We start from the raw sequence: 55236 nt of genomic DNA on the forward strand, positions 1-55236 counted from the left end.
CTGGAGCGCCGAGTTCGCGAGCCGGGACCAGGCGTTCCTGCGCGAGCGCCAGGTGAAGCGCTGGGGCCGGGCCAAGAAGGAGGCGCTCATCCGCGACGACTGGGGCGAGATCCGCCGGCTGGGGCTCGGACGCGACCGGCCGGATCGCGGCCCCTCCAACGGCGAAGGCCCTCCCCGATGACCGACCCCCGCAAGCCCCCGCTCCTCGACCCCGCGGTCCTCGCCCGGCTCGGGACGCTGAAGCTGCGGGTGCGCGCCATCACCGAGGGCGTGCTCACCGGGCTCCACAAGTCGCCGCACCACGGGCAGTCGGTCGAGTTCGCGGAGCACAAGGAGTACGCGCCGGGCGACGAGATCCGGCACATCGACTGGAAGGCGTACGGGAAGTTCGACAAGTACTACGTGAAGCGCTTCGAGCAGGAGACGAACCTCCGCGCGTACCTGGTGGTGGACGCGTCCGGCTCGATGGGCTACCGCTCCGACCCCGCCGGCATGACCAAGCTCGAGTACGCGAGCGCGCTCGCGGCCTCGCTCGCGTACCTGCTGGTGCGCCAGCAGGACGCGGCCGGGCTGGTGCTGGTGCAGGGGCAGGTGGCGGGCGCCATCCCGCCGCGCGCCTCGGCCGGGCACCTCGTGCCGGTGCTGGACGCGCTCGAGTCCGCGAAGGCCGAGGGGACGACGCGGCTCGCCGCCGCGGTGGACTGGGTGATCGAGCACGCGCCGCGCCGCTCGTCGGTGCTGGTGTTCTCCGACCTGTTCGACCCCGACGCCCAGGTGCTCCGGCAGCTCGCCCAGCTCGGGCGGCGCAAGCACGAGGTGACGCTGTTCCACGTGCTCGACCGCGCCGAGCTGGAGTTCCCGTTCGACGACCCGACGCTGTTCCTCTCCATGGAGGACGCGCGGCAGGTGGAGGCGCACGGGCGCGACGTGCGGAAGGGCTACCTCGACGTGCTGGGGCGCTGGCTCGAGGAGGTGAAGCGCACCGCCGCCGAGGCCGACGTGGACTACGCGCTCTGCCGCACCGACCGGCCGCTCGAGGAGGTGCTGCTCCCGTTCCTGGCGCGGCGCGAGAGGTCGGCGGCGTGAACCTCGGCTTCGGGAACCCGGCGCTGCTGTGGGGGCTGCTCGCCGCGGCCATCCCGCTCGTCGTGCACCTGTTCTTCCGCCGCCGCCCGCGGCCGACGCCGTTCCCGGCCATCGACTTCGTGCTCCGCGCGCGCCGCGAGACGCAGCGCCGGCTGCGCCTGAAGAAGGTGCTGCTCTTCACCGCGCGCACGCTGCTCCTCGCCGCCATCGCCGCCGCCATCGCGCGCCCGCGCGCCGAGCAGCCCGGCGACCCGGCCCAGGCGGTGGCCCGCGGCCCGCGCGCCACCGCCATCGTGCTCGACGCCTCCGGGTCGATGCGCTACCGGCTCGGCAACCGCCCGCTGTTCGACCGCGCCCGCGCCGACGCGCTCGGCGCGCTCGCGGCGCTCGCGCCGGAGGAGCCGGCCACCGCGGTGGTGTGCGGGGCCGGCGCGCCGCAGGCCGAGGCGCCCTCGTTCGACCGCGCCGCGGTGCGCCGCGTGCTGGAGCGCGCGCAGGCGAGCGCGGCCTACTCCGACCTCAGCGCCTGCGTGGGCGCGGCGCTCCGCGCGCTCGTCTCGGCGAAGGCGCAGGAGGGCCTGCCGAAGCGCGTGGTGGTCGCGACCGACCTCGCCGCCTCGGCCTGGCGGCTCGACGGGCCGGCGCCGGCGGTCGAGGGGCCGCAGGGCGCGGTGCGCCCGGAGGTGAGCGTGCTCGACGCCGCCCGTGGCGAGGGGCTCCCCAACCACGCGGTGGTGGGGCTCGAGGCCGAGCCGGATCCCGCCGCCGGCCCGCGCGGCTACCGCGTGACCGCGCTCCTCGCGAACCACGCCGCCGCGCCGCTGAAGGACGCGCCGCTCCTGCTCACCGTCGGCACCGGTCCCGCCGCGAAGACGCCCATCCGCGCCTTCACCGAGGTGCCGGCGGGCGGCGCCACCCGCAAGTCGCTGCTGCACGCGTTCGCGGAGGGCGGGCCGGCGGTGGTGCAGGTGAGCCTGCCCGAGGACGGGCTGCCCGACGACGACGCCCGCGCGCTCACGCTGGTGGTGCCGCGCGAGGTGCGGGCGCTGGTGGTGGACGGCGCGCCCTCGCCGGTGAAGTACCGCGACGAGGCGTACTTCGTGGAGTCGGCGCTCGCCTCGCCCGCCTCGCCGGTGCGCCCCACGCTGGTGGACGCGGAGGCGTTCCCGCGCACCGACCTGTCGAAGTTCGACGTGGTGTTCCTGCTCAACGTCCGCACGCTCGGGGGCAAGGCCGCGGAGCTGGCCCGCTTCGTCGAGGCGGGCGGCGGGCTGTTCGTGTCGCTCGGCGACCAGGTGGATCCGGAGCTGTACGGCCGCGAGCTGGGACCGCTCCTCCCCATGCCGCTCCACGTGGAGAAGACCGCCGGCGCGCGCGGCGATCCGGCCGGCGCGCTGCGGGCGGCCCGCTTCGCCGAGGTCGCCTGGGACCACCCGGCGCTCTCGATCTTCACCGGCGACGCGCGCGAGGGGCTGCTCGGGGTCCGGACCGGCCGCTACATGCTGGCGAAGCCCGGGGCCCGCGGCGCCGCCCCGCAGGTGCTCATGAGCTTCGACGACGGCGCGCCGGCGCTCGTCGAGGCGCGGCGCGGCCGCGGGCGCGTGATGCTCTTCACCTCCAGCGCCGACCGCGACTGGACCGACTGGCCCATCCGCACCAGCTTCCTGCCCGCCATGCAGCGCTTCGCCGGCTACCTCGCCGGCGCGCTGGAGGAGCGGCGCGAGCCGCCCAGCGTGGTGGGCGCGCGGCGGAAGCTCCGGCTCGGCCAGGGCGAGGCGCTCGTGTCGCTCGTCGGGCCGGACGGCCGCGAGCGGTCCCGCGCCGAGCTGGAGCGCGACGGGCTGACCGAGGAGAAGCCGGGCGTGCTGGAGCTGTCGCCGGAGCGGAGCCTGTGGCAGGTGAAGATCGCCGCCGGCGGGCAGCAGCGGGTCGAGCCGCGGCTCGCGTTCGCGGTCGCGTTCGACCCCCGCGAGTCGGACACCCGCCGGCTCGAGCCCTCCGAGCTGACCGCCTGGTTCGGCGGCGCCGCGCACGCCCGGGTGGACGGTGACGCGCGGGGCGCGGGCGAGCGGCAGCTCCCGCTCTGGTCCATCCTGCTCGCGCTGGGGGTGGCGGCGTTCTTCCTGGAGGGGCTGTTGCTGGCGTGAGCCGGTTCCTCGGCTAGGATCCGCCCCGTGCCCACCCCGACCTCCCTCGACGCCCAGGTCGCCGGCCTGCTCTGCGTCGGCTTCGACGGCAAGACCGCCTCGCCCGAGGTGCTGGAGCTCATCCGCCGCGGCGTCCACGGCGTGGTGCTGTTCGCCCGGAACGTGGAGAGCGCCGAGCAGGTGGCGGCGCTCACCGCCGAGCTGAAGCGCGCGGCGGGGCGGCCGCTCCTCGTCGCGGTGGACCAGGAGGGCGGGCGGGTGGCGCGGCTGCGGGCGCGCCACGGCTTCACCGAGCTGCCGCCCATGCGCGCGGTGGGCGAGGTCGGCGACGCCGGGCTGGCCCGCGAGGTGGGCGCGCTGCTGGGCCGCGAGCTGCGGGCGGTCGGCATCGACCAGGACTACGCGCCGGTGGTGGACGTGGACACCAACCCCGCCAACCCGGTCATCGGCGACCGGAGCCTCTCCCGCGATCCGGAGACGGTCGGCCGGCTCGGCGCCGCCATCGCGCTCGGGCTCCAGTCGGCCGGGGTGGCCGCCTGCGCGAAGCACTTCCCCGGCCACGGCGACACGAGCCAGGACTCGCACACCGACCTGCCCCGCCTCCCGCACGCGCTGGAGCGGCTCCGGGCGGTGGAGCTGGCGCCGTTCCGCGCGCTGGCGCGCGCCGGGGTGGCCTCGGTGATGACCGCGCACGTGGTGTTCGAGGCGCTCGACCGCGACCGACCGGCCACGCTCTCGCCGACGGTGATGCGGCTGCTGCGCGAGGAGGTCGGGTTCGACGGCTGCGCCATCTCCGACGACCTCGAGATGGAGGCGGTGGCCGGGCACTTCCCGCTGGAGGAGTCGGCGCCGGGGGCGGTGGCGGCCGGGGTGGACGCGCTGCTCGTGTGCCACTCGCCCGCGGTACAGCACCGGGCCATCGACCTGGTGCGGGCCGCGGTGGAGGCGGGTCGCATCCCCGCGGAGCGGGTCGCCGAGGCCCGGGGCCGGGTGGGTCGGCTGCTCGCGTACGCGGGTCCGCCGCCGGACCCGGCCCGGGTGCGCGACCGGCTGCGGACGCCGGAGCACCTGGCGCTGGTCGAGAACGTGCCGGCCCTGGAGATCGGCCGCGACCCCACCGCCTGACGGTAACTTGTGGGGCGGTCCCCGCCTCGACTAGATTTCGTTCCTCGCGTGCCCGCGCCCACCGCCGCCTGCCCGAGCTGCCGCGCGCCGCTCACCGCCGACGAGATCCTCGACGCCGGCACGCTCGCCTTGCCCGACGCGCCGCTGCTCACGCTGCGGTGCCCGCGCTGCGAGGGCGACGCCTGGGCGCGGCTCGGCGAGGGGGCCATCGAGCTCGGCGCCGCGCCGGACGACGCGGCCCGCTTCGCGCCTACCGCAACCGCCCCGGCGCCCGGCCTCTCGGTCCGGCCCGCCGCGACCTGGCTCGACTGCTGGCACGCCGGCCGCTACCGGCGCTTCCCGGCGCGGCCGGGCTGACCTCGCGCTCCGCCGCCTCGAGCCGCAGGAACGCGTCGAGGATCGCCTCGCGCATCGCGCCCTGGTGGCGCAGCACCGCCGAGACGTGGCCCGCCGGCAGCCAGCGCAGCTCGCAGCTCCAGTGCGCGGCGATGCGGGCCATCTCCGCCGGCGGCACCACGCCGTCCGCGGCGGTGCCCACCACGATGGCGGCGCCCGGCGCGACCGGCGGCGGCAGGGCGCACACCGAGAAGCGCGACAGGCCGGCGCACAGCTCCACCCGCGCCGCCTCGCGGTCCGCCGCGTCGCCCGCCAGCGCCGCCCAGTCCGGCACGTCGCGCAGCACGCCGGAGAGCAGCACCGAGTCCGGCGAGCAGGAGGGCGCGAGCGGCACGGTCGCGACCGGCCACGGCATCGAGGCGCCCACCATGGCCGCGAGCTGCCCGCCCATGCTGTAGCCGGTGACGCCCACCCGCGGCGCGCCCAGCGCCTCGCGCGCCCAGGCGAGGAGCGCGCGGCCCTCCTGGAAGGTGGCGGCGCCCATCAGGTAGAGGTCGGAGACCGAGCGCACCGCGTGGCGCGCCTGCCGCTCCGGCCGGCGAGCGCCGTAGAACGCGTTCTCGAGCACGATCGCGCCGAGGCCGTGCGCGAGCAGCGGCGCGGCGAAGCGGAGCCGCATCGCGAACCCCTGGTCGCCCGAGGCGGCGAGGTGCACCGCCACCCCGCGCAGCGGGCCCTCGGGCAGCAGCACCTGCACGCGCGCGGCGCGGGCGCAGCCGGGGAGGCGCGACTCCGGGCTCCGGAAGGAGCCGTCGCGCAGCGTGCCGCCGTGCGCGGCCCGCGGCGGGCCCAGCGAGACGTCGACCCGGGCCGGGGCCCGCCGGGCGAGGGGCAGCGGCTGGAGCCTCTTCACCAGCCGCCGATCGCCCCAGCCGTCCGCGAAGAACCGCGGCCCGGCGGCGGTCAGCCCGAAGAGGACGTCGAGGACGTGCAAGTCTCGCTCCGCGTCAAAGGTGCGACCTGCGCGCACGGACGGGGAGCCGCTCCAATGGCCGTTCACCCTGAGCGTAGGCCGGGCCCAGCCCGGCCGGAGTCGAAGGGGCCTGAGCCTGTCCGAAGGCAGGCGGGCAGGCGCGGGGTCAGGCCCGGTCGAGGATCTGCAGCGCCACCAGGCCGTACAGGAACGCGTACACCACGTGCGCGGGCCGGTGCGCGAGGTGCACCAGCTCGGCGAGCGTGCGCGTGCCGTCCACCTTGGGCAGCAGCTCGGCCTCCCAGCGGTCGAGCTCCACCTCGTGCAGCCCGTAGGCGGGCTGCGTCGAGGGGATGAGGCGGTCCTCCGGGGCGAGCAGCCGGAAGAGCCGCTCGGGGCGGTACAGCTTCTTCACGCCCCGGCTGATGAGGCTGGCGGGCGGCAGCTCGATCCGCACTGCCTCCTGCGCGGCGCGGTCGGTGAAGTGCAGCCGGTACGCGCCCTCCTCCCAGGCGAACACCGAGTACGCGATCGACTTCACCTGCTGTGCGAGGTAGTAGAGCCGCTCGGTCTCCTGCAGCAGCCCCAGCTCGACCATGATCTCGCCGGTGCGCCGGCGGCTGCGCTCGGCCTCGGCGCGCACCTGCTCGAGCTGCGCGGACGAGAGCTTCCCCACCCGCACCAGGAACGCGCCGAAGCGGTCGGTGACGAGGTTGGAGATGGCGAAGCAGGGCCGGCCCGCGTCGAAGAAGATGGTCTTCTTCACCTTGCCCTTCTGCAGCGTGAGCGCGCCGGTCTGCTGGGCCAGGTGGAAGGCGGTGACGAGGTGCGGGAGGTTGTCCTCGAGGCGTCCCTCGGTGCGGGAGAGGTCCGGGACCGGCGTCGCCGACGGGCGCGGCGTGGGGACCGGCGCGCGCGGGCGGGGCGGCGGCACCACCGGCCCCGCGGTGACCGCCTCGCCGCGCAGCACCGCCGGGCCCTTCCCGTCCTCGGTCACCACCACCCGGCCGGTCAGCTCCATCGCGGCCACCGGCTCGTCCGACTCGACCGCCACCTCCACGTCGAAGTCGGGCTCGGGGGCGGCGGCCGCCCGCCGGACGGGCGGCGGCGTCGCGCCGGCCCGCGCCGGGATCGGCATCGGCGTGGGCGTGTCGCTCGGCGGCGGCAGGAGGGCGCGGAGCGCGTCCATGAGCTTGCGGGCGTCGAACGGCTTCTCGAAGTAGCCGGACGCGCCGTGCTGGGCGCTCGCCTCGGTGGCCGCCCGGCCGCCCTTGAAGACGCCGGTCATGAACACGAACGGCACCTTCGCGTTCCGGAGCGCGTGGGCGACGTCGTAGCCCATCATGTCGGGGAGCAGCACGTCCACCACCGCCGCGGCGGGCTTCACCGGCGCCAGCCGGTCGATGGCGGCGCGGCCCCGGTTCACGGTCACGGGGGTCCAGCCCTCCGACTCCACCAGGCGGGCGAGGAGCGTGAGCAGCTCCTGGTTGTCGTCCACCAGCAGGATCGTCGGCGCCGGCATCGCGTCGCGCACCATACCGGCGGGTCAGGCCGCCGATCAACGACCGCGTCATGTGAACACGGGACACACCAGGTATACCGACCGTCCGGTCAGCCCCGACCGGTGCGCCGTCCGGCGAGCGCAAACGTGGCCCAGGCCTCGGGCGTGTGCTAAAAAATCGTGCTTTCTCTGCCACTTCGGAGGCCTGATGCTGCGCTTCCCCCGCGCGCTGCCCCTCGTCGTCGCCGCCCTGGCCGTCCTCGCCTGCGAGAAGAAGAAGCCGGAGGGCGCCGCCGCCCCCGCGCCCGCCGGGGCCGGCGCGGTCGCGACGGGCGACCGGATCCTGCTCGGCCACGTCGGCTCGCTCACCGGCTCCGAGGCCACCTTCGGCGACTCGACGGACAAGGGCATCCAGCTCGCCATCGAGGAGGTCAACGCGAAGGGCGGCGTGAAGGGCAAGCCGCTCGCGCTCAAGACCTACGACAACCAGGGAAAGCCGGAGGAGTCCGCCATCGCGGCGACGCGCCTCGTGCTCCAGGACCGCGTGGCGGTGCTGCTCGGCGAGGTCGCCTCCACCCGCTCCCTCGCCATGGCGCCCATCGCCGACGCGAACCGCGTCCCGATGATCACGCCGTCGTCCACCAACCCGCGCGTCACCAAGGAGAACGGGAAGATCCGCCCCTACGTGTTCCGCGTGTGCTTCATCGACCCGTTCCAGGGCACGGTGATGGCGAAGTTCGCGCGCGACCACCTGAAGATCTCGCGGGTGGCGGTGCTGCGCGACGTGGGCAACGACTACTCGATGGGCCTCGCCGACTTCTTCCTGGCGAAGTTCAAGGAGCTCGGCGGCACCATCGTGGACGACCAGAGCTACAAGGCCGGCGACCAGGACTTCAAGGCGCAGCTCACCAACATCAAGGGCAAGAACCCCGAGGCCATCTACGTCCCCGGCTACTACACGGACGTGGCGCTCATCGCGCGCCAGTCGCGCGAGCTGGGCATGAAGCAGCCGCTCATGGGCGGCGACGGCTGGGACTCGGCCCGCCTCTACGAGATCGGCGGCAAGGCGCTCGAGGGCTCCTACTTCTCGAACCACTACTCGCCCGAGGATCCCGCCCCGCGCATCCAGGACTTCGTGAAGCGCTACAAGGAGCGGTTCGGCGCGGTGCCCGACTCGCTCGCCGCCCAGGGCTACGACGCGGCCCGCATCGCCGCCGACGCCATGGGCCGGGCGAAGGACCTCTCCGGCGAGGCCATCCGCGACGCGCTCGCCGCGACGCGCGACTACCCCGGCGTCACCGGGGTCATCTCCATCGACGCCGACCACGACGCGGTGAAGCCCGCGGTGGTGCTGGAGATCAAGGGCAACGCCGGCCACTACGTCGCGACCGTGCAGCCGGACCAGCCGCAGGCCGCGAAGTAGCGGCCGGGCCGCGGAGACCGATCCTTAGTGACCGAGTTCCTGCAGCACCTCGTCAACGGCCTGTCGCTCGGGACCATCTACGCCCTCATCGCGCTGGGCTACACGATGGTCTACGGCGTCCTGAAGCTCATCAACTTCGCCCACGGCGACGTGTACATGGTGGGCGCGTTCGCCGGGTACTACCTCGGCAGCGTCACCGGCACCGACCGCGCGCCGGGGATGGTGGGCGCGGCGCTCGTCACCCTGGGTGCGATGGCGATCTGCGGCGCGCTCGGCTACCTCATCGAGCGCTTCGCCTACCGGCCGCTCCGCAACCGCGCCCGGCTCACCGCGCTCATCACCGCCATCGGCGTGTCGTTCCTGCTCGAGTACGGCTTCCAGCTCTCGCCCATGATCCGCTCGCCGGTGGAGTTCCCGCCCGGCCCGAGCCCGCGCTTCTTCCCGGCGCTCCTCGAGCTGGGCGAGCCGCTCACGTTCCTCGGCGTCACCGTGCCGCGCATCGACCTGCTCGGCCTGGCGGTGGCGCTCGTGCTCATGACCGGGCTGCAGCTCATCGTCTACCGGACCCGCTTCGGCATGGCCATGCGCGCCGCCTCCTTCGACCCGCAGGTCGCCGGCCTCATGGGCATCCCGGTGAACCGGATCATCTCCTGGACCTTCGTGCTGGGCAGCGCGCTCGCCGCCGCGGCCGGCATCATCAACGCCTCCTCGCGGCCCAAGATCGAGCCGCTGTTCGGCCTCATGAGCGGCCTGAAGGCGTTCGTGGCGGCGGTGCTCGGCGGCATCGGCTCGGTGCCCGGCGCGATGGTGGGCGGGCTCGTGCTCGGGCTCACCGAGGAGTACGTGGCGGGCTACACCAGCTCGCAGTACCGCGACGCCATCGCGTTCACCGTGCTCATCCTGGTGCTGCTGGTCCGGCCCGAGGGCCTGTTCGGGCGCGCCACGGTGGAGAAGGTCTAGTGGCGCGCGCCCGGGCCGTCCTCCGCTCCGTCCTGCCGTTCCTGGTGGGCCTGCCCATCCTGCTCGCCGTCCAGGCGCTCTCGCCGCCCGACTACACGCTCATCCTCGTGAACGTGGGCGTGAACGTGATCCTGGCGGTCTCGCTCAACGTGGTGAACGGCTTCACCGGGCAGTTCAGCCTGGGCCACGCCGGCTTCATGGCGGTGGGCGCGTACACCGCGGCCAAGATCACCCTCGCCTTCTCCGGCGTGCAGCTCGCCTTCCTGCCCGAGGCCGTCTCCGACCAGCTCGTGTTCGCGCTCGCGCTCGGGGCCTCGATGCTCACCGCGGCGGCGGCGGGCTTCCTGGTGGGCATGCCGTCCCTGCGCCTGCGCGGCGACTACCTCGCCATCGTCACCCTCGGCTTCGGCGAGATCATCCGCTCGCTCATCGAGAACATGAAGTTCCTGGGCCAGGCCACCGGCCTCTCCGGCCTGCCGCCGTACACCAACATCGCCTGGGTGGGCGTCTCCGCCATCGCCACGGTGGTGATGGCGCGGCGCCTCGCGGTCTCGACGCAGGGGCGCGCGCTGTTCGCCATCCGCGAGGACGAGGTGGCGGCCGAGGCCATGGGCGTGGACACCACCGGCTACAAGGTGCGCGCGTTCGTGATCTCGTCCGCGTACGCAGGCCTGGCCGGCGGGCTCATCGCGCACGCCATCCTGCTCACCACCCCGCGCATGTTCACGTTCGTGCGCTCGATCGAGGTGGTGGTGATGGTGGTGCTGGGCGGCCTCGGCTCCATCACCGGCTCGGTGGTGGCGGCGGTGGTGCTCACGGTGGCGCTGGAGGGGCTCCGCGAGTTCCAGCAGTACCGCATGGTCGCCTACGCGGCCGGGCTCATCGTGCTCATGCTGCTCCGCCCGCAGGGCATCTTCGGCACGCGCGAGCTGTGGGACCTGGCGCCGTTCCGCCGGCTGCCGCGGCCGCGCCCGTTCGGCGGGCGCGCCTCCACCGGCCCGGAGGGCGCCTCGCCCACCGCGGTGCGCGACGACTCCACCCACGGGGGCCGGCCGTGATCCCGCTCCACGTGAAGTCGGTCACCATGCGCTTCGGCGGCCTGAAGGCGCTCTCGTCCTTCAGCCTCTCGCTCGCGCCCGGCGAGCTGGTCGGGCTCATCGGGCCGAACGGCGCCGGCAAGACCACCGCCTTCAACGCCATCACCGGCGTGTACCGGCCGAGCGAGGGCGAGGTGGTGGTGGCCGGCGAGGTAGTGAACGGGCAGCGGCCCCACCAGATCTGCGCCCGCGGCATCGCCCGCACCTTCCAGAACATCCGCCTGTTCCGGGAGCTGTCGGCGCTCGACAACGTGCGCATCGCCTGCCACGCCGGCGCGCGCACCGGCTTCTTCGACGCGCTGCTGCTCACCGGCCGCCACCGCGAGGAGGAGGCCCGCATCCTGGAGCGCGCCGAGCGCTACCTCGAGGTGATGGGGCTCTCGCACCGCCGCGGCGAGATCGCCCGCAACCTCCCGTACGGCGAGCAGCGCCGGCTCGAGATCGCGCGCGCGCTCGCCACCGGGCCCAAGGTGCTGTGCCTGGACGAGCCCGCCGCGGGCATGAACGCGGCCGAGAAGCTCGAGCTCATGGCGCTCATCCGCGACCTCCGCGATCGCTTCGGCCTCGCCATCCTGGTGATCGAGCACGACATGCGGCTCGTGATGGGCGTCTCCGAGCGCGTGCTGGTGCTCGACCACGGCGTCACCATCGCCGAGGGGAAGCCGGAGGCGATCCGGAAGGACCCGAAGGTGATCGAGGCGTACCTGGGCGACGCGTACCTCGAGGAGAAGCACATCGAGCGGCCGGCCGGGCCGGGGGCGCACCCGTGAGCGGGCCCATCCTGCAGGTCGACGGGCTGCGGGTGCACTACGGCGCCATCGAGGCGCTGCGCGGCCTCTCGCTCGAGGTCCCGGACGGCCAGGTGGTGGCGCTCATCGGCGCGAACGGCGCGGGCAAGACCACCACGCTCCGCGCCGTCTCCCGCATGATCCGCGCCTCCGGCGGCGCGGTGCGCTTCCGCGGCGAGGACGTGACCCGGCTGCCCTCGCACGCGCTGGTGGCGCGCGGCATGGCCCACGCGCCCGAGGGGCGCGGCATCTTCCTCAACCTGACCGTGCGCGAGAACCTCGAGCTCGGCGCCTACCTGCGCCGCGACCGCGCCGGCATCCTGCGCGACGCCGAGCGCGCCTATGCGCTCTTCCCCATCCTGGCGGAGCGGCGCACGCAGGTGTGCGGCACGCTCTCCGGCGGCGAGCAGCAGATGCTGGCGGTGGCGCGCGCGCTCATGAGCAAGCCGCGCCTCATGCTGCTCGACGAGCCGTCGCTCGGGCTCGCGCCGCAGGTGGTGGAGAAGATCTTCACCGTGCTGCGCGAGGTGAACCGCGAGGGCGTGGCGCTCCTGCTCGTCGAGCAGAACGCGCACAAGGCGCTCCAGCTCGCCCACCGCGCCTACGTGCTCGAGACCGGCAACATCGTCATGCAGGGCACCGGCGCCGAGCTGCTCGCCTCGCCCGAGGTGCGGAAGGCGTACCTGGGGGAGTGAGGCGGACGCGGCTGTCCAGCTCCCGCTCACCCCGAGCGTAGCCCGCCGCAGGCGGGCGGAGTCGAGGGGCCCTCTACTGCCCCACCCCCGCCAGGAAGCCCTTCACCGCCTCGCCGTACTCGCGCGGGCAGTCGAGCTGCACCGAGTGGCCGCAGCCGGCGAGGCCCACCAGCCGCGAGCCGGCGAGGCCGCGGTGGCCCACCTCGAACACCTCGCGCGGGAAGCCGCCGTGCAGGAACGGGTTCGGGATGAGCCGGTCCTGCTCCCCGAACACGATGAGCGCCGGCGCGGTCACCCGGCCCAGGCTCTGCCGCACGAAGTCGTTCCGCGCGAGCCCCTGCACGCTCCGCACCTGCGCGTAGGCGTACGCGTCGAACGCCGCCGCGCGCGCCAGGCGCACCCGCTCCTCCACCAGCCAGCGCAGCTCGGGCCGGAAGCGGGCGAAGTTCGCCTGGGCCACCGTGCCCCAGATCCCGTACTCGGGGACGCTCTTCACGAGCGCGGTCGAGTAGGCCTGCTCGAACCAGGCCCGCTCGCGCGCGCTGAACGTCTCGAAGCCCGCGGGCGAGGTGAGCACCAGCGCGCGCACGTCCTCGGGGTAGCGGATGGCCCAGGAGAGCGCCACCTGCGCGCCCATCGAGTGGCCGACGAGCACCGGCCGCTCCGCGCCGAGGCCGCGCGCGAGCTCGCGGGCCGCGTCGGCCATCGCCTCCATGGTGTACGGGAACGAGGCCGGCTTCTCCGACCGCCCGTAGCCGGGCAGGTCGAGCGCGACGACGTGCCAGCCGTCCGCGGCGAACGCGTCGAGCTGGAACCACCAGAACTTGAGGTAGCTGCCGAGCCCGTGGACGAAGAGCAGCGTCCCCTTCGGCCCGCCCTTGCCCAGCTCCACGTAGGCCACCTTCGGCGGCCGGGCCATCCCGTAGGCCCGCGCCGTCTCGGGCAGCTCGCGGGTGGCGACCGGCCAGGCCTTTCCGTCCGGCCCGGCGTAGGGGAGGTCCTGGAACTCGAGCGGCGGCCGGCCGGAGTAGCGCGGGGCGCAGGCCGCGAGGGCCACGGCCAGGGCGGCGGCGCCGAGCTGTCGTGCGAGGGTCATGGGCGCCTCCGCTAGAACGCGTACCAGGTGAAGGTGGTGTAGAGCGCGTACGGGTCCTTCTTCACGCGCGAGGTCTCGCCGTCGAACCAGTCGCCGCGGAACAGGTACCCGCCGTGCAGGCCGACCGTCATGAGGTAGCGGAACGTGTACTTCACCTCCGCGTTCACCTCGGTGCCGATGGTCTTGCCGCGCGCGGTGGCGCTGCCGGCGAACGCGGGCGGCGTCGCCCAGGAGCGCCCGTGCCCGGCGCCCAGCTTCACGTTCAGCTTGTTGGGCACCACGTCGTAGGCGGCGCTGCCCACCAGCGCCAGCATGCCCGAGCCCTGGTTGGAGAGATCGGTCACCGCGCCGCTGTAGTTGTTCACCGTGCTCGTGAACGGGAACAGCAGCAGCATGCGGTGGTTGAACCAGACCGCGCCGGGCAGGCCGTAGTAGTTGAGCGTGAACGGCCCGGTGTACTTCCCGTCGGTCGGGTTCGAGTCGCCGTTCGACACCACCGCCTCGAGCGTGGCGAGGTCGCCGGCGGTGCGGCCGTGGTTCCAGAGCAGCTCCGCGTCGGCGGCGAAGCCGCGCACGTCCACGCTCCGGTTGAGCGCCGTGTCGGGCCGCTGCGACTCGTAGCGGCCGGCGTTGTACATGAACCAGCCGGACGCGCCGAGGCGCCCGGCGCGGAAGTCGATGTTGTGGTGCGCGTTCACGCCGGCCCAGGCCACGCGCCCGTTGGCGCGCTCGATCTGGAACGGCTGCGTGCCGGTGAACGCCGACAGGCCGCCCGAGCCGGGGCCGGCCCGCACCAGCCCCTCGTACGCGTAGGCGTCGCCCTTGGTGGTGTCGTCGAGGTACCAGAGCGAGGCGCCGAGCCAGGTGCCGGGCGCGAGCTCGACCTGGTGATCGGCCATGGCGATCCAGGTGAACGCGAGCCTGGGATCGTCGCGGGTCGCCTTGTCCGGCTGGGCCGAGTCGAGCGGGAACCAGGACAGGCGGCTGCGGCCGCGCTTCGCCTGGAACAGCTGGATGCCGGTGGCGTCGCTGCCGGCGAACGCGAGCTTGTAGCCGGTGCGCACCACGTCGGCGAGGCCGGTGCGGGTCGGGTCGAGCGGGGTGTCGTAGAGCGGCTGCGTGCCGAGGAGCACGGTGAGGACGTCGGGGTCCTTCCACGGGTAGATCGCGACGTTCACGTTCTTGGTCTGGACGTTCACCTGGTCGGCGTTGAGGCCGCCGCCCTCGTTCGGCTGCACCGTGTTGGCGGCGCGGCCCCACACGTAGTCCACCTCGATCTGCGCGCGGAACGCGGCGCGGCCGTCGAGGAAGTTGGGCGTGAACTCGACCACCGGGATCCAGCGCTGCTCCACCCACGCGCCCGCGCCGGTGGCGCCGGCGTACACCGCGCTGCCGGCGAACTGGCCGTAGGGGCCGAGCGAGACGCCCTTCAGGCCGGAGGGGTCGCCGAGCGCGTTCGTGAACGTGGCGCGGGTGAGGAAGTAGTTGATGAGCCGGAACTGCTGCGGCGGCGCGTCGTGCTCGCGCGCGTGCTGGTCGTACCAGTCCGGGAAGTAGAGCCCGGGGACCGCCGGCGACTGGGCCGCGCCGGCGCAGGGCAGGAGCGCGAGCAGGCCGGCGGCGAGCGCGGCGAGGTGGCCGGGCGGGGTGCGGGAGGGCGACGCCATGTGGAGGCCTCCGGGCGGGAGAGCGGGTGCGCGCTTCGTGACGGGGCAGGCCGGGCGCACCTCGCGCCCGGCCCGGATCGCCGCGCTACTGGAGCCGGTAGACCTGCTGCGCGTTGCCGGTGAACGCGGCGCCGTTGAGCGTGACGGAGGACGCGCCCACCGCGCCGTTCGCGCAGCGGTGGCCGGTGGCCTGGCCGGAGAAGTACAGCTCGAGCGTCATGGTGCGCCCGTCGGCGCTGAACTTGCCGCGGCCCTCCTGCGCGAAGCCGGTGTACGTCACGGTGATGTCGAAGCACGCGCCGCCCGCGGCGACGTTCTCGATCAGCACCGCGTTCGAGTTGAACGCCGGCAGCGTGGCGAGCACGGTGGTGCGATCGCAGTCGCCCGTGTCGCCGGCATTGGGCGCGCCGGTCAGCGTGCCGAGCGCGCTCACCGTGGTCCAGGTGGAGGCCGCCATCGACAGCGTGACGCGGTTGTAGCACTGCGTGGCGGCGCCGTAGTTCACGTCCTCGCTGTAGCCGTTCGGGTGGGTGGGGATGTCATTGCCGGTCATCACCCAGCGCTTGCCGTCGAGGTAGGTGCCGATGGCGGTGGCGGTGTCGAGGGTCGGTCCGGAGGGCGGGTCGCTGTCGGAGCCTCCGCAGGCGGCGAGGGCGAGGGCGGCGAGGGCTGCGATGGCGATGCGCTTCGTCATGGCGTGCTCCTTTCGTTCGTCTGCGGCTGCGGTGGGGCCGGCCGGCGGGCCGGCGGTCTCGGGGCGCCGCGTGCGGCGGCGAGCGCCTCCGGAGGGAGGACGTTCCTCGGGCGGAGGAACAGGATCGCGAGCGTGAGCAGCGCGGCGGCGGCCACCGTGCCGGCGAGCGCGCGGGAGAGCGGCATGCGCCCGTCGGCGGCCAGCGTCGCCACCAGCGCCGGGGTGGCGGCGGCGAGCAGCGCGCCCACGTGGTAGACGATGCCCACGCTGCGCGCCCGCACCGCCGGCGGGAACAGGATCGTGAGCAGCACCGGCGTCACCCCGGAGATGCCGGCGCCGAGCGCCCCGGCGCCGAGCGCGCCCAGCCACAGCAGCGAAGGCGCGGCGCCCACGTACAGCGGCAGCACCGGGAGCAGCAGCACCACCGGCGCCGCGAGGGCCCAGAGGACGCCGTACCGGGTCGCGATCGCGCCGCAGGCGATGGCGCCCGCCATCATCCCGCCGTTGAAGAGGATCACCAGCCAGGCCACCGCGCCCGGCGCGAGCCCCAGCTCCGCCTGGAGCAGCGTGGGCCACAGGCCGGTGAGGCCGTAGTAGATCGCGAAGCAGACCCCCCACAGCACGCTCGCCCAGCCGATGCGGCCGAGCACGCCCGCGGCGAGCAGCTCGCGCCCGGAGATCCGGGGCGCCGCGTCCCGGGCCTTCCGCCAGTCCGGGCTCTCCGGCACGAACGCGCGGATGGGCAGCACCAGCAGCGCGGGCAGCGCGGCCAGCAGGAACAGGGCGCGCCAGCCGAACGCCGGGACCACCGTCGCGGCGGCCACCGCGGCGAGCATGTAGCCGATGGCCCAGCTGCCCTGCAGGATCCCGGAGGCGATGCCGCGGCTGCGCTCCGGCCAGTTCTCCATGGCGAGCGTGGCGCCGCTGGTCCACTCGGCGCCCATCCCGAACCCGAACAGCGTGCGGAACACGAGCACCCAGCCGAAGGACGGCGCGAAGGCCACCGCCCCGTCGCAGACCGCGAACCACACGATGGAGATCATGAGCGGGAGCTTCCGGCCCGCCCGATCCGCGAGCCAGCCGGCGCCGTACCCGCCTGCGAGCCGGAACAGCAGCGTGAGCGTGATGCTCCACGCGGTCGCGGCGTAGGTGACGCCGAACTCCCGGGCGATGGCCGGCATCACCAGCAGGAACACGGTGAAGTCGAAGCCGTCCAGCACCCAGCCCAGCCAGGCGGCCAGGAAGGAGATCCACTGCGGGCGGGTGGGCTCGCGCCACCAGGGCTGCGCGGCGGCGGCGCTCACGGCGAGCCCTCCGCCTGCGCGGCCTCGGCGGCCAGCCGGCGCAGCTCGGTCTTCAGCACCTTCCCGGCCGCGGTGAGCGGCATGGCGTCGAGCCGGGTGAGCCGCTTCGGGACCTTGTAGCGGGCGAGCCGCTCGCGCAGGTGCGCGAGCAGCGCCTCGGGCCCGGCGCTCCCGCCCGGCGCGAGCACCACGAACGCGTGGCCCACCTCGCCCCAGCGCGCGTCGGGCACGCCCACCACCGCGGCGAGCGCGACCTCGGGGTGCTCGAGCAGCGCCGCCTCGATCTCCAGCGGGTAGACGTTCTCGCCGCCGGAGATGAACATGTCCTTGCGCCGCCCGACCACGAAGTGGAAGCCCTCCGCGTCGCGCCGCGCGAGGTCGCCGGTGTGGAGCCAGCCCTGCGGGTCGATGGCCTCGGCGGTGGCCTGCGGGTCGCGGAAGTAGCCGTCGCAGCAGGCGGGGCCGCGCAGCCACAGCTCGCCCACCACCCCGGGCGCGACCTCGCGCCCGCCCTCGTCCACCAGGCGCGCCTCCACGAACTGGTTGGGCCGGCCCACCGAGCCCGCCTTCCGAGCCGCGTCGGCCGGCTCCATCGAGAAGATGCCCGGGCCGAACTCGGTCATGCCGAAGCCCTGCTTGAACGGCACCCGGTGCACGCGCTGCCAGGCCTCCAGCAGCGGAACGGGCAGCGCCGCGCCGCCGCTGGTGAGGAAGCGCAGGCCGGACAGGTCGGCCGACGCGAAGCCGGGCGCCTCGAGGAGCTGCTGGTACTGGGTGGGCACCGCGAAGAAGAAGGTGGCCCGCTCCTCGGCGAGCAGCCGCAGGCCCTCGGCGGCGTCCCAGCGGCGCAGCACCACCACCCGGCCGCCCACCGTGAGGAGCGGCAGCGTGTACACGAACAGCCCGCCGGTGTGGAACATGGGGGTGTGCGTGAGGGTGACGTCGCCGGGCCGCAGCTCGTGGACCAGCGTGGTGAAGGTGTTCCAGGCCACCTGGCGGTAGGTGATGCGCGCCGCCTTGGGCGTGCCGGTGGTCCCGCCGGTGAAGAGGAGCGCCAGCACCTCGCGCTCGTCGAACGGCCGGTCCGGGATCGGCGACGCGTCGCCGGCCTGGATCGCGGCGTACGGGGTCGAGCCGGGGAGCCCGTCGCCCTCCAGGTGCACCAGGCGCGCGCCCCCGAGCGCGGCGGGATCGACGAGGTGGGCGAGCTCGGCGGAGTGGAGCAGCACCTCCGGCTCGGTGCGCCGCACGCAGCCCGCCAGCTCGGCCCGGTGGAGCCGCCAGTTGTACGGGACCAGGATGGCGCCGAGCTTGGCGCAGGCGAACAGCGCGTCGAGCGGCTCGACGCCGTTCAGCGCCAGCAGGCCCACCCGGTTCCCGGGCTGGACCCCGGCGGCGGAGAGCCAGCGCGCGAGCCGGCACGCGCGCGCCTCGAGGTCGCGGTAGGTGAAGCGGCCCGCCGCCCCCTTCGCGACGTCCACGACCGCCACCCGGTCCGGCCAGTAGTGCGCTCCGCGCGCGGTCCAGTCGCCGAAGTACACGTGCGAGGTCCTCAGGGTGACGCGGCCGCGGCGGTCCATCGGACGAGCGCCGCCGCCATGGCGAGCCCGCCGCCGGAGGCGACCAGCGCCACCAGGTCGCCGGGCCGGAGCTTCCCGGCCTGGGCGGCGTCGTCGAGCGTCATGGGGATGCAGGCCGACCCGGTGTAGCCCCAGCGCTCCATGGTGCAGTGGGTCCGCGACATGGGCTGGCCCAGCGCGGCCATGGTGGCCTCGATGGTGCGGAGGTTGAGCTGGGTGAACACGTACAGCGCCACGTCCTCGCGGCGGACGCGGGCGCGCGCCAGCACCGCGTCCACCAGCGGCGGCCAGCGGTCGGTGTTGAACGTGGCCGGGAACTTGCGGACGAAGCGCACGAACGGCTGGCCGTGCGCGGCGACCCACTCCGGCGTGGCCGGCTGGAGCGTGCCGCCCTGGTAGATCCCGAGCGCGTCGTGGTACTCGCCGGCCGCGTCGAGCTTCGCGCCCAGGAAGCCGGGCGCGTCGCCGGCCCCGAGCAGCACCGCGCCGGCGCCGTCGGCGAACAGCGTGCAGGTGCGCTTGTCCGACGGGTCCACATGGCGGCTCATCCCGTACGCGCCGACCACCAGCACGTGACGGTACGCCTCGTCGGCCGCGAGGGTCTTCGCGGCGACGTCGAGCGCGGTGACGAAGCCGGCGCAGGCGCAGTTGAGGTCGTACCCGCCGGCGCGCGACGCGCCGAGCTTGTGCAGCAGCACCGAGGCGGTGGCCGGGCTGGGCTGGTCGGGCGTGTCGGTGGCCACGATGACGAGGTCGAGGTCGGCGGCGGACAGCCCGGCGCGCGAGAGCGCCTGGCGGGCGGCCTCGGCGGCGAGGTCGCTCGTGACCTGGTCCGGCGCCATCACCCGCCGCTCGCGGATGCCCACGTTCTCGCGGAGCCACTCGTCCACCGGCTCGCCGAGGCGCGCCTCCAGCTCGGCGTTCGTGACCACGCGCGCCGGGACGCAGCGCCCGGTGGAGAGGATGCGGGCCGACCTCACGCCTTCCTCCCGGCACGGCCGGACCGGCTCCGCCGCGCGCGGGCGGCGGGCGCGGGCGGGACGGCCGCCATGCCGCCGCGGATGAAGTCCACCGCCGCCTCGAGCGCGGCCTCGGCCTGGCGCCCGCGGCCCCACAGCACGTAGCGCATGCCCAGGAAGTCGGCCATGCCCATGAGCGCGTAGGCGAGCGCCTCCGGGTCCAGGCGGCGCAGCTCGCCGGCCGCCTGCGCGCGCTCCAGCGCCCGGGCGTAGGGCTCGGCGAAGCTGCGGTAGTAGCGGCGGAAGCACTCCTGGTCGATGAACTCGGCCTGCCGCACCACCCGGTAGAGCAGCCGGTGCCGGCTCACGAAGCGGAAGAAGGCGTCGAACCCGGCGCGCTCGACCGCCAGCCGGTCGCCGGTGCCCGCCGCCGCGATCCCCTCGGCGAGCGCCTCGCGGAGCCGCGCGCCCAGGCCGTCCACCACCTCCACGAACAGCGCCCGCTTGTCGGCGAAGTACACGTAGAACGTGCCCAGCGCCACGCCGGCCTGGCGGGTGATGTCCGAGATGGACGCCGCCTCGAAGCCCTTCTCGCCGAACACGACCTCGGCCGCCTCGACCAGCTTCCGGCGGGTGCGCAGGCCGCGCGCGGTGGCGGGCAGTGAAGTTGAAGGTTGATTCATGTTTCATCCCGGAGCTTGTCCGGCCCGCGGTGGCGAAGTAAAGCCGGGTGCCCATCAGGGAGCGAGCGCGCCGCGCCGCGGCACGGCTACCGTCTCGGCTCACGGCCTGCGCCGGAGGAGGGAAACGTGGAGCTTCGCGACCTGAAGGTGATCGTGACCGGCGCGGCCCAGGGGATGGGCGCGCACTTCGCCCGGCGGCTCGCCGAGGCCGGCGCCAAGGTGGCCGCCGGCGACGTGAACGAGGCGGGCCTCGCCGCGCTGCCCGAGGGCGTCCACCGGCGCCGGCTCGACGTGACCAGCCCGGACGACGCGCGGGCGTTCGTGGCCTGGGCGGCCGGCGCGATGGGCGGGCTGAACGCGCTCGTCAACAACGCCGGGATCATCCGCGACGGCCTGCTCGTGCGCCGCGATCGCGCGAGCGGCGAGGTGACGACCCTCTCCGAGGCCGACTGGGACGCGGTGATCGCGGTGAACCTCACCGGCGCGACGCGCATGGTGCGCGAGGCGGTGGCGGCGATGGCCCGGGCCGGCACCCGGCCCGGCGTGGTGGTGAACCTCTCCTCGGTGGCGCGGCACGGCAACCGCGGCCAGTCGAACTACGTCGCCGCGAAGGCCTCGCTCGCGGCGAACACGGTCACCTGGGCGCGCGAGTTCGCGCCGCTCGGCGTCCGGGTGGGCGCGGTGGCGCCCGGGATGATCGAGACGCCCATGACGAAGGGCATGAACCAGAAGGCGCGCGACGCGCTGGTGGCGGCGGTGCCGGTGGGGCGCATCGGCGAGCCGGAGGACATCTGGAAGGCCGTCCGGTTCGTCATCGAGTGCGACTACTTCGACGGGCGCACCGTGGACGTGGACGGCGGCCTGGTGATGTGAGGCCGCGGCCGCTCACGGCGCCGCCGCCACCGCGCCCGCCGCCGGCGCGGCGAGGAGCGCGGCGAGCGCGTCCGCCGCCCCCGGCTCGGGCGCCAGCACCGTGGGCTCGAGCGCGCACCGCGCCAGGCGGATCGACCGGAGCGCGCCGTCCGGCGCGCGCAGGTGCGCGGTGAGGAGCGCGGCGCGGCCCGGGCCGAGGGACCGCGCGCCCGGCGCCCGCTCCAGCTCGACCCAAAGCGCCGCGCCCGGCCGGTGCGTGGCGAGCCAGGCGCGCATGCCGGCCCCGAGCTCGGCGCGCTCCTCGCGCCCGAGCCGCGGCCGGAGCAGCGCCTGCCAGGCGATCACGAGCGCCCCGGGCGCGGTGGCGGACAGGAGCGCCAGCCGCTCCGGCGCCGACGCGAGCGCCACCGGCGTCAGCACCGGCGCGTCGGGCCGGGGGCGCGCGGCCCGGAAGGCGGCGAGCGCCGCGTCGAGCCGGCCCAGCGCGGCGCGATCGCCGGAGGGCACGCAGGCGCGCAGCCACTCCGCGTCCTCGTCGCGGGCGGCGTCGAGCGGGGCGGGATCGAGCCCGAGCCGCCCCACCGCGCGCAGCCCCTCCGCCACCGGCACCGGGCCGCCGTCCGCGAACGTCCAGGGCGCCGCGAGGTCGTCGGCGACGAGGCCCAGCCCGGCCACCGACCCGAGCTCCGCCAGCGCCACCGGCCGCGCGCCCGCGCCGGCGAGCGCCGCCGGCCAGCGCCACGCCACCGCGCGCGCCGGGTCCTCCTCGCGCGCGCTCCGGCGCGCGAGCGCGTCCACCAGCCGGTCGTCCGGCCGGCCGAGCACCGCCTCCAGCGCCGGCGCGGTGAGCGCGTCCGGCCGCGGCGTCGCGGCCGCGAGCCCGGCCCAGAGCGGGTGGCCGGGGCCGCCCGCCCGCGCCTCCGCCCGCAGCGCGGCGAGCAGGAGGCCCGCACGCTCGCAGGGCGCCTCGAAGCGCCGCGCCTCCCACGCGGCCGCGAGCGCCCGGCCGGCCCGGCCGGCGAGCACGTCCGCGAGCAGCTCCAGCGCCCGCGCGTCCGCCGCCGAGCGGGGCCGGATCGCCTCGCGCGCGCGGGAGAGCTCCTCCGCCAGGCCGCCGATGCCGATCCGCGCCATGGGGACCTCCTCCGGACCCAAGCTGCGGACGGCGTCGAGCGGGCGCCGCAAGGCAGGCGCGGGGGCCACCGCCCGTCCCGCGACGGGCTCGGGACGAGCGGACGCCGGAACGGGGCGACGGCGATCAGGCGTCCGGCGCGGCGAGCGCCTGGCCCGGGGACGGTCGCGGGGACGGCGCGGCGCGGCCCGCCGCGAGGCGGCGGCGGCGCGCGGGGGCGGCGGCGAGGTGGCCGGCGGCGAGCACCAGCCCGAGCGCGAGCGTGCCGATCCAGAGCGTGCGCGCGCCGAACCGGCTCATGACCTCGCCGCCGATGAGCGGCGACAGCGTGAACGCCACGCCCCAGCTCATCGAGTAGGCGCCCTGGTAGCGCCCGCGCAGCGAGGCCGGCGAGAGATCGGCCACCACCGCGTTCGCGACCGGGAAGCCGACCACCTCGCCGACGGTCCAGAGCAAGACGCCGAACACGTAGAGCGGCACGCTGCCGCCGAGCGCGTTGACGCCGAAGCCCACCCCGAACAGCAGCGCCGAGACGGCGAGGGCGCGCGAGGGGTCGTACCGGCGCAGGCGCGCCCCGAGGAGCGGCTGGAGCAGCACCACGCCCACGCCGTTCAGCGCCATGAGCCAGGCGAAGCTGGCCGGTCCGACCCCGTGCGCGGCCATGTCGAGCGGCGCGGCGAGCTGGAACTGCGTGAACACCATGAGCCCGCCGAGCGCGAGCAGGGCGAACACGACGAACACGCGGTCGCGGAACACCTGCGCGAGCCCGGCCAGCGCGGGCGCGGGCTCGACGCCGGCCGGCCGGGTCTCCGGCACGGTGAACGCGAGCACCGCCGCGAACGCGAGCGAGGTGGTCGCGTCCACGAAGAACAGCCAGGCGATGTGCCGCTCCGCGAACAGCCCCGCCACCGACAGGCCGATGGACCAGCCCATGTTGATGGCCCAGTACACGAGGCCGTAGGCGCGGGTGCGCTCGGCGGGCGCGACCACGTCCGCCACGACCGCGTTCATGGCGGGCCGGTAGATCTCGCCGGTGGCCCCGTTCACGAACGCGAGCGCCGCGAGCGCCAGCGGGGCGCGCGTCAGGGCGAGCGCCGCCACCGACAGCGCGCCGGTGACGAGGCCGAGCAGCATGGTGGGGCGGCGGCCGAGCCGGTCGGCGAGCGTGCCGCCCAGCGGCCCGGCCACCATCACGCCGAGCCCGTACAGCGCCACGATCCGCCCGGCCTCGGCCGCGTCGAAGCCGCGCTCGCGGACCAGGAACAGCGCCAGGAACGGCGCCACGAAGCTGGCGAGCCGGTTCACCAGCATGCCCGTCCACACCATCCAGAAGGTGCGGGGCAGGCCGCCGAGGGCGGCGCGGAGGCTGGCGGGGTGCGGGATCAAGACGCTCCGTGCATCTAGCAAACGGGCGGCGCGGGCGCCACGGCGCGTTCCTGCGCGGGGGAGGCGCGGGGCTGCTCACGACGTGGCGGTGAGCTTCAGGCCGATGATCGAGACGACCAGCAGCCCGAGGAACGCGGCCCGTGCCAGGCCGAGCGGCTCGCCGAGCAGCACCACGCCGAGGATGGCGGCGCCGGTGGCGCCGATGCCCACCCACACCGCGTAGGCGGTGCCGATGGGCAGGTCGCGCGCGGCGAGCCCGAGCAGCCACATGCTCGCGACGATGGCGGCGCCGGTGAGCACCGACGGGATGGGCCGGCGGAAGCCGTCGGTGTACTTGAGGCCGATGGCCCAGCCCGTCTCGAGCAGGCCGGCGACGACGAGGTAGATCCAGGGCACGAGGCGATCCTCCTCGCGTCGTCTTGTCGTCACCGGGTACGACGCGCCTCGTCCGGGGCCGCGCGGGCGCGCGCGGCCAGGAGCGAGATACCCCGGTCCCCGCGTCGGGGCAAGCGGGGCGCACCCGCGGTCCGGGATGATGGGGGCGTCGGTGGAGCGGAGGGGGGACCGATGCTCGCCTGCGCGCTCGCGCTCCGGCTGGCCGCCGCGGTGGCGGTGCCGGTGGATTCACCACCCGTGGACGCCGCGCCGCTCGCGCCACCGGACCCCGCGCCGCCCGGCCCGGGCGCCGCGCCCGCGCCCGCGGCGCCCGATCTCTCCGCGCCACCCCCCGCCGACGCGCCCGGCCCGTGGCGCGTCTACGGCGCGGCGGCGGCGGGCGCGGCGGCGTCGGACGTGCTGTTCGCGGGCATCTTCGCCATCGGGATGGTGCAGCTGTTCGGCGACCTCTGGGGCGGCGAGGCCAGCGCCAGCGCGGGCGGGCTGACGCTCGCGCTCGTCGGCCTGGGCGGCTTCGTCGCCGTCACGCCCGCCGTGACGGTGTGGGCGGCGCAGCGGGTGGCCGGGCGCGAGCGCACCGCCGCCGCGTACTGGGCCTGCTTCGGCGTGCGGCTGCTCGGGTTCGCGGCGGCCTCGGCGTTCCCGCCGGTGGCGCTCGCGACCGAGCTGGTGCTGGCGCCGTGGGTGGCCTCGCGGATCGTGATGACGGGGACGCCGGTGCGACCGGCGGCGCCCGCGGCCGGCGCGGACGGGCCCGCCGCGCGCGCCCGACCGCTGCGCGATCCGGCCGTCGTCTGGCGGTGAACACGGCGCGCAAACGAAGGGCGGCCGCCCTCGCGGACGGCCGCCCGGTGCTGCCGGACCTCGGTCGCGCCTAGATGTCGAAGTACAGCGCGAACTCCATCGGGCTCGGGCGCATGCGGACCGGGGTGATCTCCTTGTCGTACTTGTACTGGATCCAGGTCTCGATCACGTCCTCGGTGAAGACGTCGCCCTTCAGCAGGAACTTGTGGTCCTTGCGGAGGCACTCGAGCGCCTCGTCGAGCGAGCCCGGCATCTTCGGGATGTCCTTCAGCTCCTCCGGCGACATGCCGTAGATGTCCTTGTCGAGCGGCTGGCCCGGGTTGATCTTGTTCTCGATGCCGTCGAGGCCGGCCATCAGCATGGCCGCGAACGCCAGGTAGCCGTTGCAGGCCGGGTCGGGCGAGCGGAACTCGATGCGCTTCGCCTTGGGCGACGGCGAGTACATCGGGATGCGGATCGACGCGGAGCGGTTGCGGGCCGAGTAGGCCAGGTTCACCGGCGCCTCGAACCCGGGCACGAGCCGCTTGTAGCTGTTCGTGGACGGGTTGCAGAGCGCGGCGAGCGCCGGCCCGTGCTTGAGGATGCCGCCGATGTAGTACATCGCCATCTCGGACAGGCCCGCGTAGCCGTCGCCCGCGAACAGCGGCTTGCCGGCCTTCCAGATCGACTGGTGCACGTGCATGCCGGAGCCGTTGTCGCCGTAGAGCGGCTTCGGCATGAAGGTCACGGTCTTGCCGTGCCGGCGCGCCACGTTCTTGATGATGTACTTGAACCACTGGAGGTTGTCGGCGCACTTCACCAGCGAGTCGAAGCGGATGTCGATCTCGGCCTGGCCGGCGGTGGCGACCTCGTGGTGCTGCCGCTCCACGTGGATGCCGACCGACTCCATCACCCGGCACATCTCGGTGCGCAGGTCCTGCTGCGAGTCGGTGGGGCCGACCGGGAAGTAGCCCTCCTTGTAGCGGGGCTTGTAGCCGAGGTTGCCGCCCGGCTCCTCGCGGCCGGTGTTCCACTGCCCCTCGACCGAGTCGAGCTTGTAGAACGCGTGGTTCACGCCGTGGTCGTAGCGGACCTCGTCGAACACGAAGAACTCGGGCTCGGGGCCGAAGAACGCGGTGTCGCCGAGGCCGGTGGACTTCAGGTACTTCTCGGCCTTGATGGCGATGTTGCGCGGGTCGCGCGAGTACGGCTCCTTCGTGATCGGGTCGACCACGTTGCAGATGAGCGAGAGCGTCGGCTCCGCCATGAACGGATCGATCGCGGCCGTGTCCGCGTCGGGGACCACGAGCATGTCGGAGGCGTGGATCGCCTGCCAGCCGCGGATCGACGAGCCGTCGAAGCCGAGGCCGGCCTCGAACACCTCCTCGCTGAGCTCGTAGAGCGGGATCGAGAAGTGCTGCCAGATCCCGACGAAGTCCATGAACTTGAGGTCCACGTAGGTGGCCTTGCGTTCCTTGGCCAGGTCCAGGACCGCCTTCGGGGTGAGTTTCGCCATCGCGAGCATCTCCACGGCCTGCGGGGTTGTTGGCCGGCCCAGTTAGCACGGCTCATGCCACGCCGGCGAGCCGCTGACGCGCCCAGATCCGCGGATCTCCGGCGGGTCGTGACTCAAACCCGGCCACCGGCTGCTCGATTTCCGGGCACCTCGATGGGTGTATGATGCGACAGAAGTCCGCGCGGCATGGCGCCGCGGGGCCGACCCCATGTACGCTTGGCACCCGGCCGGAGCGGCCGGGACCGGGGGAAACGCAGTGAACGCAGCGAATCGCGCCAGCGGCAGCCCGTCCGCGCGCCGCGCCACGCCCCGCCTGCTGGCGGCGCTGGTGCCGCTCGGGACGTTCGTCCTCACCGCCGTGGCGGTGGTGGCCGTGCTCCGCTCGGCCGCCCCGCACCCGCCCGCGCTCGGCCTCTCGGCGTGGGGCGGCCGCCCCGGCGCCGCGCAGCCGCTGCCCGACGGCGCCAGCGTCCGCGCCGGCGCGAGCCTCCACCTCGAGCTCGAGCCGGACGGCCCGTGCCCGCTGTGGGTGGTCGCGGTGGACGCCGCGGGCAACGTGCAGCGGATCCACCCGATCGTCGCGGCGCCGCAGTCGCGCGGCGCGCTCGACGTCGAGGTGCAGGCCTCGCCGGCGCGCGGCCCGCAGCGCTTCTTCGCGGTGTGCGCGCCCGACGGCGGGCTCGACTACGCGCGCGTGCTGGCGGCCGCGGGCGCGGTGGCGCGCGAGGGCGCGAGCGGCCTCCGCGCCGCGCGGGCGCTCGCCGGCCTGCCCGACGGGACCCGGCAGGCGTCGATCCTGGTCGAGGCGATGTAGCGCGGAGGTGCCCGGTTTCCGGGCACCGGCCTGCCCGGGTTCCGGGCAGGCGCGGGGCCGCTAGCGCGGCTTCATCCCGAGCGCGCGCATGCGCTCGCGGAGCGTGTTCCGGTTCATCCCGAGCAGCTCGGCGGCGCGCAGCTGGTTGCCGTGGGTCCGCGCCAGCGCGGCCGCGATGAGCGGCGCCTCGATGGCGGCGATGGCCGCCTGGTAGCGCCCGCCCTCTGGCGGCTCGGCGTCGAGCAGCCCCTCCACGAGGCCGGTGAGCGCGCGCTCGCTGGCGACCGCGGCCGGCACCAGGCTGGCGACGTCGCGCGCGCCCACGCGGTTCCCGGCGAGCTTCAGGAGGGCGCGCTGCAGCACGTTCTGCAGCTCGCGGACGTTGCCGGGCCACGGGTGCGCGAGCAGCACCGCCTCGGCGTCCTTCCCCAGCGCCACCGGCCGCCCCTTCAGCTGCTCGCCGAACTTCGCGACGAAGTGGCGCGCCAGCAGGATCACGTCGCCCTCGCGCTCGCGCAGCGGCGGCAGGCGGATGGGCACCACCGCGAGCCGGTAGTACAGGTCGCGCCGGAAGCGCCCCTCCTCCACCGAGCGCGCCAGGTCGGCGTTGGTGGCGGCGACGATGCGCACGTCCACCGCGAGCGGCCGCGTGCCGCCGACGCGGTCGATCTCGCGCTCCTGCAGCACGCGCAGCAGCTTCGCCTGCAGCTCGATCGGCATCTCGCCGATCTCGTCCAGGAACAGCGTGCCGCCGCTCGCCAGCTCGAACTTGCCGGGCCGCCGCTCCACCGCGCCGGTGAAGGAGCCCTTCTCGTGGCCGTACAGCTCGCTCTCGATGAGATCGCGCGGGATGGCGGCCATGTTCACGGTGACGAACGGGCCGCGCGCGCGGGTGGAGTTGGCGTGGATGGCGCGCGCCACCAGCTCCTTGCCGGTGCCGGACTCGCCCATGAGCAGCACGGTCATCTCCGTCCGCGCCACCCGGCCGATCTCCTTGTAGACCTCGACCATCGCGGCCGACCGGCCGATGAGCGTGTCCGGCAGCGCCACGCCGCCCTCGCGCAGGCGCCCGTCGCCCCGCTCCTCCGCGTGCGCGGCGGGCTCGTCGGCCTGGCCCGGCGGCGGCGCGGCCGAGAGGTCGCGCACGATCCGCTCCACGCGCTCGAGGTCGAACGGCTTGCCGAGGTAGTCGGCGGCGCCGCGCTTCATCGCCTCCACCGCCGAGCGCATGGTGTCCTCGGCGGTCATCACCACGACGAACGGCGAGTCCACCCGCCCGCCGATCTCGCCGAGCAGCTTGAACCCGTCGTCGCCGGGGAGGCGGACGTCGAGCAGCACCAGCCCGACGCCGTCCTTGCCGCCGCCGGCGGCGCGCAGCTTCGTCCGCGCCTCCTCGGCGCTGCCCGCCTCCTCGTACGGCACGCCGGCGCGCTCGCAGGTCCGCGCGAGCACGAAGCGGACCGAGGGCTCGTCGTCGACGATGAGGACCTTTCGCAACGCTCGCTCCTGGCTGTGGGATGCGGATGATCCGCCGATCCGGGTACCTCTTAGCAAGCGCGGGGCCAGCGCGCGGCGCCGCTACGCCGGACGGGCTAGGGGACGTCCAGGGGCAGGTAGACGTTGGCCTCCGCCCCGCCCCCGGCCCGGTTGCGCACCTCGATGCGCCCGCCGTGCGCCTCCACGATGCGCCGCGAGATGGCGAGCCCGAGCCCGGTGCCGTGCGGCTTCGAGGTCGCGAACGGCGTGAACAGCCGCTGCAGCATGGCCTCGGGGATCCCCGGGCCGTCGTCCTGGATGGAGACGCGCGCCAGCGGGCGGGTGCGACCGCTCGCCACGCGCAGCCGCAGCGGGGAGACGGAGGTCTCGATGGTCACCCGCGGCGAGTCGGTGGAGGCGACCGCGTCCACCGCGTTGCGGACGAGGTTCAGCACCACCTGCATGAGCTTCTCCTCGTCGCCCAGCACCGGCGGGAGCGACGGGTCGTAGCGCTCCACGAACGCGATCCGGTCGGCGCCCGGGATGCCTCGCGCGAGCACCAGGGCGTCGCCGAGCACGTCGTGCAGCTCGACCGGCGCCTGCTGCAGCGCCGCCGGGCGGGCGAGGTCGAGGAGCTCGCGCACCAGCCCGTCCACGCGCTTCGCCTCGCGCGCGATCACCGCGGCGTACTCGCGGGCCGGGCCCTCGGCCTCGCGGGCCAGCAGCTCGGCCGAGCCCTGCAGGCCGGCCAGCGGGTTCTTGATCTCGTGGGCCAGGCCGGCGGCGAGCGCCTCGAAGTCGAGCGCGCGGTCGGCGGAGCGCGGGACCCGCAGCACCAGCACCGCCCCGGCGCACACCGCGCCGTCGAGGAGCGGCGTGGCCGTCACCGAGACCGGGAGCGCGCGGTCCTGCGGCGACGGGAACTCGGTCGCCTGCCCCTCGTGCGTGCGCACCGTCCGCTCGGCCACCTTCTCGAGCTGGGCGCCGCCGGGGAGCGCGCGCACCGGCAGCTCCACGCTGCGCTCGCGCGAGCGGCCGAACAGCTCCTCGGCGGCGGGGTTGAGGTGGAGCACCCCGCCGTCGGCGCCGACGATCACGACCGCGTCGGCGAGGGAGTCGATCGCGGCGCGGGAGAGCGCGGCGGAGAGCTGGGCGGGCTGGCCGGTGCGGGACACGGGTGCGGTGGATCGGTCCGCCCCCGGGCGCGGGGGCGGAGGATGGGGCGCCCGCCGGGACGGGCGCCCGGGCGCCTAGAGCGCCTCCTCCCCGCGCTCGCCGGTGCGGATGCGGATGACCTCCTCCACCGGCAGCACGAAGATCTTCCCGTCGCCGATGCGGCCGGTCTTGGCGGCGCGCTCGATGACCTCGACCACCCGGCCGACGAGGCTGTCGGCCACCACCACCTCGACCTTCACCTTGGGCAGGAAGTCCACCACGTACTCGGCGCCGCGGTAGAGCTCGGTGTGACCCTTCTGACGGCCGAAGCCCTTCACCTCGGTGGCGGTGAGGCCGGCGACCCCGACCTCGGAGAGGGCCTGCTTCACCTCGTCCAGCTTGAACGGCTTGATGATGGCCTCGACCTTCTTCACGGCGCACCTCGACATGTAGGAAATGGGTGATCGACGCTACGCCCCGGCGGCTCGGCCGGTCAAGGAGACCGCGCCCCTGCGCCGCGCGCCTTCCCTGCCCGGTCCCGGGGCCCTTCCTGCCTTCGATCCGGTCACGTCCGGACGTCCGATTCGCTTCCCTTCGCGGCGCCCGCCCGGCCGCTGCGCCGGGATGCGCCCGGTGCACCGTCCGTCGGTTCCACGGTCGGGCGATTGCAACGGGTGGGCCACGCTATCGACGGGGCGAGGCGTCCGGCCGCGCCCGGGCGGCTTCGGGTCGCATCGCCGGCCCGGCGCCGCGCGCGCCCGGCCCGCCCGCCGTAGAATGCGCGGCCCATGTCCCTCCCCGTCGTGATCGCGGCCGCCGGGATCCTCCTCGCCGCGACCCTGCTCCACTACGCGTTCTGGTCCTGGCGGCTCGCCGTGCCGCCGGTCGAGGACGAGCTGCTGTCCGTCCCCACCCGCGACGGCTGGACGCTCGGCCTGGGGCGCTGCCGCCCGAGGGTGGCGGCGCGGCGCCCGCCGGTGCTGCTCGTGCACGGCATCGCCATGAACCGGCAGGCCTTCGAGTTCGGCATGGAGCGCTACGCGCTCGCCGCGCACCTGGCGCGGGCCGGCTTCGACTGCTTCTCGCTCGACCACCGCGGCCACGGCGCCTCCCGCCGCGGCCCGGGCGCGCCGCGCCGCTGGAACCTCGACACGTACCTGCGCGAGGACGTGCCCGCCGCGCTCGACGCCATCCGCGCCGCCACCGGCGCCGGGCAGGTGCTCTGGGTCGGCCACAGCCAGGGCGCGCTCATGGGGCTCGCCGCCTGCGAGCGCTACCCCGAGCGCATCGCCGGGATCGTCGCGCTGGCGGCGCCGGCGCACTTCGACGTGCAGGAGCGGCTGAAGAAGCTGGTGCTGCTGCGCTTCACCGTGCTCGGCCGGTTCACCCGGGTGGCGGCGCGGATGCTGGCGCCGTTCGCCGGTCAGTGGCACCCGGCCTGGGCCGACCTCGCCATCAACATGCGGAACGTGGAGCGGCCGGTGTACCGGCGGCTGCTCGCGAACGGGCTCGAGAACCTGGAGCCCGGGGTGCTGGAGCAGTTCGCGACGTTCATCCGCGAGGACTCGTTCCGGTCGATGGACGGCGAGGCGGACTACCGCGCCGGGCTGGAGGGGTGCGCGCAGCCGGCGCTGTTCGTGGCCGCCGAGCGCGACGGGCTCGCGCCGCCCTCGGTGGTGCAGGCGGCCTACCGGCGCTGGGGCGGGCCGAAGCGCTACGTGGTGTTCGAGCGCGACTACGGGCACACCGACCTCCTGCTCGGGCGCGGCGCGCCGGAGCAGGTGTTCCCGGTGGTCCGCGAGTTCCTGCTCGCGCACTCCGGGCCGGCGAGCCTCGCCGCGGCGCTCGAGGAGCGCCGGTAGGGCCTGCGGAGCCGCCCGGGCGGACCGGGATCCGGCTAGGATCTCCTCGTGCGCCTCCGCTTCGCCCTCGCCGCCGCCCTCCCCGCGCTCGTCTCGCTCGCCGCCATGGCGCTCCTCGCCGACCGGCTGGCGCGGCGCGCGCTCGAGGACGAGCTCTCGGCCCGCCTCACCGCGGCGGCGCAGGCGGCGGCCTCGGCCCTGCCGGCGGAGCGGGTGGCGCGGCTCGAGCCGGGGGAGGAGCGCACCCGGACCTACGGCCACGTGCGCGCGCGCCTCGACGTGCTCGCGCGCAGCACCGGCACGCGCCTGTACGTGATCCGGCCGGACCGCACCGCGCTCGCGGACTCCGACGGCCGCACCCGCATCGGCGAGCCGGTGCCGGCGCTGGAGCGCGACCGGCTGGAGATCGCGCAGGCCGCGGCGGGTCGGCCGGTGGCGAGCCAGGTGATGTTCGAGGGCTCGGACGGCCTGCTCTACAAGAGCGGCTACGCGCCGCTCCTCGACGCCTCCGGCAAGGTGGTGGCGGTGGTGGGCGCCGACGGCACCGCCGCCTCGTTCGCGACCTTCCGCCGCTTCCGGCGGCTGCTCGCGACGCTGGCGGTGGCCGGCGCGGTGCTGGGCGCGCTGGTCGCCGCGGGCGCCTCGCTCTCGGTGACCCGCCCGCTCACCCGCCTCGCCGACGGCGCGCGGCGCATCGGGCGCGGCGACCTCGAGACGCCGCTCTGGCCGCGGCGCCGCCGCGACGAGCTGGGCATGCTGCGCGACACGCTGGAGGAGATGCGCAAGGCGCTGCGCGCGCGCGACGAGGAGCGCGAGACCCTGCTCGCCGGCATCGCGCACGAGGTGCGCAACCCGCTCGGCGCGCTCGACCTGTTCGCCGGGATCCTCTCCGAGGAGCTGGAGGGCCGCCCCGAGGCGGCGCACGTGGCGCGCATCCGCTCCGAGCTGGCGGCGCTCTCGAAGGTCGTCGAGGAGTTCCTCGACTACGCCCGGACGCGCCCGCCGGTGCGCGAGGCGGTGGAGCTCGGGGCGCTGGTCGAGGAGGTGGCGGAGATCGCCGCGCCGCTCGCGTCGGAGCGGCAGGTGTCGCTCGGCGTGAAGGGCGCGGGCGAGGCGCGGGCCGACCGCGAGCAGCTCCGGCGCGCGCTCGTGAACCTGGTGCGGAACGCGGTCGAGGCGGCGCCGGCCGCGAGCGAGGTGGAGCTGTCGGCGCGCGCGGCCGGCGGCGAGGCGGTGTTCGAGGTGCGCGACCGCGGGGCGGGGCTGGGGCCGCAGGCGCGGGCCGGCCTGTTCCGCCCGTTCTTCACCACCAAGGAGAAGGGCACCGGGCTCGGGCTCGCGCTCGCGAAGAAGGTCGCGGACGCGCACGGCGGCGCGCTCGCGCTCCTCGACCGCGAGGGCGGCGGGACCGTGGCGCGGCTGGCGGTGCCGCTGGCGCCGCCGGAGCCGCCCGAGCCGCGCTAGCGGCCCACCACCGTCGAGCCGGCGCGCAGCCGGAGCAGCACCACGTTCCCCTCGGCGTCCACCCGCGCGTCCACGAGCGCGGTGCGCCCGGTCTCGCGCATGGCGGCCTCGACCTCGGCGCGCCGCGCCTCGGGGATGTAGAAGCGCTGCGCCGAGGGGATGCGGCAGCCGTCGCCCGCGCGCTCGGCGCGGATGGCGATCCGCTCGGGCTCGGGCGGCGGGCGCTCGCCCAGGCACGCCTCGCCCACCCAGGCCGGCAGGTTGCGCCGGATCACCAGCCAGGCGCCGTCGCCCGGCCCCTGCCACGCCCCGGCGTCGCGCTCGGCGCGCCAGGCGAGCGCGACGTAGTAGCCGGACAGCGGATCGAGCGGGTCCACCGGCATCGACTCCAGCACCACGTCCTCGCCGGCGAGGCGGGCCCGCGCCTGGCGGAACGGGATGGCGGCCAGGATGGCGAGCTGCACCGCGACGACGAGCGCGAGGCGGCCGAAGGCCGGGGAGGTCACGCGGCATGGGTCACCTCCGCGGCGCGGGCGCGCCGGCGCTCGAACGCGATGCCGCCGAGCAGCACCGCCGCGCCGCAGGCGATGAACCCGGCGCCCTTCAGCCACAGGCCGGTCTCGATGGAGATGAACCGGACGAGCGTGAGCGCGCCGGCGACCGCCATGCCCTCCCAGAACGGCGCGCGCCGCAGGCCGGAGAGCCCGCGCACGATGCGCCCGGCCGCGAGGAACGCGAGCGACAGGTTCGCGACGAGCGCGGTGCCGGTGCCGGTCTCGAGCGACATCCCGGCGGCCAGCGCGACCACCGTGGCGCCGATCAGCATCGCCTCGCCGCGCGCGAGCGGGTCCACCTCGGGCCGGCGCAGCCCGGCGGCGAGCGCGGCGATCGCGAAGACCGCGGCGGGCGCGGCGGCGAGCAGCGTGAGCGTCGGCACCGCCCCGCGGAAGCGGAGCTCGTGGGCGAGCTCGGTGAAGGACAGCACCGCGGCGGCCCCGTAGAAGAGCAGCCGGCCGGTGACGCGGAGCGCGCCGGACAGGCGGGCGCCGGTGTCGGAGCGGGCGGCGAGCGGCGCGGCGGCGAGCGGCGTGGCGCAGAGCGCCGCGGCGAGGCACAGCACCGCGACCACCATGCCGCGCTCCTGGCCGGCGCCGTCCAGCGCGGACGCGCCGACGATCGCGAGGCCGAGGGCGGTGAGGACCGCGAGCGCGCGCGAGCGCTCGCGCCAGGCCAGCGCCAGCAGGGCCGCGGCGAGCACCCAGGCGATGGCGAGGCCGGGCCGCGGGTGGTCGTGGGCGAGGCCGGGGCCGGACACCCAGAGCGCGAGCACCGCGCCGAGCAGCAGGTGCGGCAGGCTCGGGTAGGCGACGCCGGCGACGAGCGCGCCCGCCGCGAACGCGGCGAACCCGCCCCACCACACGCCGCTCACGTGGAAGATCTGCGCCACGAGCCCCACGTTCGCGCCGAAGATCACGGTGCCGAGCAGGGTGAGCGCGTGCCCGAGCCGCGGCGCGCGGCCGCGCCAGAGCGCCACCCCGCCGGCGTGGCTCGCCACCATGGCCGCGCCGATGACCGCGAGCTGGAGCGCCGCGCCCATCGACTCCCAGTGCCAGGCGACCAGCGACACCACGCCCGCGCCGACCAGCAGCGCACCGAGCACGTACACCGGCAGGAGGCCCGGCCCCGAGGCCGGCTCGGCCTCGGCCAGCCGGTAGCGCGACCAGAGCGTCGCGGCCGCGTCGGGCGAGACGAGCCCGTCCTGCTGCCACCGCGGGAGCTCCCGGCGAAGCTCCTCGCGGAACCGGCGAGATGCGTGCTCCATGACCCCTCCCTCCGGAGGAGCCTACCAGAGGCGAGGGGGCCCAGGGTGGGGGAGGCAAACCGGGCCGACGCGACCTTCAGCCGCGGGCGTGACCCACGGTGAGCGCGTCGAGCGCGGCGAGGATGAACGGGTCCTCGGGGGACGCGGCCAGGGCGGCCTGCAGCCACTCCACCGCGGAGGCGTCGTGCCCCTCGGCGCTCTCGGCGCGGGCCAGGTCCACGAACGCCTGGGCGCGGCGGCCGCGCAGCGGGCGGTAGCCGGCGCCGTCGGCGGGGCGGTCGCGGGTGGCGCGTGCACCGCCGGTGGAGAGCGTCTCCGCGAGCACCGCCGACCAGCGCCGGTCGGTGGCGCGCGCCGCGCCGGTCTGGACCCAGCCGTGGAGCATGAGCCCCTGCAGCGCGCGGCGCAGCTCGACGGCGCGGACGGCGTGGCGGCCGAACAGCTCGCGCACCGCCAGCGCGTCGCGCGCGGCGCGGAGCACCACCCGCTCGTCGCGGGTGAACACCGGGCAGGGATCCGGGGGCGCGCCGAGCCGCAGCCGCGCGCTGGGGCGGAGCGGCAGCGGGCGGCGGCCGAGCCGCGGGTTCGCGTCGAGCAGCGTGCGGACCTGGCGGGCGCGCTCCTCGCCGCCGGAGCGCGCGAACGCGAAGCCGATCCGCCACGGCGGCGCGGCGGTGTTCCAGGCGACGGTGGCGGTGGCGGCCACGTGGCCGGCGCCGGAGGGGAGCTGCAAGGTCAGGTACGCCGCGGTGCCGAGCCGGAGCGGGACCGGGGACACCACGCGGCAGCCGCCGGCGGCGAAGTCCTCGGCGATGACGTCCCAGCGGCCGTCGCTCGCGGCGAGCACGGCGGGCGCGCTCACCGGCAGGCGCGGGTCCCGTCGATAGTCTACCTGCGGGAACCCTCGCATCCGGCTGGCCACCCCTCCCCCACGCACGCTGCACCCACCCACGCCCACATGCTGCCCCACGACCACGCGACGACCCATCGGGCCAGCCGCAACCCCTCATGCCACGCCGCGCGGTGGCATCGCAACTTCGTGGACGCACGGGTCGCCGCGCCGCCGCGCCCGCCCCGATCCTCCCCGGTCGCTTCCGCCTCGATCTACGGTGGGTGAACGGCCGTCACAGGTACGGGGAGAGCAGCCGCACCACGCCGTCGCGGAGCTTCACCGCGAGCGGACGGCGGTCCACGTCGGCGAGCGTGATCGGCCGCGCCGCCGCCAGCCGGTCCTCGACCAGCCGGTCCACCCGCGCCGCCAGCTCCGGATCGTAGGCCTCCACGTCCAGCTCGAAGTTGAGCCGCAGGCTGCGCGGGTCCCAGTTCGCCGAGCCGACGAGCGACCAGGCGCCGTCCACCACCATGGCCTTGGTGTGGTCGAACGGCGGCGGCGAGCACCAGACGCGGCAGCCGCGGTCCAGCACCTGCCAGAGCTGCGCGGTCTGCGCCCACTGCACCAGCGGCAGGTTCCCGCGCTCCGGCAGCACCACGTCCACCTCGACCCCGCGCATGGCCGCCACGTTGAGCGCGGTGATGAGCGGCGGGTCGGGCAGGAAGTAGGGCGTGACCACCCGCACCCGGCGGCGCGCCGCCGAGAGCGCGCCGAGCAGCAGCCAGCGGATGGCCTCGAAGTCCTCGTCCGGCCCGTCGGCCACGCCGCGCGCCAGCACCGGCCCGGCGGCGGCGAGCGGCGGGAAGAAGGCGTTGCCGTCCAGCGTCTCGCCGGTGGTGAACAGCCAGTCCTCCGCGAACGCCGACTGGAGGTGCGCCACCACCGGGCCCTCGATGCGCACCTGGAGGTCCATGAACGGCGGCGGGCCGCCGGGCCGCGGCAGGAACTCGTCGCGCACGTTCATCCCGCCGGTGAAGCCGACGCGCCCGTCCACCACCAGGATCTTGCGGTGGTTGCGGAGGTTCACGAACGGCAGCCAGGCCGGGGTGAGGCGCGGCAGGAACAGCTCGGTGCGCACGCCCAGCCGGCGCAGGCGCCGGTGGATGGGCGGCCAGCGGTAGCGGACGCCGATGGCGTCCACCAGCACCCGCACCTTCACGCCGCGCTCGTGCGCGCGGGCCAGCGCGTCGGCGAACGCGTCGCCGGCGAGGCCGGTGTCGAAGATGTACGTGCAGAACGTGACCGAGTGGCGGGCCGCGTCGATGGCCTCGAGCATGGCCGGGTAGGCGACGCCGCCGCCGGGCAGGAGCGCGATGGCGTTCCCGGCGACGAGCGGGCGGCGCACCACCGCGTCGGCGAGCGCCACCAGCGGCGCGAGGTGCTCGGCGTCGGGCGGCAGCCGCGGGGGCGGCGGCCGGTCCTCGGCGCGGCTCCGCACGCCGGGCAGGCCGATGGCCTGCGCCCGGCGGCGGATGCGGTTCACGCCGAACAGGAGGTACGCGAGCGCGCCGGCGATGGGCGCGAGCCAGATGAGCCCCACCCAGCCCAGCGCCGCGCGGACGTCGCGCTTGTGCAGCACGGCGTGGCCGGTCGCGGCGAGCGACAGGCCCGTCGCGACCACCAGCACCGCGGCGCTCCACGCGTCCCGGAACACCGGACCAGTGAAGCATCGAACGGACGGCCCGTCGAGGTGCCGGATGCGCGCGCCCTTCGACTCCGTTCGCTCATCCCGAGCGTAGCGCGGCCGAACAGGCCGCGCGGAGTCGAGGGACGCTCAGGGTGAGCGGCCAGATGAAAGCCGCTCATCCCGAGCGTAGCGCGGCGCAAGCCGCGCGGAGTCGAGGGAGGACTAGCCCGCCGCCGTCGCCGCGGCCACCCGCGGCCCGTCGCCCTGCACGCGCCCGAGCAGCGCCTGGAGCTCGTTGCCGGCCAGGGTCTCGCGGGCGAGCAGCTCCGACGCGCCCTGGTCGAGCAGGGCGCGGTTGTCGGTGAGGATGGCGGCGGCGCGCTGGAAGGCGCCCTCCACCAGCTCGCGCACCGCCACGTCGATCTCGCGGGCGGTCGCCTCGGAGTAGAGGCGGCGGGTCCCCAGCTCGCCGAGGTAGCCGTTCGGCTCGGTCTCGTAGGTCACCGGCCCGAGCGCCTCGCCCATGCCGTAGCGGGTCACCATGCTGCGGGCGATCTCGGTGGCCTTGGAGAGGTCGTCGGAGGCGCCGGTGGAGAGGTGGTCGAAGACGAGGTGCTCGGCGGCGCGGCCGCCCAGCAGCACCGCCATCTTGCTCTGCAGCTCCTCGCGCGTCATGAGGTAGCGGTCCTCGGTGGGCCGCTGGATGGTGTAGCCGAGCGCCCCGATGCCGCGGGGGATGATCGAGATCTTGTGCACCGGGTCGGTGCCGCTCAGGCCCGCCGCCACCAGCGCGTGGCCCATCTCGTGGTGCGCCACCACCTCGCGCTCGCGCGGGTTGAGCAGCCGGTTCTTCTTCTCGAGGCCGGCCACGATCCGCTCGACGGCGACGTTGAAGTCCTCCATCGAGATCTTGTCGGCCTGGCGCCGCGTGGCCACCAGCGCGGCCTCGTTCACCAGGTTGGCGAGGTCGGCGCCGGTGAAGCCGGGGGTGAGCGCGGCCACGTCCTCCAGCTTCACGCCCTCGTCGAGCACCACGCGCTGCGTGTGGACCTTCAGGATGGCGAGGCGGCCCACCCGGTCCGGCCGGTCCACCAGCACCTGCCGGTCGAAGCGGCCGGCGCGGAGCAGCGCCGGGTCGAGGATCTCGGGCCGGTTGGTGGCGGCGAGGAGCACGATGCCGGCGGAGGGGTCGAACCCGTCCAGCTCCACCAGCAGCTGGTTCAGCGTCTGCTCCTTCTCGTCGTGGCCGCCGCTCATGCCCGGCATGCTGGCGCGGGCGCGCCCGAGCGCGTCCAGCTCGTCGATGAAGATGATGGCCGGCGCCTTGGCGCGGGCCTGCTCGAACAGGTCGCGCACGCGGGCGGCGCCCACGCCCACGAACATCTCCACGAACTCCGAGCCGGAGATGGAGAAGAACGGGACGCTCGCCTCGCCCGCCACCGCCTTCGCGAGCAGCGTCTTCCCGGTGCCCGGCGGGCCCACCAGCAGCACGCCCTTCGGCATGCGCGCGCCGAGCCGGCCGTAGGACTTCGGGTCCTTGAGGAAGGTGACGATCTCCTTCAGCTCGTCCTTCGCCTCGTCCACCCCGGCCACGTCGGCGAAGGTCGTCTTGGTGTCGGTCTCGACGTAGACCTTGGCCTTCGACTTGCCGATGGACATGAGCCCGCCGCCCGGGCCCGCGCCGAGCTGCTTCGCCATGCGCCGGCTGAGCAGCAGCCACACGCCGAAGAACAGCGCGATGGGCACCACCCAGGACAGGAGCATCGCCACGAAGTCGCTGTCGTAGCGGCCGGCGTAGGTGACGCCGTGCTGGTCCAGCTCCTTCGCCATCTCCGAGTCCACGCGGATCGCGACGAAGCGGGTCTTGCCGTTGAGCGGCTCCTTCAGCTCGCCGGCCACCTGGTCCTGCGACACGGTGACCTTCGCCACCTTGTCCTCGCGGACGAGCTGCTGGAACTGGCTGTAGGGGAGGGTGGCGACGGCCTGGGAGCGGGCCCACCAGTCCTGCACCATGAGGACGCCGAGCGCGGCGAGGAAGATGTAGGCGACGTTGAAGCCGGCGGTCTTCTTGTTCATTGGGTTCACCCGGGCGGCCGCGTGGCCGCGCACTCCGGATCCGTAACCACCGATCGAACCCTGACAAATGTGAAATGTCGCAGCATTCACGCGAAAAAACGAGCGGCCGGCGACCGCCCGCCCGCGCCGGCCCTGCGTCCGGGGGATGCGGCGCGGTCGCGCGGGCGGGGATCCGGATTAGACTGCCCCCGCGATGGCAAGGATCCTGGTGGCCGACGATCACGACGCGCTTCGGGAGGGCATGGTCATCACGCTCGCCCGCCTCGGGCACGACGTCCTGGCGGTGCGGGGCGGCGCCGAGGCGATCGCCGCCTACCGCAAGCGCGCCGCGGACGTGGTGGTCACCGATCTCCGCATGGTGCCGGTGGACGGCATCGAGGTCGTCCGGCGCATCCGCGCCGAGGACCCCGACGCCACCGTGGTGGTGATCTCCGCCCACGGCACCATCGCCACCGCGGTGGACGCGATGCGCGAGGGCGCCATCGACTTCCTCGAGAAGCCGTTCAGCACCGAGGTGCTGCGCGCCCGGGTGGAGAAGGCGGTGGAGATCGCCCGCGAGCGGCGCGGGGCGCAGACCGCGCGGGCCCGCGCCGAGGCGCTCGACCAGGACCGCGTGCGCGAGCGCGAGCCGCACGGGCTGGTGGGCAGCTCCGGGCCCATGCGCCGGGTGCACGACCAGATCCGCAAGGTGGCGCCCACCGACGCGACCGTGCTGGTGCTGGGCGAGTCCGGCACCGGCAAGGAGCTGGTGGCGCGCGCCATCCACGAGGCCAGCCTGCGGCGCGAGAAGCCGTTCGTGTCGATCTCCTGCGCGGCCATCCCGGAGGGCCTGCTCGAGTCCGAGCTGTTCGGCCACGAGCGCGGCGCGTTCACCGGCGCCATCCGCCGCAAGCTCGGGCGCTTCGAGCTGGCGCACGAGGGCACGCTGTTCCTCGACGAGGTGGGCGAGATCCCGCCGTCGGTGCAGGTGAAGCTCCTGCGCGTGCTGCAGGAGCGGTGCTTCGAGCGGGTCGGCGGCGAGGAGACGGTGGAGGCCGACGTCCGGGTGATCTCCGCCACGAACCGCGACCTCGCCCGCATGGTGGCGGAGGGGCGCTTCCGCGAGGACCTCTACTACCGGCTGAACGTGGTGCCCATCCAGCTCCCGCCGCTCCGCGAGCGGCCCGGGGACGTGGACGAGCTGGCGCACGCGTTCCTGGAGCGGCTGGCGCCGCGCATCGGCCGGCGCGTGACCTCGTTCGCGCCGGAGGCGCTCGAGCTGCTGCGCCGGCACCCGTGGCCGGGCAACGTGCGCGAGCTGGAGAACGTGGTGGAGCAGGCGCTGGTGTTCGCCGACGGCGCCGCGGTGCGGCCCGAGGACCTGCCCGAGGGGATCCGGCACGCGCCCCCCGCCGCCGGGCTGCCGGTGCCGAGCGGCGACCGGAGCCTCACCGACATCCTCGAGGACCTGGAGCAGCAGCTCATCCTCGCCGCGTACGAGAAGGCGAAGGGCGTGAAGGCGGAGACGGCGCGGCTGCTCGGCATCAAGCCGTCGGCGCTCTACTACAAGCTCGAGAAGTACGGGATCGTGAAGCAGGGCGAGCGCGGCGAGGAGGGCGGGTGACCGCCGGGCTCGCCGCGGCGCTCGCGGCCGCGCTCCTCGCCGGGGCCCCGCTCGACTGTCCCCCCGGCACCGAGCTGCGCGGGGCGGCGCCGCCGGAGGGCTTCGAGGCGTGGTGCGCCGGCAAGGACGCGTACGGCAACGATCGCCGCGAGGGGCCGGCGCGCACCTGGTACGACGACGGCGCGCCCTGGACCGAGGGCGCGTACCGCGACGGCGAGCGCGACGGCCCGTTCGTCGAGTACCACCGCAACGGGCGGCGCGCCCGCGAGGGCGCCTACGCGCACGGCGCGAAGCACGGGCGCTGGACCATCTGGTACGAGTCCGGCCAGGTGGAGGAGACCTCCGGCTGGCGCGCCGGGGCGCAGGACGGTCCGTTCGTGTCCTACTGGCCGGGCGGCGCCCGCAGGGCGGCGGGGCGGCACTGCGGCGGGGCGCAGTGCGGGCGCTGGACCAGCTACGACGAGGCCGGCCGCGAGCTGGGCGCGGTGGACTACGGCGAGCAGACGCACGCACCGTGACCGGGAGTGCCGGCAGGCTCGGTTTTCCGAGGGTCCCCGCCCGGAAATGCGTCCGTTCGGCGGCCGCGGGCGTCGCAAGGGCGCGAAAGCACGCGCGCCGGGCGCGGCACGCCGGTTGCTCCGCCTGACGGGCGCACCATGCTCGCGGAACTGACGCTCGTCATCACGCTCGGCACCGCCACGCCCGCCCTGGAGGCGCGCGTCGAGCTGGACGCGATCGCCACCCGCATCGAGCAGCTCAAGATGCGCCACCTGGCGGGCGAGGACGTCGGCCGCGAGCTCGGCCGCCTGCTGGTGCGCGCGCAGGAGCTGGCGGAGGAGATCGACCGGCAGGAGGGGCGCGCCGCGCTCCCGCCCGCCGCGGCGCCCGCCGGCGAGCTGCGCGAGCGCGCCGACGCGCTGCACGACGAGGCGGACCGGGTCGTCCTCGCCATCCGCTCCATCGACCTGCGCATCGGCGAGCTGCGCCGCGCGCTCACGCAGCCCTCGCACGGCCCCGCCCAGCAGCGCGCGGTGGTGGCCCGCGGCGCGTCGGTGTCGCGCGCGCCGGCGCAGGGCTCGACGTTCGCCGAGGACCACGCCCGGCTGCGCGCGCTCGAGGTCCAGCGCCTGCGCCTCGTGGATCACCTCGCCCGCGTCCGCACCGAGGCCGCCGCGCTCGAGGCCGAGGCGGCCGCGCAGGAGCGGTAGGGGCGAGGTCGCGCCTCGCGCGGCCATAGCGTCCGCTGGTGTCTTCGGATCCGCTCGCCCTTCGACAAGCTCAGGGCGAGCGGGCTTCGGGAAAGCGCAGGGTCAGGGCACTCATGCGCTCGTGGTGAGCCCGTCGAACCACGAGCGGGAGGGTTCCGCTCATCCCGAGCGCAGCGCGCACTCCAGTCCGCTCATCCCGAGCGTAGCGCGCACTTCAAACCGCTCATCCCGAGCGTAGCGCGCACTTCAACCGCTCATCCCGAGCGTAGCGCGCACCTCAGTCCGCTCATCCCGAGCGTAGCGCGCACTTCAGTCCGCTCATCCCGAGCGCAGCGCGCACTTCAGTCCGCTCATCCCGAGCGCAGCGCGCACTTCAGTCCGCTCATCCCGAGCGTAGCGCGCACTTCAAACCGCTCATCCCGAGCGTAGCGCGCACTTCAACCGCTCATCCCGAGCGTAGCGCGGCCGCAGGCCGCGCGGAGTCGAGGGAGCGGAGTCGAGGGAGCGGAGTCGAGGGAGCGGAGTCGAGGGAGCGGAGTCGAGGGAGCGGAGTCGAGGGAGCGGAGTCGAGGGAGCGGAGTCGACCGACCTGAGCTAGCTCGTCCGCCCCGCCAGCCGCCGCGCCGCCGCCTCGGACTCGAGGTAGGCGTCGAAGCCGGCGGACGGGACCGGGAGCGCGAGCCAGGTGGCGACGAGCACGCCGCCGCCGAGCTGGATCGACTGCTCCACGCCCGGGGTGAGCGAGATCTTGCCGCGGGCGCTCACCGCGCGCGAGGGTACCGACAGCTCGTAGTCGAGCGAGATGTCGCCGGTGGGATCGCGCTCCGCCTCGACGCGGAACGAGAGCCGGATCTCGCCGGGGTGGGCGGGATCGTGCAGCACCAGCTCGGCGGCCTTCCCGCGCGGCGCGATGAGGCGGGGGCGGGCCACCACCTCGCCCTGCGCGCCGGTCAGCTCGAGCGCCACCAGCTGCCCGGCGGCGCCGACCTCGCGCTCGGCCTTGAGCTGCTCGACCGCCTGGTGCGTGCGAACGGCTACCTCGGCCGAGGCCCCGCCGAAGAGGAAGGCGCCGGCGAGGAGGAGGGCCAGCCGGGCCAGCTTGTTCGCGCGATCAGGCATGGACGGCCCGTTGTGCAACGGATGTGCCCTCGACGGGGGACAGGGAATTCAACGCGTTGCCGGCTGTTGGTGTCGCAAGGGACACAGTCGATACCGGCTTTCCGCGGGCTTCCGCTCGGAAATCCGACGGTTGTCCCGTGGCCCGTCCCGCCGCCCGTCACCGCGCCCGCCAGACCCCGCCTGCCTCCTCCGCGCGGGATGCCCCCCGCAGCTTCTCCAGCACCGCCAGGCAGCTCCGCGCCGCGACCGGGTGGAGCGCCGCGGGCGTGTCCGCGTACGCGCGCGCGGTGAGCTCGGCGAGCGTCCCGCCGGCCGCGAGCGCCGCCACCACCAGCGCCTCCCGCTCGCGCCGGTGGGCGCGGTAGGCCGCGAGCTTCCCCACCGCGTCCGGCGCGGGCGGCCCGTGCGCCGGGTAGATGGTGCGCGGCCCGAGCGCCTCCACCCGGGCGAGCTGCCGCTCGTACTCGGCCATGTCGCCCTCCGGCGGGTCGATCACGATGGTCGAGAGCGTGCTCACGAGGTCGCCGCACACCAGCGCGCCGCTCCGCTCGTCGAGGAACGCGAGGTGCTCGCGCGCGTGGCCGGGCGTCTCCAGCACGCGGAAGCGCCCGCCGTCGCCGATCCGCTCGCCCTCGCGGAGCGGCTCGACCGGCGCGCCGGCGCGGTCCGCCGCGAGCGGGTGCGCCCGCACCGGCAGCCCGTGCCGCGCCGCGAGCGCCGCCACCGCACCGACGTGATCCGGGTGCGCGTGGGTGAGCCAGATCTCGCGCGGCGGGAGCCCCTCCGCGGCGAGCCCGTCGAGGAGCGCGAACAGCGCCGCCTGCTCGGCGGGCTCCGGCGCGCCCGGGTCCACCACCGCGAGGCCGCCCTCGGCCGGGAGCAGCCAGGCGTTGGTGTGCGTGGCGGGCGGCAGCGTGGGCGTGCGCAGCGCGGCGAGGAAGAAGCCCTGCTGGAACTCGATGCGGCGGCAGATGGGGCCGTCGCGGTGCGGCGGGTCGCGGAGCGCCGAGAGGTCGATGGTGCCGGGCCGGTCGAGCATGCGGAGCGCGTGCAGGTTGGGCGGGTGGAGCAGCATCTGGCCGCGGCCCCAGGCGCCGAGCGCGTCGGCGGCCGGGACCATGGCGCCGTCGGCGAGCTCGCCCGGCCACACCACCGGCGCCTCGCCGGGCGGGAGCGGCAGGAGGAACATCCGCGCGTCGTAGCGGAGCGGCAGGTGCTCGGGCGTCACCCAGCGGCCCGCCGGCGTGAACGCGGCCGCCTGGAGCGCGAGCCCGTTCGCGGCGAGGAAGTCGCCGAACGCGAGCGCCCCGTCGAGGAGCGCGCGGCGGGCGGCCTCGCGTACCGCGGCCGGCACCCGCTCGCGCCCGCGGGCGGCGAGCACGCCGGTCTCCTCGAACAGCTCGCGCGCGGCGCAGGCGACGAGGCGCGCGTCCTCGCCGGTGGCGCCCTCGACCGGCACGCGCGCGTCCTCCGGGTCGAGCCGCCCGCCCGGGAACGCGTGCCAGCCGCCCGCGAAGCGGAGGTCGCGCCCGCGCCGCACCAGGAACACCTCGCGCCCGCGCGGCCCGTCGCGGTGGAGCACCACCGCCGTCGCCAGCACCGGCTCGGGCGGCGGCGGCGGCGGGGGCAGGCCGGGGAACGTCATCGACATCGCGGGCCCTCCGGCCGCGCCGGGCGCGACGCGATCAGATCCGGACCAGCTCGCGCTGGATCTTGCCGAACACCTTGGGGCCGTCCGGGGCGAGGAACACGTCGATCTCGCAGCGGACGCCGAGCCCCTCGTCAGGCAGGTAGACGCCCGGCTCGATGGAGAAGGCCAGCCCGGGGATGAGCGTGCGCGTGTCGCGGGTCTCGAGGTCGTCGAGGTTGACGCCGTCGCCGTGCACGTTCGTGCCGATGGAGTGGCCGGTGCGGTGCACGAAGCGCTCGCCGTAGCCCTTCGACCAGATGAAGTCGCGCACCGCGCGATCGACCTCCCAGCCCTGCAGCGTGCGCCCGTCGCGGAACGCCTGCTCCACCGTGGCGAGGCCGACGTCGCGCGCCCCGGAGACGACGTCGAACACCTCCTGCACCTTGGCCGGCGGCTTCTCCCCGCAGTAGCCGACCCAGGTGATGTCCGCGTAGACGTCGCGCGGGCCCGTGCCGCGGGCCCACAGGTCGATGAGCACGAGGTCGCCGCGCTCGATGGGCGTGGGCGTGGCCTCGGAGGGCACGTAGTGCGGGTCGCCGGCGTGGCCGTTCACCGCCACGATGGGCGGGTGGTCGGTCTCGAGGCCGGCGGCGGCGAAGCGCTCCATCAGGAAGCGCTGCACCTCGGTCTCCAGGATCCGCTCGCCCTTGCGCTGCGCGGCGCCGATGCGCTGGAACGCCTCGTCCTTGGCCGCGTCGATGGCTGCGAGCGCGCGCCGGTGGCTCTCCACCTGCGCGTCGTCCCAGCGGCACAGGAAGCGCTGCACCAGCTCGGCCGAGCTCACCACCTCGACGCCGTAGCCGCGCACCAGCTCGAGCGTGCCGCCGTCCACCCGCGACAGGTACGGGATGGCGCCCTCCGGGCAGTACTCCATGGCGATGCGCGCCCGCGGCCCGAGCCCGCCGAGGAGCGCGCTCAGCTCGCCGCGGAGCGACTGCCAGGACGAGTAGCCGCGCCGCGCGCCGGGCACGTGGCGCGGGAACGAGCCCAGCTCGATCTGGTGCACGAGCGCCACCGGCTCGCCGGCGCGCGGCACGAGGTAGAACCAGCGCCGGGTGAGCATGTGGCCGGCGAGGTCGAGCGCGTTCACCGCGGTCGGGTTCTGGCCGTGGAAGTCGTAGAGCAGCCAGCCGTCGAGCTTCGACTCGGCCAGCGCGCGCTGCAGGGCGGGGATGTCCATGCGGTTCTCCTGCGAAGGGGCGCCCGGGGGGCCGGCCGCGCCGCTACACCGGCACGCGGTAGCGCTGGGCGGGCCCGCGGTCGGACGGGTGGGTGATCTCGTGGAGGCGGATCGAGTTCGTCTGGCCGGGCAGGCCGAGCGGCGAGCCGTGCACCAGCGCCACCCGGTCGCCCGGCTTCACCAGCCGCTCCTCGAGCAGCCGGTCGGAGACGATCTCCGCCATCAGGTCGGCGTTCTTCACCGGCTCCATCACCTTCGGCAGCACGCCCCAGTAGAGCGCCAGGCGCCGGCGGATGGACTGGTCGGGGGAGAACGCGACGATGGGCACGCGCGGGCGGAAGTGCGCGAGCAGCCGCGCCGTCTCGCCGCGCAGCGTGAAGCAGCAGATGGCCACCGCGCCGGCGGCCTCCGCCGCCTCGCACGCCGCGGCGGCGGTCACCAGGTTGAACGGGGCCGGGCGGGCCGGCGGCGGGATGCGCGCGTGGAGCGCGGCCGGCGTGCCCGCCTCGGCCTCGCGCACGATCCGGTCCATCATCTGCACCGCCGCGAGCGGGAAGCGGCCGCTGGCGGTCTCGCCGGACAGCATCACCGCGTCGGCGCCGTCCCAGATCCCGTTCGCCACGTCGGAGGCCTCGGCGCGGGTGGGGCGCGGGTGCTCGATCATCGAGTTCAGCATCTGCGTGGCGATGATCACCGGCTTGCCGGAGGCGTTCGCCTTCGAGCAGATCTCCTTCTGGAGCAGCGGGACGCGCTCCGGCAGGATCTCCACGCCCAGGTCGCCGCGGGCCACCATCACGCCGTCGGCCGCGGCGATGATGGCGTCGAGGTTGTCGATGGCCTCGGGCTTCTCGATCTTGGCGATGATCGGCACCACCCGGCCGGCGCGCTCCATCTCGTCGCGGCAGAGCGCGATGTCCTCGGGCGTGCGCACGAACGAGAGCGCCACGTAGTCCACGCCGTGCGAGATGCCGAACGCCACGTCGGCGCGGTCCTTCTCGGACAGCGCCTCGGCGCGCAGCGCCACGCCGGGCAGGTTGATGCCCTTGTGCTCGCCCAGCCAGCCGCCCTCCACCACCTCGGTGCGCACGCGCACGCCGTCGGTGGCGAGCACCCGGAACTCGAGCAGGCCGTCGTCCACCAGCAGGCGGTCGCCGGCGCGCACGTCCTCGGCGAGGTGCGGGTAGGTCGTGGAGACGAGGTGGGCGTCGCCGGGCAGCTCGCCCTCGGTGGTGATGACGAGCTCCTGCCCGGCCTCGACCTGCACGCCCGCCTTCCCGGCCTTCAGCGGGCCGGTGCGGATCTTCGGGCCCTGCAGGTCCTGCAGGACGGCCACCGCCTTGCCGAGGTGGCGGGAGGCGGCGCGGATCTTGTCGAGCATCCGCGCGTGGTCCTCGTGGCGGCCGTGGGAGAAGTTCAGGCGGGCGACGTCCACCCCCTGCTCGAGGAGCCTGGCGAGCACGTCCGGCTCGCCGGACGCGGGTCCGAGGGTGGCGACGATCTTGGCGCGGCGCATGGAAGGAGTCTTTTAACGCCAGGCCGCGAACTGCGTCCACGATCCCGCCTGCCGCGCGCAGGTGCCGCGCCGGTGCCACGACTGGACGTGCACCACGTTCCAGGGCTCGGCGCGGAGCCCGACGTACACCTGGGCCCTCCGCCCGGCGGCCAGCGTCACCACGGGTATGGACTGCGTCACGCGCAGCATGTCGGCGTCGTACACCATGCCGCACTTCGCCGGCTCGGACTCGGTCCAGTTCGGGAGCACCTCGAAGAAGGGGATGTCCTCGTGCCGACGAACGGCCCGAGCAGCGCGGGCACGCCGGGCATGCCGTTCGCGAGCGTGTAGGCGGACTCGCCGACGAGGAAGTCGTAGCTCCGCGCCGTCTCGCCGGTCGCGATCCGCAGCGCGGGGATGGTGAGCGGCTCGCGCTCGGGGCCGGTGCCGGCCGGGTCCACGTTCATCTCCACCGTCACGGTCAGCCCGGCCAGGCGCGGCGGGAAGGCCAGGTCGGGCACCGCCGCGGGATCGAACGTGAACGTGACCGCCTCGAGCGTGTGGGTGCCGTTCATGTCGTCCACCACCGCCTGGTCCACCCGCAGGGTGGTGGGCGAGGGGAGGCTGGCCGGGCCGGTCACCACGATGAACCCGGCGCCGGAGAGCGGGTCCACCAGCGAGGCGCCGTCCGGGCCCTCCGCGCGGATTCGGAACGGCGTGGTCTCGACGTCGCGGGTGGCGCAGCCGGCGAGCGCAGCCAGCGCGAGCGCCGCCGCGATGGCGGCCCGCCGCCGCCCGTGCCCGCCGTGCCGTCCGCTAGAGCGCATAGCCGACCCGCAGCCTCCACTGGCCCATGCCCGAGCGGTGCGGCCGGGCGAGGACGTAGCCCTCGGCGCCGACCACGAAGCGCCCGAGCACGCGCTCGACGCCGAGGCCGATCTCCTCCTCGCGCTGCCACGCGTCGGCGCCCTCGACCTTGCGGCTCATGGTGCGGACCCCCAGCCGCGCGTACGGGCTGAGCAGGTCGAAGGTGGCGCCGAGCAGGATCTCGCCGCGGACCGTGGTGAACGAGACCACCTCCGCCGGCTTGGAGATGAACACCTGGCCGCCGGTGACCTGGACCGTGAGGCGCAGGTCCTCCTCGGCGATGGGCGAGAAGCGCAGGCCGCCCTGCAGCTCGCGCTGGCCGCCGAACCCCTTCTCGTACAGCGGCATCGCGTCGATGCGCAGCACGAGGTCGAGCGCCGCGCCGAGGCCCACGCCCAGGCCGACGCCGCTCCGCAGCCAGCCCACGTCGCCGGACACCATGGCGCGGGCGCGCGGCAGCGGCCCGAGCGCGAGCGAGCGCATCGGCTCGTCGGGCTCGAAGTCGTCGTCCTTCGCCGCGGCCGGGGCCGCGAGCGCCGCGCACGGGAGCGCGAGCAGCAGCGCGATGAGGGGGAGCGGGCGCACGTTCGCCCGAAGGTTGGCACACTCGGTGGGGCGGGCGCAGCGGGCGCCCCCCCTCCCTGTGGGGTCCGGCTACCTGGCGCGGGACGCTCCCGCGAGGTAGCGTCCGCGCTCCGCATGAAGCTGCCGCAGGCGTTCTACGCGCGCGACACGCGCACCGTGGCGAGGGCGCTGCTGGGGAAGGTGCTCGTGCACCTCGACGGCGGGGTGCGTCGCGCCGCGCGCATCGTCGAGACCGAGGCGTACCACGGGCCCGAGGACCGGGCCTCGCACGCCCGCGCCGGCCCGACGCCGCGCGCCGCCATCATGTTCGGCCCGCCCGGCCGCGCGTACGTGTACCTGATCTACGGAACGTCCCACTGCATGAACGTGGTGACCGGGCCGGAGGGCTTCCCGTCGGCGGTGCTGATCCGCGCGGCCGAGCCGATCGAGGGATGCCTGCACTCCACCCGCGGGCCCGGGAACCTGTGCCGCGCGCTCGCCATCCGGCGCGAGCACGACAACGGCCGCGACCTGTGCGGCGACGATCTCTTCCTCGAGGACGCGCCGGCGCCGCCGGAGGCGGTGGTGACCGGGCCGCGCGTGAACGTGGGCTACGCCGGGCCGTGGGCCGCGCGGCCCTGGCGCTTCGCGCTGCGCGGCAGCGCGTGGGTGAGCCGGCCGGCGCCGGCCGGGGCCCGCGGCGCTAGGGCGCCCGCTCCGGCCCCGCGTCCGCGCCGCCCGCGCGGAAGCGGCCCTTGAGCAGCCGCCCGTCGCGCGCGTCCAGCACCACCCGCGCGAAGTCGCGCGGGCCCGCGACGTCCACGTGCCAGCGCGCGGCGGGCTCGTCGAGGTACGCGTGCTTCACCGTGTCCACCTGGAGCCTGCGCTCGCGCGCCACGCGGAACGCCGTCTCGATGGCCTGGTCGCGGCCCAGGTAGCCGGGGCGCGGCGCGGGCGGGGGCGCCGCCTGCGGCGGGGCTCCCGGCGGCGGCGGTCCTGCCGGCGGCTGCTGCGATCGCGGCGCGGGCCCCGGCTGCGACGGCGCGGGCGGCGCCGGCGCCGGCGGCGGAGGTGGCGAGGCCTCGGGCGGCGCCTCGCCCTCCGGCGCAGGGGGCGGAGCGTTCTCCGGCGGCTGGCTGTACGTGACGCACCCCGCGAGGAACAGGAGTGCGGCGGCGGCGAGTGCTCTCATCGGCGCGAACTTATGCTATCTGGCCGCCGTGCTCCACCTCGCCGGCCAGGACAGCCGCACGCTGGCGCGCCGGGCCGGCATCTCCCTCGAGGACGCGCGCCGGATCACCGGCGCGGTGATCGGGCGCGGCGCCCCGCTGCGCGACGCGCGGAACGTCCGCCGCTCGGTGCTCGACGAGGTGGACGCGCTCGCCACGCCGGGCGAGCTGCGCCTGCTCGAGGCGGTGGACGCGCGCGACGGCTTCCGCAAGTACCTGTTCGAGCTGCCGGACGGCCTGCGGGTCGAGACGGTCCGCATCCCGCTCTACGACACGCACCACGTGGTGTGCCTGTCCTCGCAGGCGGGCTGCGCGCTCGGCTGCGCGTTCTGCGCCACCGCGAAGCTCGGCCTCGATCGCTCGCTCCGCTCCTGGGAGATGGTGGCGCAGCTCCTCGCGGTGCGGGCCGACTCGCAGCGGCCCATCACCGGCGTGGTGTTCATGGGGCAGGGCGAGCCGTTCCTGAACTACGACGAGGTGCTCGCCGCCGCCTACGCGCTCTGCGATCCGGCCGGCGCGCGCATCGACGCCAGGCGCATCTCCATCTCCACCGCCGGCGTGGTCCCGATGATCCGCCGCTACACCGCCGAGGGGCACAAGTTCCGCCTGTGCATCTCGCTCAACGCCGCCATGCCCTGGAAGCGGCGCGCGCTCATGCCGGTGGAGCAGGGCTTCCCGCTCGACGAGCTGGTCGAGGCGATCCGCGAGCACGCCGCGCTGCGCGGCCGGGTGACGCTCGAGTACGTGATGATCTCGGGCGTGAACGTGGGCGAGGAGGACGCGGCGGCGCTGGGCCGGCTGCTCGCCGGGATCCCGGTGCGCCTCAACCCCATCGCCGTGAACGACGCCTCCGGCCGCTACCGCCCGCCCGACGAGGACGAGTGGAACGCGTTCCGCGACGCGCTCGCCCGCGAGCTGCCCGGCACGCCCATCGTCCGCCGCTACTCCGGCGGCCAGGACGAGCACGCCGCCTGCGGGATGCTGGCCTCGCGGCGGCGCGGCGACTGATCGTCAGCCGACGCCGAGCACGCCGACGATCGCCCGCGTCACGAGGAAGATGACGCCGGCGACGAGCGCCGCGGCCGGGATGGTGAACACCCAGGCCCAGATGATCCGGCCGGCCACGCCCCAGCGCACCGCGCGCGTGCCCTTGGTCGAGCCCACGCCCACGATGGCGCCGGTGATGGTGTGCGTCGTCGAGACCGGGATGCCGAGGTGGGCGAGCGCGAGGATGGTCACGCCGCCACCGGTCTCGGCGCAGAAGCCGCCGATGGGCTGCAGCTTGGTGAGGTTGTGGCCCATGGTGCGGACGATGCGCCAGCCGCCGAACATGGTGCCGAGGCCGATGGCGGCGTGGCACGAGAGCACCACCCAGAACGGCACCGGGAAGTGGCCCGGCGTCATGGCGGCGCGGTCCGCCCAGATCGTGCCGTAGAGGATGACGGAGATGATGCCCATCACCTTCTGCGCGTCGTTCGTGCCGTGGCTGTAGCTGAAGATCGCGGCCGAGACGAGCTGGAGGCGGCGGAACCAGCGGTCCACGCGCGCCGGCGTGTTCTTCCGCACCACCCACGCGGTCGCCACCATCATCAGCGAGCCGAGCACCATGCCGATGAGCGGCGAGAGCACGATGAACGCGGCGATCTTGAGGATGCCGGAGGGGATGAGGCCGGCGAACCCGAGCGGCGGCAGGCTCGCGCCGATCATGCCGCCGGCGAGCGCGTGCGACGAGGACGACGGCAGCCCCCACCACCAGGTCAGCAGGTTCCAGACGATCGCGCCCATGAGCGCGGCGAACACCACCATCAGAACGAGCGAGATGCCGCCCGCCTTGAGCTGCTCGAAGTGGACGATGCCCTTGCCCATGGTCGCGGCCACCTTCAGCTCCGCGCCCCACAGCACCGGCATGGCGGAGATGAAGTTGAAGAACGCCGCCCAGGCCACCGCCACGAGCGGCGAGAGCACCCGGGTCGAGACCACGGTCGCGATGGAGTTCGCGGCGTCGTGGAACCCGTTGATGAAGTCGAAGGCGAGCGCGACCAGGACGAGGAGGACGACGAGGATGAGCATGGCGGCGGACCGGGGCGCGGCGGGGAGGGGTGGGATCGTCTAGGCGTGCTCCAGCACCACGCCCTCGATCACGTTCGCCACGTCCTCGGCCCGGTCGGTCGCGGTCTCGATGAGATCGATGATCTCCTTCCACTTGATGACCGTGAGCGGGTCGTTCCCGCGCTTGAACAGCTTCGCCATGGTGGTCCGGGTGAGGTGATCGGCCTGGTTCTCCAGGACGTTCATCTCCTTGCAGGCCTCGAGGATGGTGTCCGGGTCCTTCTTCATGTTCCGGAGCCCCTTCACCGCCTCCTCCATCTTCAGCGCCTGGGCCACCAGCACGGCGGCGAGGTCGCGCGCCTCGGGGAGCACCTGGTCGATGTCGTAGAGGCCGAGGCGCTCCGCGGCCGCGTCGGCGAGGTCGAGCACGTCGTCGATGCGGGAGAGCAGCCGGTGGATCTCGGCCCGGTCGAACGGGGTGATGAACTGGGTATGCAGCCGGGCGAAGGCGCGGTGGGTGATGTCGTCGGCCTTGTGCTCGACGTCCTTGATCGCCTGGCACTTTCTCGGGACGTCGGTGAAGTCCTCGAGCAGCTGCTTCAGGAGCTTCGCCCCCTCCACCACGGTCGCCGCCTGCGCCTCGAAGTCGGAGAAGAAGTCGTCCGACTTCGGCATCAGCTTCTCGAGCATCGTCATCGAGGGTCTCCCTGGGAGGGCAAGCGCGCGCACCATACCGATTCCCGCGGGGCAGTCAAACGACTCTGAAAGCGCGGGATTCCACTGGGAGAGCGCGTCCATCTGGGGGTCGCGCGCCCGCCGCCGCCCGACTTTCCTTCGCTCCGTCCCAGGTTTGTGGGACATTCCGCCACCTGCGAGGCTTGTCCACCTTCCCAGGTGGCGGCCATATTCCCCCTCCTGTGAGGGACGGCCGGGCAACCGGCGTCCCCGCGGCGGAACTCGACGGCACTCTCGGGAAGGACCCGGGCACCGCATGCGGTTCGGCGCGAAGATCGGGCTCGTGCTCCTGGCGGTCGGGGTCCTCCCGGTCGCGCTGCTCGGGCTCGTCTCGTACACGGTGAGCCGCGACGAGCTGCAGCGCACCGTCGGCCGGATGCAGGTCCAGGCCGCCGAGGACCTGGCGCTGTTCACCGAGCGGTTCGTCGGGAACTCGGTGGAGAGCCTGCGCCTCGCGGTCTCGGCCATGCCGTTCGACGAGTTCTCGCGCGGCGAGCTGTCCGCGGTGCTCGACATCCCGTACCGCCAGCTCCCGTTCGTCTCGATCCTGGTGCTGGTGGACGACGCGAACACGCCGGTGGCCGGGCCGGTGTTCGAGCGGCGGCCGGAGCGCGACCCGGCGCTGGCCGGCCGCGAGCCGGTGGACGACCGCGACCTCGACCGCTTCGCCCGGCAGATCCCGCGCGCGCCCGCCAAGGCCGGCGCGACCACGATCTCGGCCCCGTACCGCGGCGAGCGCGGCCCGGCCCGCATCGCGGTGGCGCTGCGGATCGGCAAGGACCGGACGCTCGCGGCGGAGATCCTGCTCCGCGACGTGGAGCACCGCATCTCGGAGCTGTCCGCCGCCGGCGGGCTCGCCTACCTGGTGGACGGGAAGGGCGAGCTCATCGCCGGGGTGCAGGCCGGGCCGCTCACCGCCGAGGAGCGCCGGCTGTCCGAGGTGGGTTTCGGCAAGGGCCTGGCCTGGTCGCGGCTGGTCCGGCGGCAGGACGGCGAGCGCTGGCTGTCCGCGTTCGCGCCGCTCGGCTCGCTGGGCTGGGGCGCGGTGGTGGCGCAGCCGATGGCGGTCGCGTTCAGCGCGGCGGAGCGGCTGCGCTTCTACACGGTGGGCTGGTCCGGGGTGGCGCTCGTGCTGGCGCTGCTCGTCGGCGCGTTCCTGGCGCGGATGGTGACGCGGCCGGTGCAGCGGCTCTCGCGCGCCGCCGCGGCCATCGCGGCCGGCGACTACTCGGCCCCGGTGTCGGAGAAGGGCCGCGACGAGATCGCCGAGCTCGGCCGCGCCTTCGCCCGCATGACCGGGGAGCTGCGCCGGCGCGACGAGGAGATCCGCGGCTGGAACCGCGAGCTGCAGTCGCGCGTCGAGGAGCGCACCGCCGAGCTGAAGACCGCGCAGGACCAGATCCTCCGCACCCGCCGCCTGGCCGCGCTCGGCTCGCTCGGCGCCGGCCTGGCGCACGAGCTCAACAACCCCATGACCGCCATCGTGGGCTACCTCGCCATCCTGAAGCGCGAGCTGCCGGCGGGCAGCGCCCACGCCGAGATGATCGGGCGCGCCCAGGAGCAGACCGCGCGCGTGGCGCGGGTGGTGGAGGACCTGCGCAGCTTCGCCGACCAGGAGCGGTCGATGCAGGGCCGGCGCTTCTCGCTGGTGGGCCCGGTCCGCGCCGCGCTCGCGCTCTACGAGGACCGCCTGCGCGCCGCCGGCATCGAGCTCACCACCCGCTTCGACGAGCGGCTCCCCGACGCGCAGGGCGACCCGGTGCAGATCCAGCAGGTGGTGGCGCACCTGGTGGAGAACGCCATCAACGCCATGCCGCGCGGCGGCTCGCTGGAGGTCTCGCTCGGCAGGGTGGACGGCGAGGCGCTGCGGCTCCGGATCGCCGACACCGGCAAGGGCATCCCGGTCACCATCCGCGAGCGGATCTTCGACCCGTTCTTCACCACCAAGGAGCACCCGGGCCGCGTCGGCCTCGGGCTGTCGGTGTCGCACAGCATCGTGGAGGCCCACCACGGGCGGATCGTGGTGGAGAGCGAGGAGGGGGCGGGGGCGGCCATCACGGTGCTGCTCCCGGCGGCCACGGCCGCGCACCTCGCCTGACGGAGCGCGCATGA

At 75.1% G+C, this 55236-nt stretch carries 53 protein-coding genes and 1 riboswitch (2 of these 54 cut by a window edge); of the genes, 22 read left to right on the plus strand and 31 right to left on the minus strand.

Annotation, left to right across the window (positions count from 1 at the left end):
• The 5 genes in view from ACOQFB_RS21940 to ACOQFB_RS21960 are tightly spaced (at most 48 nt apart) and all read left to right on the plus strand, a layout consistent with a single transcriptional unit that may run on beyond the window.
• Positions 1-181, plus strand: the 3' portion of a protein-coding gene (locus ACOQFB_RS21940) for a GIY-YIG nuclease family protein (RefSeq protein ID WP_202813213.1). It extends 161 nt beyond the left edge of the window; 181 of the gene's 342 nt are visible here — the last part of the coding sequence; the start codon falls outside the window, past its left edge; its stop codon occupies positions 179-181.
• Complete coding sequence (locus ACOQFB_RS21945; protein WP_421609522.1) at positions 178-1086, plus strand: DUF58 domain-containing protein; 909 nt, start codon at positions 178-180, stop codon at positions 1084-1086. Before ACOQFB_RS21940 ends, ACOQFB_RS21945 begins: the two co-directional genes overlap by 4 nt.
• Entirely contained in the window at positions 1083-3233 is a 2151-nt protein-coding gene (locus ACOQFB_RS21950) for a BatA domain-containing protein (RefSeq protein ID WP_494492368.1), read from the plus strand. Before ACOQFB_RS21945 ends, ACOQFB_RS21950 begins: the two co-directional genes overlap by 4 nt.
• 27 nt (positions 3234-3260) lie before the next feature.
• Positions 3261-4358 carry a beta-N-acetylhexosaminidase gene (gene nagZ, locus ACOQFB_RS21955; RefSeq protein ID WP_421609524.1) on the plus strand — a complete coding sequence of 366 codons (1098 nt, stop codon included), beginning with the start codon at positions 3261-3263 and terminating at the stop codon, positions 4356-4358.
• A 48-nt stretch (positions 4359-4406) separates the two neighbouring features.
• A complete protein-coding gene (locus ACOQFB_RS21960; RefSeq protein ID WP_059435778.1) occupies positions 4407-4715 on the plus strand; it encodes a hypothetical protein in 309 nt (102 codons plus the stop codon).
• Here the strand turns inward: ACOQFB_RS21960 and ACOQFB_RS21965 are convergent.
• A complete protein-coding gene (locus ACOQFB_RS21965; RefSeq protein WP_421609525.1) occupies positions 4609-5688 on the minus strand; it encodes an alpha/beta hydrolase family protein in 1080 nt (359 codons plus the stop codon). The genes ACOQFB_RS21960 and ACOQFB_RS21965 overlap by 107 nt on opposite strands.
• Before the next feature lie 145 nt (positions 5689-5833).
• Positions 5834-7189, minus strand: a complete 1356-nt coding sequence (locus ACOQFB_RS21970; RefSeq protein WP_421609526.1) for a response regulator — start codon at positions 7187-7189, stop codon at positions 5834-5836.
• 187 nt (positions 7190-7376) lie between these two features.
• Between ACOQFB_RS21970 and ACOQFB_RS21975 the strand changes: the two genes are divergently transcribed.
• Genes ACOQFB_RS21975 through ACOQFB_RS21995 form a run of 5 tightly spaced genes read left to right on the plus strand, consistent with a single transcriptional unit; the run spans position 7377 to position 12131 of the window.
• The gene (locus tag ACOQFB_RS21975; RefSeq protein WP_421609527.1) at positions 7377-8591 is read left to right on the plus strand and encodes an ABC transporter substrate-binding protein; all 1215 of its coding nucleotides are present in this window, start codon (positions 7377-7379) and stop codon (positions 8589-8591) included.
• 27 nt (positions 8592-8618) lie between these two features.
• Entirely contained in the window at positions 8619-9551 is a 933-nt protein-coding gene (locus ACOQFB_RS21980; RefSeq protein WP_059435775.1) for a branched-chain amino acid ABC transporter permease, read from the plus strand.
• On the plus strand, positions 9551-10609 hold the full coding sequence (locus tag ACOQFB_RS21985; RefSeq protein WP_059435774.1) for a branched-chain amino acid ABC transporter permease: 1059 nt from the start codon (positions 9551-9553) through the stop codon (positions 10607-10609). The genes ACOQFB_RS21980 and ACOQFB_RS21985 overlap by 1 nt, the downstream gene beginning before the upstream one ends.
• On the plus strand, positions 10606-11418 hold the full coding sequence (locus ACOQFB_RS21990; RefSeq protein WP_059435773.1) for an ABC transporter ATP-binding protein: 813 nt from the start codon (positions 10606-10608) through the stop codon (positions 11416-11418). Before ACOQFB_RS21985 ends, ACOQFB_RS21990 begins: the two co-directional genes overlap by 4 nt.
• Complete coding sequence (locus ACOQFB_RS21995) at positions 11415-12131, plus strand: ABC transporter ATP-binding protein (protein WP_059435772.1); 717 nt, start codon at positions 11415-11417, stop codon at positions 12129-12131. The genes ACOQFB_RS21990 and ACOQFB_RS21995 overlap by 4 nt, the downstream gene beginning before the upstream one ends.
• A gap of 73 nt (positions 12132-12204) precedes the next feature.
• Here ACOQFB_RS21995 and ACOQFB_RS22000 read toward each other — a convergent pair whose 3' ends face one another.
• From ACOQFB_RS22000 to ACOQFB_RS22030, 7 genes are all read right to left on the minus strand, one after another.
• Entirely contained in the window at positions 12205-13227 is a 1023-nt protein-coding gene (locus tag ACOQFB_RS22000; RefSeq protein WP_421609528.1) for an alpha/beta fold hydrolase, read from the minus strand.
• An 11-nt stretch (positions 13228-13238) separates the two neighbouring features.
• Positions 13239-14894, minus strand: a complete 1656-nt coding sequence (locus tag ACOQFB_RS22005; protein WP_059435770.1) for a hypothetical protein — start codon at positions 14892-14894, stop codon at positions 13239-13241.
• An 85-nt stretch (positions 14895-14979) separates the two neighbouring features.
• The gene (locus ACOQFB_RS22010) at positions 14980-15588 is read right to left on the minus strand and encodes a hypothetical protein (RefSeq protein ID WP_421609529.1); all 609 of its coding nucleotides are present in this window, start codon (positions 15586-15588) and stop codon (positions 14980-14982) included.
• On the minus strand, positions 15585-16892 hold the full coding sequence (locus ACOQFB_RS22015) for an MFS transporter (protein ID WP_421609530.1): 1308 nt from the start codon (positions 16890-16892) through the stop codon (positions 15585-15587). The genes ACOQFB_RS22010 and ACOQFB_RS22015 overlap by 4 nt, the downstream gene beginning before the upstream one ends.
• Positions 16889-18472, minus strand: coding sequence for a class I adenylate-forming enzyme family protein (locus ACOQFB_RS22020; RefSeq protein ID WP_421609531.1), 1584 nt, complete (start codon positions 18470-18472; stop codon positions 16889-16891). Before ACOQFB_RS22020 ends, ACOQFB_RS22015 begins: the two co-directional genes overlap by 4 nt.
• Positions 18445-19452: a 3-oxoacyl-ACP synthase III family protein gene (locus ACOQFB_RS22025; RefSeq protein WP_059435820.1), complete on the minus strand. Its 1008-nt coding sequence runs from the start codon at positions 19450-19452 to the stop codon at positions 18445-18447. Before ACOQFB_RS22025 ends, ACOQFB_RS22020 begins: the two co-directional genes overlap by 28 nt.
• On the minus strand, positions 19449-20114 hold the full coding sequence (locus tag ACOQFB_RS22030) for a TetR/AcrR family transcriptional regulator (RefSeq protein WP_421609532.1): 666 nt from the start codon (positions 20112-20114) through the stop codon (positions 19449-19451). Before ACOQFB_RS22030 ends, ACOQFB_RS22025 begins: the two co-directional genes overlap by 4 nt.
• A 126-nt stretch (positions 20115-20240) precedes the next feature.
• Between ACOQFB_RS22030 and ACOQFB_RS22035 the strand changes: the two genes are divergently transcribed.
• On the plus strand, positions 20241-20987 hold the full coding sequence (locus tag ACOQFB_RS22035; RefSeq protein WP_059435766.1) for an SDR family oxidoreductase: 747 nt from the start codon (positions 20241-20243) through the stop codon (positions 20985-20987).
• A gap of 12 nt (positions 20988-20999) precedes the next feature.
• Here the strand turns inward: ACOQFB_RS22035 and ACOQFB_RS22040 are convergent, their stop codons facing one another.
• The 3 genes from ACOQFB_RS22040 to ACOQFB_RS22050 all read right to left on the minus strand — a co-directional run bounded on the left by ACOQFB_RS22040 (position 21000) and on the right by ACOQFB_RS22050 (position 23901).
• Positions 21000-22121, minus strand: a complete 1122-nt coding sequence (locus ACOQFB_RS22040; protein WP_421609533.1) for a DUF2332 family protein — start codon at positions 22119-22121, stop codon at positions 21000-21002.
• Positions 22122-22245: 124 nt separating this feature from the next.
• Positions 22246-23505 (minus strand): MDR family MFS transporter, encoded by a 1260-nt coding sequence (locus tag ACOQFB_RS22045; RefSeq protein ID WP_421609534.1) that lies wholly within the window; start codon positions 23503-23505, stop codon positions 22246-22248.
• 75 nt (positions 23506-23580) lie between these two features.
• Complete coding sequence (locus ACOQFB_RS22050; protein WP_059437335.1) at positions 23581-23901, minus strand: DMT family transporter; 321 nt, start codon at positions 23899-23901, stop codon at positions 23581-23583.
• A 12-nt stretch (positions 23902-23913) separates the two neighbouring features.
• A riboswitch (guanidine-III (ykkC-III) riboswitch) is annotated at positions 23914-23980 on the minus strand.
• Positions 23981-24072: 92 nt separating this feature from the next.
• Here ACOQFB_RS22050 and ACOQFB_RS22055 point away from each other — a divergent pair.
• Positions 24073-24705, plus strand: coding sequence for a hypothetical protein (locus ACOQFB_RS22055; protein ID WP_421609535.1), 633 nt, complete (start codon positions 24073-24075; stop codon positions 24703-24705).
• A gap of 70 nt (positions 24706-24775) precedes the next feature.
• Here the strand turns inward: ACOQFB_RS22055 and glnA are convergent, their stop codons facing one another.
• On the minus strand, positions 24776-26200 hold the full coding sequence (gene glnA / locus ACOQFB_RS22060) for a type I glutamate--ammonia ligase (RefSeq protein ID WP_015935410.1): 1425 nt from the start codon (positions 26198-26200) through the stop codon (positions 24776-24778).
• 256 nt (positions 26201-26456) lie between these two features.
• Between glnA and ACOQFB_RS22065 the strand changes: the two genes are divergently transcribed.
• On the plus strand, positions 26457-27014 hold the full coding sequence (locus ACOQFB_RS22065; protein ID WP_059437333.1) for a hypothetical protein: 558 nt from the start codon (positions 26457-26459) through the stop codon (positions 27012-27014).
• A 60-nt stretch (positions 27015-27074) separates the two neighbouring features.
• Here ACOQFB_RS22065 and ACOQFB_RS22070 read toward each other — a convergent pair whose 3' ends face one another.
• The 3 genes from ACOQFB_RS22070 to ACOQFB_RS22080 form a co-directional block, all read right to left on the minus strand.
• Complete coding sequence (locus ACOQFB_RS22070; protein ID WP_059437332.1) at positions 27075-28511, minus strand: sigma-54-dependent transcriptional regulator; 1437 nt, start codon at positions 28509-28511, stop codon at positions 27075-27077.
• Positions 28512-28606: 95 nt separating this feature from the next.
• A complete protein-coding gene (locus tag ACOQFB_RS22075) occupies positions 28607-29665 on the minus strand; it encodes a two-component system sensor histidine kinase NtrB (RefSeq protein ID WP_421609536.1) in 1059 nt (352 codons plus the stop codon).
• A 75-nt stretch (positions 29666-29740) separates the two neighbouring features.
• Complete coding sequence (locus ACOQFB_RS22080) at positions 29741-30094, minus strand: P-II family nitrogen regulator (protein WP_012528333.1); 354 nt, start codon at positions 30092-30094, stop codon at positions 29741-29743.
• Between the two features lie 339 nt (positions 30095-30433).
• Between ACOQFB_RS22080 and ACOQFB_RS22085 the strand changes: the two genes are divergently transcribed.
• Both ACOQFB_RS22085 and ACOQFB_RS22090 read left to right on the plus strand, forming a co-directional pair.
• The gene (locus tag ACOQFB_RS22085) at positions 30434-31507 is read left to right on the plus strand and encodes an alpha/beta fold hydrolase (protein ID WP_059437330.1); all 1074 of its coding nucleotides are present in this window, start codon (positions 30434-30436) and stop codon (positions 31505-31507) included.
• Positions 31508-31555: 48 nt separating this feature from the next.
• A complete protein-coding gene (locus ACOQFB_RS22090; protein ID WP_059437329.1) occupies positions 31556-32971 on the plus strand; it encodes a sensor histidine kinase in 1416 nt (471 codons plus the stop codon).
• Here the strand turns inward: ACOQFB_RS22090 and ACOQFB_RS22095 are convergent.
• From ACOQFB_RS22095 to ftsH, 5 genes are all read right to left on the minus strand, one after another.
• Positions 32968-33477: a GDYXXLXY domain-containing protein gene (locus tag ACOQFB_RS22095; RefSeq protein WP_494492369.1), complete on the minus strand. Its 510-nt coding sequence runs from the start codon at positions 33475-33477 to the stop codon at positions 32968-32970. The genes ACOQFB_RS22090 and ACOQFB_RS22095 overlap by 4 nt on opposite strands.
• Positions 33474-34793, minus strand: a complete 1320-nt coding sequence (locus ACOQFB_RS22100) for a DUF2157 domain-containing protein (protein ID WP_059437327.1) — start codon at positions 34791-34793, stop codon at positions 33474-33476. Before ACOQFB_RS22100 ends, ACOQFB_RS22095 begins: the two co-directional genes overlap by 4 nt.
• A gap of 76 nt (positions 34794-34869) precedes the next feature.
• Complete coding sequence (locus ACOQFB_RS22105) at positions 34870-35655, minus strand: PilZ domain-containing protein (RefSeq protein ID WP_237757887.1); 786 nt, start codon at positions 35653-35655, stop codon at positions 34870-34872.
• Between the two features lie 262 nt (positions 35656-35917).
• Complete coding sequence (locus tag ACOQFB_RS22110) at positions 35918-37312, minus strand: phospholipase D-like domain-containing protein (protein ID WP_059437337.1); 1395 nt, start codon at positions 37310-37312, stop codon at positions 35918-35920.
• A 222-nt stretch (positions 37313-37534) separates the two neighbouring features.
• The gene (gene ftsH, locus ACOQFB_RS22115; protein WP_059437325.1) at positions 37535-39388 is read right to left on the minus strand and encodes an ATP-dependent zinc metalloprotease FtsH; all 1854 of its coding nucleotides are present in this window, start codon (positions 39386-39388) and stop codon (positions 37535-37537) included.
• Between the two features lie 193 nt (positions 39389-39581).
• On the opposite strand from ftsH, the gene ACOQFB_RS22120 reads away from it, so the two are divergent.
• The 3 genes from ACOQFB_RS22120 to ACOQFB_RS22130 all read left to right on the plus strand — a co-directional run bounded on the left by ACOQFB_RS22120 (position 39582) and on the right by ACOQFB_RS22130 (position 42199).
• The gene (locus ACOQFB_RS22120; protein ID WP_421609538.1) at positions 39582-40991 is read left to right on the plus strand and encodes a sigma-54-dependent transcriptional regulator; all 1410 of its coding nucleotides are present in this window, start codon (positions 39582-39584) and stop codon (positions 40989-40991) included.
• The gene (locus ACOQFB_RS22125) at positions 40988-41509 is read left to right on the plus strand and encodes a toxin-antitoxin system YwqK family antitoxin (protein ID WP_421609539.1); all 522 of its coding nucleotides are present in this window, start codon (positions 40988-40990) and stop codon (positions 41507-41509) included. Before ACOQFB_RS22120 ends, ACOQFB_RS22125 begins: the two co-directional genes overlap by 4 nt.
• Before the next feature lie 138 nt (positions 41510-41647).
• A complete protein-coding gene (locus ACOQFB_RS22130) occupies positions 41648-42199 on the plus strand; it encodes a hypothetical protein (RefSeq protein WP_059437322.1) in 552 nt (183 codons plus the stop codon).
• Between the two features lie 594 nt (positions 42200-42793).
• Here ACOQFB_RS22130 and ACOQFB_RS22135 read toward each other — a convergent pair.
• The 7 genes from ACOQFB_RS22135 to ACOQFB_RS22165 all read right to left on the minus strand — a co-directional run bounded on the left by ACOQFB_RS22135 (position 42794) and on the right by ACOQFB_RS22165 (position 49132).
• Positions 42794-43318 (minus strand): hypothetical protein, encoded by a 525-nt coding sequence (locus tag ACOQFB_RS22135; RefSeq protein WP_421609540.1) that lies wholly within the window; start codon positions 43316-43318, stop codon positions 42794-42796.
• 157 nt (positions 43319-43475) lie between these two features.
• Positions 43476-44969: an MBL fold metallo-hydrolase gene (locus ACOQFB_RS22140; RefSeq protein WP_421609541.1), complete on the minus strand. Its 1494-nt coding sequence runs from the start codon at positions 44967-44969 to the stop codon at positions 43476-43478.
• 34 nt (positions 44970-45003) lie between these two features.
• Complete coding sequence (locus ACOQFB_RS22145) at positions 45004-46188, minus strand: M24 family metallopeptidase (RefSeq protein WP_059437319.1); 1185 nt, start codon at positions 46186-46188, stop codon at positions 45004-45006.
• Positions 46189-46231: 43 nt separating this feature from the next.
• Positions 46232-47701 carry a pyruvate kinase gene (pyk, locus tag ACOQFB_RS22150; protein ID WP_059437318.1) on the minus strand — a complete coding sequence of 490 codons (1470 nt, stop codon included), beginning with the start codon at positions 47699-47701 and terminating at the stop codon, positions 46232-46234.
• A 12-nt stretch (positions 47702-47713) separates the two neighbouring features.
• Positions 47714-47908, minus strand: a complete 195-nt coding sequence (locus tag ACOQFB_RS22155) for a hypothetical protein (RefSeq protein ID WP_494492370.1) — start codon at positions 47906-47908, stop codon at positions 47714-47716.
• On the minus strand, positions 47878-48507 hold the full coding sequence (locus ACOQFB_RS22160) for a hypothetical protein (protein WP_494492371.1): 630 nt from the start codon (positions 48505-48507) through the stop codon (positions 47878-47880). Before ACOQFB_RS22160 ends, ACOQFB_RS22155 begins: the two co-directional genes overlap by 31 nt.
• Entirely contained in the window at positions 48497-49132 is a 636-nt protein-coding gene (locus ACOQFB_RS22165) for a hypothetical protein (RefSeq protein ID WP_059437316.1), read from the minus strand. The genes ACOQFB_RS22160 and ACOQFB_RS22165 overlap by 11 nt, the downstream gene beginning before the upstream one ends.
• Before the next feature lie 114 nt (positions 49133-49246).
• Between ACOQFB_RS22165 and ACOQFB_RS22170 the strand changes: the two genes are divergently transcribed.
• Positions 49247-49870, plus strand: a complete 624-nt coding sequence (locus tag ACOQFB_RS22170) for a DNA-3-methyladenine glycosylase (RefSeq protein ID WP_059437315.1) — start codon at positions 49247-49249, stop codon at positions 49868-49870.
• Here the strand turns inward: ACOQFB_RS22170 and ACOQFB_RS22175 are convergent.
• Positions 49815-50303 carry a hypothetical protein gene (locus ACOQFB_RS22175; RefSeq protein ID WP_421609542.1) on the minus strand — a complete coding sequence of 163 codons (489 nt, stop codon included), beginning with the start codon at positions 50301-50303 and terminating at the stop codon, positions 49815-49817. The genes ACOQFB_RS22170 and ACOQFB_RS22175 overlap by 56 nt on opposite strands.
• A 28-nt stretch (positions 50304-50331) precedes the next feature.
• On the opposite strand from ACOQFB_RS22175, the gene ACOQFB_RS22180 reads away from it, so the two are divergent.
• On the plus strand, positions 50332-51348 hold the full coding sequence (locus ACOQFB_RS22180; protein ID WP_421609543.1) for a radical SAM protein: 1017 nt from the start codon (positions 50332-50334) through the stop codon (positions 51346-51348).
• Between the two features lie 3 nt (positions 51349-51351).
• Here ACOQFB_RS22180 and ACOQFB_RS22185 read toward each other — a convergent pair whose 3' ends face one another.
• Complete coding sequence (locus ACOQFB_RS22185) at positions 51352-52410, minus strand: inorganic phosphate transporter (RefSeq protein WP_421609544.1); 1059 nt, start codon at positions 52408-52410, stop codon at positions 51352-51354.
• Between the two features lie 39 nt (positions 52411-52449).
• The gene (locus ACOQFB_RS22190) at positions 52450-53085 is read right to left on the minus strand and encodes a DUF47 domain-containing protein (protein WP_421609545.1); all 636 of its coding nucleotides are present in this window, start codon (positions 53083-53085) and stop codon (positions 52450-52452) included.
• A 295-nt stretch (positions 53086-53380) separates the two neighbouring features.
• Here ACOQFB_RS22190 and ACOQFB_RS22195 point away from each other — a divergent pair, with 295 nt between their 5' ends.
• Both ACOQFB_RS22195 and ACOQFB_RS22200 read left to right on the plus strand, forming a co-directional pair.
• Complete coding sequence (locus tag ACOQFB_RS22195) at positions 53381-55222, plus strand: ATP-binding protein (protein WP_494492372.1); 1842 nt, start codon at positions 53381-53383, stop codon at positions 55220-55222.
• A gap of 10 nt (positions 55223-55232) precedes the next feature.
• Positions 55233-55236 carry the start of a sensor histidine kinase gene (locus ACOQFB_RS22200; protein WP_421609546.1) on the plus strand. The gene runs 734 nt beyond the window's last position, so 4 of the gene's 738 nt are visible here — the first part of the coding sequence; it begins with the start codon at positions 55233-55235; its stop codon lies beyond the right edge, outside the window.

This window comes from Anaeromyxobacter sp. Red801, assembly GCF_049201065.2.
In the GTDB taxonomy this organism is placed as follows: domain Bacteria; phylum Myxococcota; class Myxococcia; order Myxococcales; family Anaeromyxobacteraceae; genus Anaeromyxobacter.

What these genes read in the sequence shown, in the direction of transcription:
- ACOQFB_RS21945 (WP_421609522.1), top strand. Translation starts at nt 178, where the DNA reads ATGACCGACCCCCGCAAGCCCCCGCTCCTCGACCCCGCGGTCCTCGCC.
- ACOQFB_RS21970 (WP_421609526.1), bottom strand. Translation starts at nt 7,189, where the DNA reads ATGCCGGCGCCGACGATCCTGCTGGTGGACGACAACCAGGAGCTGCTC.
- ACOQFB_RS21975 (WP_421609527.1), top strand. Translation starts at nt 7,377, where the DNA reads ATGCTGCGCTTCCCCCGCGCGCTGCCCCTCGTCGTCGCCGCCCTGGCC.
- ACOQFB_RS22000 (WP_421609528.1), bottom strand. Translation starts at nt 13,227, where the DNA reads ATGACCCTCGCACGACAGCTCGGCGCCGCCGCCCTGGCCGTGGCCCTC.
- ACOQFB_RS22005 (WP_059435770.1), bottom strand. Translation starts at nt 14,894, where the DNA reads ATGGCGTCGCCCTCCCGCACCCCGCCCGGCCACCTCGCCGCGCTCGCC.
- ACOQFB_RS22010 (WP_421609529.1), bottom strand. Translation starts at nt 15,588, where the DNA reads ATGACGAAGCGCATCGCCATCGCAGCCCTCGCCGCCCTCGCCCTCGCC.
- ACOQFB_RS22020 (WP_421609531.1), bottom strand. Translation starts at nt 18,472, where the DNA reads ATGGACCGCCGCGGCCGCGTCACCCTGAGGACCTCGCACGTGTACTTC.
- ACOQFB_RS22030 (WP_421609532.1), bottom strand. Translation starts at nt 20,114, where the DNA reads ATGAATCAACCTTCAACTTCACTGCCCGCCACCGCGCGCGGCCTGCGC.
- ACOQFB_RS22040 (WP_421609533.1), bottom strand. Translation starts at nt 22,121, where the DNA reads ATGGCGCGGATCGGCATCGGCGGCCTGGCGGAGGAGCTCTCCCGCGCG.
- ACOQFB_RS22055 (WP_421609535.1), top strand. Translation starts at nt 24,073, where the DNA reads ATGCTCGCCTGCGCGCTCGCGCTCCGGCTGGCCGCCGCGGTGGCGGTG.
- glnA (WP_015935410.1), bottom strand. Translation starts at nt 26,200, where the DNA reads ATGGCGAAACTCACCCCGAAGGCGGTCCTGGACCTGGCCAAGGAACGC.
- ACOQFB_RS22080 (WP_012528333.1), bottom strand. Translation starts at nt 30,094, where the DNA reads ATGTCGAGGTGCGCCGTGAAGAAGGTCGAGGCCATCATCAAGCCGTTC.
- ACOQFB_RS22085 (WP_059437330.1), top strand. Translation starts at nt 30,434, where the DNA reads ATGTCCCTCCCCGTCGTGATCGCGGCCGCCGGGATCCTCCTCGCCGCG.
- ACOQFB_RS22100 (WP_059437327.1), bottom strand. Translation starts at nt 34,793, where the DNA reads ATGGAGCACGCATCTCGCCGGTTCCGCGAGGAGCTTCGCCGGGAGCTC.
- ftsH (WP_059437325.1), bottom strand. Translation starts at nt 39,388, where the DNA reads ATGAACAAGAAGACCGCCGGCTTCAACGTCGCCTACATCTTCCTCGCC.
- ACOQFB_RS22120 (WP_421609538.1), top strand. Translation starts at nt 39,582, where the DNA reads ATGGCAAGGATCCTGGTGGCCGACGATCACGACGCGCTTCGGGAGGGC.
- ACOQFB_RS22130 (WP_059437322.1), top strand. Translation starts at nt 41,648, where the DNA reads ATGCTCGCGGAACTGACGCTCGTCATCACGCTCGGCACCGCCACGCCC.
- ACOQFB_RS22135 (WP_421609540.1), bottom strand. Translation starts at nt 43,318, where the DNA reads ATGCCTGATCGCGCGAACAAGCTGGCCCGGCTGGCCCTCCTCCTCGCC.
- ACOQFB_RS22140 (WP_421609541.1), bottom strand. Translation starts at nt 44,969, where the DNA reads ATGTCGATGACGTTCCCCGGCCTGCCCCCGCCGCCGCCGCCGCCCGAG.
- ACOQFB_RS22145 (WP_059437319.1), bottom strand. Translation starts at nt 46,188, where the DNA reads ATGGACATCCCCGCCCTGCAGCGCGCGCTGGCCGAGTCGAAGCTCGAC.
- pyk (WP_059437318.1), bottom strand. Translation starts at nt 47,701, where the DNA reads ATGCGCCGCGCCAAGATCGTCGCCACCCTCGGACCCGCGTCCGGCGAG.
- ACOQFB_RS22155 (WP_494492370.1), bottom strand. Translation starts at nt 47,908, where the DNA reads ATGGTGTACGACGCCGACATGCTGCGCGTGACGCAGTCCATACCCGTG.
- ACOQFB_RS22160 (WP_494492371.1), bottom strand. Translation starts at nt 48,507, where the DNA reads ATGCGCTCTAGCGGACGGCACGGCGGGCACGGGCGGCGGCGGGCCGCC.
- ACOQFB_RS22170 (WP_059437315.1), top strand. Translation starts at nt 49,247, where the DNA reads ATGAAGCTGCCGCAGGCGTTCTACGCGCGCGACACGCGCACCGTGGCG.
- ACOQFB_RS22175 (WP_421609542.1), bottom strand. Translation starts at nt 50,303, where the DNA reads ATGAGAGCACTCGCCGCCGCCGCACTCCTGTTCCTCGCGGGGTGCGTC.
- ACOQFB_RS22185 (WP_421609544.1), bottom strand. Translation starts at nt 52,410, where the DNA reads ATGCTCATCCTCGTCGTCCTCCTCGTCCTGGTCGCGCTCGCCTTCGAC.
- ACOQFB_RS22190 (WP_421609545.1), bottom strand. Translation starts at nt 53,085, where the DNA reads ATGACGATGCTCGAGAAGCTGATGCCGAAGTCGGACGACTTCTTCTCC.
- ACOQFB_RS22195 (WP_494492372.1), top strand. Translation starts at nt 53,381, where the DNA reads ATGCGGTTCGGCGCGAAGATCGGGCTCGTGCTCCTGGCGGTCGGGGTC.